This window comes from Sphingomonas sp. SUN039, from assembly GCF_024758725.1.
GTDB lineage: Bacteria > Pseudomonadota > Alphaproteobacteria > Sphingomonadales > Sphingomonadaceae > Sphingomonas_O.
This window is the reverse complement of sequence record NZ_CP096972.1, coordinates 1-55,405: the sequence shown is the minus strand read 5'-3', so window position 1 is coordinate 55,405 and position 55,405 is coordinate 1. Positions and strand designations below refer to the sequence as shown.

The following is a 55,405-nucleotide window of genomic DNA, read 5'->3' as shown; positions in this document are numbered from 1 at the left end:
CATGGCAGACGGTCTTTTCGATTGCACGGGCAAGGTGACGCTTGTCACCGGCGGCAATGGCGGCATCGGCCTCGGCTTTGCGACGGGTGTTGCCAAGCAGGGCGGCGACATCGCCATCTGGGCGCGCAACGCCGAAAAGAACGCAGCGGCCAAGGCCGAACTGCTTGCGGCGGGCGCGGGCCGGGTCGAAACCTATATCGTCGACGTGTCGTCGGAGGATGCGATCCTTGGCGGCTACGACCAGCTCATGGCCGATTTCGGGCGCGTGGACTGCGTGTTCGCCAATTCGGGCGCCAGCCCGCGCTACAAATCGATTTTCGACATGCCGACCGAGCATTGGCACGATTTCAAAAAGACCGCCCTCGACGGCGCGTTCTTCACGCTGCGCGAGGGTGCGCGCCATATGAAAGCGCGTGCCGAGGCGGGCGAACCTGGCGGCAGCCTAGTCGCGTGCGGCAGCCTGTCGATGTTTCAGGGGCTGCCGGGCAAGGCCGAATATGCCGCCTCCAAGAGCGCGGTCGCGGCCGTCATTCGCTGCCTCGCCGCAGAAATGGGCGAATTTGGCGTCCGCGCCAATGTCGTCGCACCGGGCCTCATCATCACGCCGATGATGGGGCCCGCCGATGGCCCGGCGGTCCAGTATCTCAACGGCCTTTACGCGCCGATCACGCCGATGAAACGCACCGGCGCGGTCGCCGACTTCGAGGGGATCGGCGCGTTTCTGTGTTCGGACGCGAGCGCCTTCATCACCGGCGAGACCATCAAGGTCGACGGCGGCTATATGATCCGCGGTTAGGAGCAGACCCATGAAACTCCTCAACATCCACGGCGTCGGCGATGTCCGGCTCGACAGTTACGAGCGGCCCGAACCCGGCCCCGCCGATGTCGTCGTCAAGATGAAGGCGTGCGGCATCTGCGGCAGCGATCTGAGCTACATCAAAGTCGGCGGCATGAGCCGCAATGCCGAAGGTACAACGGCGCTCGGCCATGAGGGCGCGGGCGAAGTAATGTTCGTCGGCCGCGATGTCGTAGGCGTCGAAGTCGGCCAGCCGGTGATCGTCAACCCCATGAACACGCCCAGCTTCATCGGCAGCGGCGGCCCCGAAGGTGCGTTCACCGAAGAGCTGCTGGTGCGCGAGGCACGGTTGGGCGACTCGATCCTGCCTATCCCGGTAGGCATTCCCTACGACGTGGCGGCAATGTGCGAGCCGCTGGCGGTGGCGCTGCACGGGGTCAACCGCGCGGAGGCCAAGGCGGGGACGAAGCTTGTCGTGTTCGGCTGCGGCCCCATTGGCCTCGGCATGGTGATGTGGGCGGTGGATCGTGGTTGCGATGTCGTCGCGCTCGACCTTGCCGAGGAACGCCTCGAACGCGCACGAACGCTCGGGGCGCGGACGATCAACCCCGGCACCGAGGACAGCGTGGCGCGCATCAAGGAAATGCACGGTACCGAGCACTATTTCGGGCGCGAGCGGTCGCTGACCGATGCGTATATCGACGCGGCAGGGGCGCCCTCGATCCTCGCCGATGTCGTCTCGATGGCAAAACGCCATGCGCGCCATGTCATCACGGCGGCCTATATGAAGCCCATCGAACTCCCGGCGGGTCCGATGCTGACCAGCGAAATGACGATCACCACGGCGGTCGGTTACCCCGACGAATTCCCCGATGTCGTCGCCGCAATGCCGCGTCTGAAGGACAAGATCGCGGCGCTCATCAGCCACACCCTCCCGTTCGACCGCGTGCTCGAAGGGCTGGAGATTGCGGCGACCCCGCAATCGGCCAAGGTCATGATCGAGTTCGCGGCATGAGCGAAACCACCAAGCCCGTCCCGCTCGCCACCCTCGCCCGCGCGGGCGACACCCAGACCGAGGCGGTGGCGATCACGCCGTTCGTGTTCATGGCGCGTGATATCTCCAACGCCTATCTGGTCACGACCGATGACGGCGACCTGATGGTCAACACCGGCTTCTTCGACGACGCCAACCAGGCACGCAACGTCGCGCTGCTTAAGCCGCACCGCACCGGTCCCTTGCGCCACATCGTCCTGACCCAAAGCCATGCCGACCATTTCGGCGGCGTGCCGGTGTTCAGGGAAGCAGGCACAAAGGTCATCGGCGGTCCCGGCTACAACGAGGCATGGGGAGACATGAACCGTCTCCAGCCGTTTTTCGGGCCGCGCAGCAAGAAGCTGTGGGGCAGCACGCTGCAACGCGGCGGCGCACCCAAACCCGCGCCCGAGGTGGTGCCCGATGTCCTCGTCGACCGGCATCTGACCGTCGAACAGGGCGGGCGCGTGTTCGAACTCATCCACGCGCCCGAAGGCGAGACGGTCGATAACCTCATCGTCTGGATGCCGCACGAGCGGATCGCCTTCACCGGCAATCTCGTCGGCCCGGTGTGGCTGTCGATGCCGTTCCTGTGCACCCTGCGCGGCGATAAGCCGCGCGCGGTGTGGAATTACCTCAAGAGCCTCGAAAAGCTCCGCGCACTGAACGCAGAGACGATCATTACCGGGCATGGCGAGCCGATCCACGGCGCAGCGAAAATCCGCGCCGATATCGACAAGATGCACGCCGCGGTGTCGTGGGTCCGCGACTACACGCTCGACGGGATGAACGCGGGCAAGACCGTGCACGAATTGATGCGCGCGGTCGCGCTGCCCGAGCACCTCCAGATCGGTCAGTTCCACGGCAAGGTCAGCTGGGCGGTCAAGACCATCTGGGAGGAATATGCCGGCTGGCTGCATTATGAGGACGGGACGACCGAACTCTACGGCGTCCCGCGCTCTGCCGTGAACGCCGATCTTGCCGAACTGGCGGGTGGAGCGGATGTGCTCGCCAAGCGCGCGCAGGTCCATGTCGAGGCCGGACGTCCGCTCGAGGCGATCCATTTACTCGACGTTGCGCTGGGGGCGGAGCCGCAAAACTTGGCCGCGCTAAAGATAAAGAAGATTGCGCTCGACCATCTGCTGGTCGCTAGCGGGAACAGCAATCTCAGCGAAACCATGTGGCTGAAATCCGAAATCGCCGCAGTCGAGGCAGCCCTAGACATGACAAAGACTCCAGCATGACAAAGACCCTGACCCATCTCGAGCGGCTCGAAGCCGAGAGCATCCACATCATGCGCGAGGTGGTGGCCGAGGCCGAAAAACCGGTCATGCTCTATTCGGTCGGCAAGGATTCGGCGGTCATGCTGCATCTGGCGCGCAAGGCATTCTACCCCTCGCCGCCACCCTTCCCGCTGCTCCATGTCGATACGACCTGGAAGTTCAAGGCGATGTACGAACTGCGCGAGAAGGCCGCGCGCGATGCGGGCATGGAATTGCTCGTCTACAAGAACCCCGAGTGCGTCGAACGCGGCATCAATCCGTTCGACCATGGCTCGCTGCACACCGACATGTGGAAAACCGAGGGGCTGAAGCAGGCGCTCGACAAATACGGGTTCGATGTGGCGTTCGGCGGCGCACGGCGCGACGAGGAAAAGAGCCGCGCCAAGGAGCGCATCTTCAGCTTTCGCACCGCGACGCATGGCTGGGACCCAAAGAACCAGCGGCCCGAGCTGTGGAACCTCTACAATGCGCGGAAAGCCAAGGGCGAAAGCATCCGCGTCTTCCCGATCTCGAACTGGACCGAGCTCGACATCTGGCAGTACATCCACCTCGAGAATATCGAGATCGTGCCGCTGTATTTCAGCGCGCCGCGCCCGACCGTGGAGCGCGACGGCATGCTGCTGATGGTCGATGACGAGCGCTTCCAGCTCAAGCCCGGCGAGGTGCCCGTCGATCGCTCGATCCGTTTCCGCACGCTCGGCTGCTATCCGCTCACTGGTGCCGTCGAAAGCGAAGCCAAGACGTTGCCGCAGGTCATTCAGGAAATGCTGCTGACGACAACCAGCGAGCGCCAGGGCCGCGCCATCGACCACGACCAGGCTGCGAGCATGGAAAAGAAGAAACAGGAAGGTTACTTCTGATGTCGGATGTCATTTACAAGACCGACGAGCTGATCGCGTCGGACATCGACGCCTATTTGGAGGTCCACCAGCACAAGAGCCTGCTGCGCTTCATCACCTGCGGGTCGGTCGACGACGGCAAGTCCACGCTGATCGGGCGCTTGCTCTACGATTCGAAGATGATCTTCGAGGACCAGCTCGCCACCCTCGAAGCCGACAGCAAGCGGATGGGGACGCAGGGGCAGGACATCGACTTCGCGCTGCTCGTCGACGGCCTCGCCGCCGAGCGCGAACAGGGCATCACCATCGACGTCGCCTATCGCTTCTTCGCGACCGAGAAGCGCAAGTTCATCGTCGCCGACTGCCCGGGGCACGAGCAATACACGCGCAACATGGTGACGGGCGCCTCGACCGCCGATCTCGCGGTCATTCTGATCGACGCGCGCAAGGGCGTGCTCGTCCAGACGCGGCGGCACAGCTACCTCGCCAAGTTGCTCGGCATCCGCAACATCGTGCTTGCGGTCAACAAGATGGACCTGATCGGCTACGACCAAGCCAAGTATGACGCCATCGTTGCCGATTACACGGCGTTCGCGACCAGCATCGGCATCACAGACTTCACTGCGATGCCGATTTCGGGGTTCAAGGGCGACAACATCACCGACAATTCGGTGAACACGCCCTGGTATGCGGACAAGCCGCTGATGGCGCATCTGGAAACCGTCGCGCTCGACAATGAGGCGGACCAAACCAAGCCGCTCCGCATGGCGGTACAATGGGTCAACCGGCCCAACCTCGATTTCCGCGGCTTCTCCGGCCAGATCGCGACCGGCACTGCCCACCCCGGCGACGCCATCCGCGTCCTGCCCAGCGGCAAAACCTCGACGATCAGCAAGATCGTGACGCTTGGCGGCGAACTCGACGAAGCGGTCGCCGGTCAGTCGGTCACCTTGTGCTTCGCCGACGAGGTCGATTGTTCGCGCGGCGACGTGATCGCTACTGCGGACGCGCCGCCTGAAGTCTCCGACCAGTTCGAATCGACCATCGTCTGGCTCGCCGATGAGTCGCTGATCCCCGGCCGCGCCTATTGGCTGAAGCTCGGCACCCAGATGGTGTCGGCGACGGTTCAGGCCCCCAAATACACCGTCAACGTCAACACGATGGAACACATCGCCGCGAAGACGCTCGAACTGAACGCCATCGGCGTCGCCGAGATCGCGACCGACAAGCCCGTGGTGTTCGAACCCTATGCCGACAACCATAGCCTCGGCGGCTTCATCCTGATCGACAAGATCACCAACCGCACCGTCGGCGCGGGGATGCTGCACTTCTCGCTCCGTCGCGCGCAGAACGTGCACTGGCAGGCGACCGACATCGGTCGCGACGCCCACGCCAGTCTCAAGAACCAGAAACCGCGCGTGCTGTGGTTCACCGGCCTTTCGGGATCGGGCAAATCGACCATCGCCAACGAGGTCGAGAAGTCGCTGAACCTGATGAATCGCCACACCTTCCTGCTCGACGGCGACAATGTCCGCCACGGGCTCAATAAGGATCTGGGCTTCACCGAGACCGACCGCATCGAGAACATCCGCCGCGTCGGCGAAGTTGCCAAACTGATGGCGGACGCGGGCCTGATCGTGCTGACCGCGTTCATCAGCCCGTTCCGTGCCGAGCGCGACATGGTGCGTTCGATGCTGCCCGAGGGCGAGTTCATCGAGATTTTCGTCGATACACCGCTGGAAGTCGCCGAGGCACGCGACGTGAAGGGGTTGTACAAGAAGGCGCGCTCGGGCCAGCTCAAGAATTTCACCGGCATCGACAGCCCCTATGAGCCGCCGCACCAGCCCGAAATCCGGGTCAACACGGTCGAGATGACCCCCGCCGAGGCCGCCGAGTTCATCGTCCGCCAGATCATGCCGCTCAAATGAGCGCCCTGACCGACGCCGAACTCGCCGCGCACCTCGCCGATGTCGCGGGCAAGCTGCTCCTACAGGTCCGCGCCTGCGGGTTGATGTCGCTGAAGGCTCTCGGCAAGGCGGGTGACAATACCGCCAACCAGTACCTCATCCACGCGATCCGCGAGCAGCGCCCCGACGACGGGTTGTTGTCGGAGGAGAGCAAGGACACCGAGGACAGGCTGTCGAAATCGCGCGTGTGGATCATCGATCCGGTCGACGGCACCCGCGAATATGGCGAGGCCCGCACCGACTGGGCTGTGCACGTCGCGCTCGCCATCGACGGGGTGGCAACCGTTGGCGCGGTCGCCCTGCCCGGCCTCGACCTCATCCTCCGCAGCGACCGCCCTGCCCCGCTGCCGCCCGCTGCGACCCCGCCGCGGATGGTCGTCAGCCGCACGCGGCCTGCTGCCGAGGCGCTAGCCGTTGCCGAAGCCATTGGTGCCGAACTCGTGCCCATGGGCAGTGCCGGGGCAAAGGCCATGGCTATCGTCCGCGGCGAGGCCGAAATCTATCTGCACACCGGCGGGCAGTATGAATGGGACAGCTGCGCGCCCGTCGCCGTCGCCGCGGCGTACGGCCTGCACGTCAGCCGCGCCGACGGGTCGCCGCTGATCTACAACCAGCGCGACACCTATATGCCCGACCTGCTGATCTGCCGTCCCGAATGGGCCGATCGCGTCCTCGAAATGGTCACGAAGGCTAGACTGCCATGATACTCGATGCCCAAGCTCTTGTCGCCGCCGCTCGCATGCAGACCGGCCTGACGGATTTCGGCGACCCAACGATGTTCGACGGGCTGAACCGGCTGATCGACAGCCTCAACACCGAAGCGAAACTGACCGAGGCGGGAAGCCAGCGCGTCGGCGCGAGCATCACCGCGACGCTCGTCAACCGGCTGCAGGTCGAGGATTACCTGAAGTCGCACCCCGAACTCCTCGAGCGACCGATCGAAAAGCCGCTTTTCGTCTTCGGCCTGCCGCGCACCGGAACAACGCTCGCGATCAATCTCCTGACTGCCGATCCTGTCCGCCGCCGCTTCATGCGATGGGAAGCGTTCGCGACTGTCCCGCCCGCCGCACCCGGCGCGTTGCGTGCCGATCCCCGCTGCCACGCCGAACAGGAACGGCTCGACATGAGCCTCAAATACGTGCCCCACATCTCGGCGATGCACCATGAAGATGCTGACAGTTCATGCGAATGCCAGTTCGCGATGTCGCCGACGTTTTGCTCGCAAGTCTATGATTCGCAATATCATATTCCGAGTTACAGCGACTGGTTCCTGAATGCAGATTACCGGCCCGCCTTCCGTTATCACAAGCGACTGATGCAGGTTCTCCAGTCAACCAATGGCGGTCGCTGGACGTTCAAAAACCCGTGGCATCCGCTTTACCTCGACGCGCTGACCGAGGTGTACCCGGGCGCACAACTGGTCATGACGCATCGCGATCCAGCTGATGTCGTGGCGTCGGCTTGCAGTCTTTCAACAGCCGTGCGCCGCCTGTTCAGCGATCAGGTCGATCCACACGCCGTTGCGGATCTCAAGCTCCGAACCTTCGACCTGATGATTGCGCGTCAAGACGCCTATCGCCAAAAGCATGGCGCACATTCGATTTACGACATCCAGTATGCCGAACTGACGCGCGACCCGATGGGGGTCATGAAACGCCTCTATGCACATTTCGACGAGCCGCTGACGGCGGAAGCCGAAACCGCGATGCAGGCGATGCTCGACGCCAACCCGCAGGGCAAGCACGGCAAGCACGAATATTCGCTGGCGGATTACGGACTGACCCGCGCCGGCATCCACGCGCATTTCAAGGACTATACCGACCGGTTCGGGATTCCCTGCAAGGCGTAGGTCAGGCGACCGTCTTTGCCGCCCTGAATGCGGCAATCGCATCCGCATCGAGTCCCAGCAATTCGCCCAAAATTTCGTCGGTATGCTCGCCCAGCACCGGTGGCGCGGTCGGGATCGGTTGCGGTGCGCCGGGGAATTTGATCGGGCGGTTGACGATGCGGATCGGCCCGAGCGCCTTGTGCTGTGCCTCGACCACCACTTCGCGCGCCACCGCATGCGGCTGGGCCAGCGCGTCGAGGATGCCGAGAATAGGCGCATGCGGCACCTGATATTCGGTCAGCAGCGCGTCGAGTTCGTCGAAACTGTGCAGTGACGTCTTGCTGCCGATGAGCTCGTCGACCTCGACCCGCGTCTTGCGACGCTTTTCGAGCGTGTCGTAGCGCGGGTCGTCGATATAAACATCCAGCCCCAGCGCCCGGCACAGCCGCGCCCAGAAATCGTTGGTCAGGCACGCGATGACCATCAGCCCGCCCCGCGCCGGAAATACGCCATAGGGGACCAGGTTGGGGTGCGGATTGCCCTGCGGCTTCGGGTTTTCGCCGCTGTGCCAGGCGATCTGCGGCAAGTACGCCAGCAAGCCCATCAGCCCGTCGAGCAGGCTGACATCGATCAGCCGCCCCTTACCGGTCTGCGTGCGTTCATACAGCGCCGCCAATATCCCGATGGGGCCGTTGATGCCGCCGACCAGATCGCCCATCGGCAGGCCCAATCGCGTCGGATCATGGCCGCGCTCGCCGTTGACGCTGAACGCGCCCGACATCGCCTGTGTCACAATGTCGAACGAGGGATAGTCGCGCAACGGCCCGGTCATGCCGAAGCCAGAGATCGCGCAATAGATCAGCCCCGGATTGGTCGCCGACAGCGTGTCATAGCCGAGGCCCAGCCGGTCCATGACGCCCGGCCGGTAATTCTCGATCAGGATGTCGCACTTCGCCGCCAGATCGCGTGCGAGCTTAACGCCATCCGCCGTTTTCAGGTCGATAACGATGCTCTTCTTCCCCCGGTTGATGCCGAGAAAATAAACGCTGTGGCCGTCAGAAAACGGCGGGAAGGTTCGGGTGTCGTCACCAGTGCCGGGCGGTTCGACCTTGATGATCTCCGCGCCGAGATCGGCGAGCGCGAGCGACGCCGCGGGGCCCGCCAACACGCGCGAGAAATCGAGCACGCGGATGCCGCTCAGGGGTCCGGCCCATTCGGAAGGTGCATCTGTCACGCCGCAAGCCTTATGGCGCGGGCGGGTCGCCCTCAAGGACGATCTAACCGCCCCCGCGATTAGGGCCGCCCGACCGCCTTTGCTAATCTTGGCGCACAGGAGAAGTCATGGGCAATCTGACAGGCAAGGTCGCGGTCGTCACCGGTGCCAGCCGCGGCATCGGGCGCGGTATCGCGCTGGTCCTCGCGGAGCAAGGCTGCACGGTTTACGTCACCGGGCGCACGGTCAATCCGGGCGATTACTATCTCTCGGGCACGGTCGGCGAGACGGCGGCGCAGTGCAACGAGCGCGGCAGGGACAGCGGCGGCAAGGGCATCGCCATCGCCTGCGACCATGCCGACGATGCTGCGGTCGCCGCGCTGTTCGACCGGGTGCGGACCGAGGCGGGCCGCCTCGACATCCTCGTCAACAACGCCTTCCAGCTGTCCGACGACCTGCTCGAACCCAAGCCCTTTTGGGAAAAGCCGCTGTCGAACCTGGAAATGTGGGACGTCGGCGTGCGGTCGAACTTCATCGCGGCGTGGCATGCCGCCAAGATCATGGCCCCGCAGAAGAGCGGGCTGATCGTCGCGATTTCGGGCTATACCGGGGTGACCTATACCTATGGGGTCATCTTCGGCACCTCGAAATCCGCCGTCGACCGCATGTCGCGCGACATGGCGATCGAACTGGAACCGTACAACATCGCCTCGGTGGTGATGTGGCAGGGCCTGACCCTGACCGAAAAGGCGCGCTACAACCTCGACAAGATGGCCGCGAAGATGACGACGTCGGTGACCGGCCAGACGGGCAGCACCGTCGAACATCCGGGCCGCGTGATCGCCGCGATGGCCGCCGACCCCGACATCATGAAGCGGTCGGGCGCGACCTATATCACCGCCGAACTCGCCGACGAATATGGCGTAACCGACGTGGACGGCCGCCGGATCGAGTCGATGCGGGCGAAGCGCGGCAGTCCTTTATGGGGGCCGATTTCGGAGAACGATTACCGTGGGAAATAATCTCTCCCCTCCCCTTCAGGGGAGGGGCTAAAGAAGGAACCCGATTTGACCGACCTCCGCCTCCAAAACCTCCTCGACCGGCAGGATATCCTCGACTGCCTGACCCGCTTCAGTCGCGGCATGGACCGGTTCGACCGCGCCATTTACCTGTCCGCCTTCCACGACGACGCCGTAATCGCGGCGGGGCCGTTCGTCGGGAGCGCGGCGGACTGCTGGGACTGGGCGAAACCGATGCACGAGGCGGGACAGGTGCTCACCCACCACAGCCTGCTCAACAACACCGTCGAGATCGACGGCGACACCGCGCACTCTGAGACCTATTACCAGTTTGTCGCGCGCAACCACCCGTGGGAGGAAGGCGGTGGCGAAACCGTGATGCTCGCGGGCGGGCGCTATATCGACCGGCTGGAGCGGCGCGGCGGCGCATGGAAGATCGCGCTGCGGACCAACATCATCGAATGGAGCTGCATACAGCCCGCGATGCCACTGCCCTTCGGCGATGTGCCCGATATTGGCGCGAACGGGGTGTCGGCGCGGGACCAGAGCGATCCGAGTTATCAGCGACCGCTGCTGAATGTGCGGAAGGCGAATGTGCCGAGGTGAATGGCAGCAATGCTGTGGGGAGCGGACTGTCGGGTTTCGAGCGAGGAAATCGAAAAACAGCCGGTCGTTCAGGTATCACAATCGTTCGTTTCCGACACTCAGCTGGATTGAACGACGCCCCTCTATGCTCCCCAGCCACGGCGTACCGCTAGCGCTGCCGCGACCCAGAGGGAGATCGCAGCCGTCAAGCCCGCGACCGTGCCGCCTGTAGGCGGGCCTAAGGCGAAGCCGCCGACGGCAGCAACTATCAGGACTGCGCCCAGCATGTAAAACGGTCGAAACAATGCGGCATGAGCTATCGGCAGGAAGTGAAGCCCGACGATCATCGCCATTGCCGGCAAGAGGAGATCCGGGCGATGTAAGTTCACAACGATGTTGCCGGCCAGGAAAAGTCCAATCCCTTCCGCGATACTGCTCCACATAACCACGCGCTGAGCGCTCTCTGAAAGATCGCTGCCCCTTCCCGTTACGCGGATGATATGAGTGGCAGCCAGCCCGGTTGCGGCAAAGATGAGAAACGGCAGAACTAGAGCTACGCCCGTAACATCCCACTGCCGATACATGGTCAGCGCGGCAAACACCGAACCGAAGAAACTCATTATAATAGCGCCCCAAGCCCCCACGACGTTTCTCCAATTAGCGCGGTGCAGCTTATGACGGCTCCACCCAATAGTCGAGCAAATCACCGCTGTAGGGTGTTCTTAGATGTCCGGAGGATTGAAAGCCGCTAGGATCTGACGCCGTCGAGTGAGGCACGCTTTTCCGCAAGATTTTGCGCGTGGTAAACGCGTCTCGTAATGTCCGCTTTCGAAGAGCGTCTAGCGCAGATCGGATGTCCGAAAACTTGGCGAAAGCCGCCGTGCGACCAACCGGTCCTATTTCGGTCCAAATCATGAACAAATTGCTGTCCTACATCCAGAGCGCCGTCTAGCTTGCGCGTTGGGCCGTTGTGGCCGCTGCTCTTTGAACCGTAGGAAAAACTACGCTTAACCCGGTGAAGCGAGGGAAGCTAATGCACGCAGCGAAGCTGTTTTCGCTGTCGGTTGCGCGACGTTTCAGGTGTGAACTTTGTGACCTTTGGCGGAATTCAGCCAAAAAAACCCTCGCTGAAATCCCCCACACTCTGCCCGGTATAGTGCTCGCCCGCGAACGGCATGCCCATCAGCCCCTTCGACCAGTCCGCTGCGACGCCCAGATCGCGGTCCCAGTCGTAGAGCATCGTGCGCGCCGCGATGCGCCACTCACCGTCACGTTTTTCTAGCACGTCGAGATACCGCCCGCCCATCGCGGTGTCGCGCTCGCCGCCCTCGGCGACGACGCGGTGGTAGGACTGGACATAGGTCTCTGCCTTCGCGTTGTCGTCGTGCAGCGCGATCAGCGTCTGCCCGAGCATATGCTGCGTCACCGGGATCATCGGCGACCCCGGCACGCACCACGTCAGATAGTCGTCGAAACCGCCGGCCATCACGCCGAAATCGATGCGGGCCTCGGGCCAGTAGGCGCTCCGCAACAACCCTTCGTTCCGCCGGTCCTCGCCGCGCGCGACGCGCATGATGACATCACGGATCGCCTGACGGTCGATCAGGGTTTCGAGCGTTTCGGGCATTTCGGTGTCCTCGCAAATTAGAAGCCGAAACCTATCCCGCACGCCGACCGCCCTCAAACCGCAGGAGCGATGCTTTCCACCGGTTTCACTACCCGCGTCCGCCCCGCAATCGCTTCGAAATCCTTGTCGAAATTCTTGCGTGTCGTGCCGCAAATGCGGTCCCAGATCGTCGTGTAGCCGCCGAAATTATAGTTGAAATATTTGTGGTGGTGGTCGTGGAAGGTCGCGGTGATGAACCACTTCGTCGCCCAGCTCTTGTTCCACCAGCGCGGCAGAAACTCATAGCCCGAATGGACGTACAGCCCCATGAAAATGTTGGTCGGCACGATCAGCGCCATCGTCGCGCTATGAATCGGCAGGGTCAGCGTGGTGACTGTCAGGAACAGCGGCACGAACCCGCCGTTGATCAATGACTCCAGCGGGTTCACCGACAGCGTCGTCAGCAAGTTCGGCGAGGTCGACCAGTGATGAACCTTGTGCACCCAGCGATACATCGGCTCCTTGTGCATGGCGCGATGCCACCAGTAGAACCAGGTGTCGAACAGGAAGAAATACGCGGCATATTCGAACGCGATCTGCCACCATGCCGCCGGTGCCTTGATCGGCGCGATAAAACCGTTGCGGGCCAGCCAGCCGCTGATAAACCCCATGGTCGGGCCGACAATCGCGATCGTGATTGCCGCGACAATGGCTTCGGTGCGGAGTGCCTTCCACTTGAAACCCTTGGGCTGGACCTTGCGCGCCTCGAAAAAGCCGCTCCAGATGCCCGCAACCAGGATGCTCGCCAGGAACAGCAAGAACCACAGCCGTAGCGATTCCTGGCCACCGAAAAAGCGGAGAAGAGCATCCCACACGACGCTTAGCCCTTGCTCGGCAGTTCGGCGATCGCGGTGCCGGTCGCCGACAGTTCGCCGCGATGCGTTTCCGCGCGCTGCTGTATCTCGACGTACTTCTTGCCGTTCTCCTCGAACTTGCGCGTCACCTTGCCGTCGATGAAGATCACGTCGCCGTCGGGATTGTGGCGGCGGATCTGGCACTTATGCTTGCTCAGGAAACCGTCGTCGCCGATCCAGTTGGTGATTTGGTGGGTCAGCCACGAGTTGCGCTCGGGACCGTAATCATAGGCACCCGGCGTACCGACCTCACGCGCGAAATCGTCGTCCCAGTGCACCCGCTCCGGCACGTCGCGCACGCCGAACTTGTTAGGGATGCCAAGACCCGGATGCGCGTCGATCAGCTGGAAATGCAGCTTGTTGGTGCGGATGTACAAGCCCCCCCAACCTTGCGCGTAACCGATGAAGCCGGTGACCGTCATCGGCCCCTTCATCATGCGCTGCAGTTCGTCGCCTTCGCTCACGTCTTCCCAGTAACGCGGCACCGCGCCCCGGATTTCCTCGTTGCGATAGAGGTCGAACCACTCCTGCATTTGCTCGTCGGTCAGCTTTTCGACCTTGCCGACTTGGCCGGTATATTTGGTGCCGCGATCGCGCGCCTCGTCGCGGTCGGTGCGGAAGACATAGCTGTCGCACTCGGCAACTTTTTCACCATGCTGGTTGGTGAAATCGACATGATAGATTTGCTGATAGGCGCGGCCCGCGAATTTCGTGTCGTGACCGATCAGGTCTTTCAGATACGCCTCGGTGCTGATTGTGTCGTTCCGCAGCACGGGCTTCAGCCAGGTCCAGTCGGCCCCGGCCCACATGGCGTGCACGCCGGGCAGCCCGCCGCAATAGCCCGACACGATCCGGCTCATCGAGAACAGGAAGCTGGGCAGCGCGACGATGCTGCCGTGCTTGGTCGTCGACGCATAGTCGGGGTCGCACCACAGGGGGTTATCGTCGCCGATACCGTGCGCGTAGTGGCGGATGGCATCGCGCGTGGCTTCGTAATTCCACGGCTCGACGGTGTTTTCGATCTTCACGCCGATGCGTTTGCGGAGGTCTTCGAGACCCGCTTCGGTGATCTTGGGAAACTTGTCGGTCGGTTTTTCGAGCACGGTAGCCATTGGTCTTCTCCTGAAATTCTAGCTGGCGAGTTCGAGTGCCTTGGCGGCTTCCCGGTCGCGCAACACTTTGCGGTGGACTTTGCCGGCGGGCGTTTTGGGCAGCTCGCTGGTAAATTCGACGAGGCGCGGAAACTCATGCTGGGCGAGCCGCTCGCGTGTGAAGGTCTGCAGTTCCTTGACGTATGCGTCACTGGGTTCGCGGTCTGTGACGACGAACGCCTTGACCACCAACCCGCGTGTGGCATCGGGCGCGCCGATCACCGCGCACTCGCGGACATCGGGGTGCTTGAGCATCGTATTCTCGATCTCGACCGCCGACATCGTCCAGCCAGCCGAAATGATGACATCATCAGCGCGGCCGCAGTGATAGAAATAGCCGTCACCGTCGATCTTCGCCAAATCCTTGGTCGTCTCCCAGCGGTCGCGACGCCACAGCATCAGCTCGCCGATTTCTCCGGGCGCGGACGGTGTACCTTCGGGCGTCTGCACCTGCAGTTTCTGCCCCGGGACTGCCTTGCCGAGCGAACCCGGTTTCACCTCGTAATCCGTCGCGCCCGGATAGTTGACCAGCACCACACCGATCTCGGTCGTGCCATACATGCTGCATGCGGGCACGTGGAAATGCGCGTCGATGAAGTCGAGGGTCGCCGGATCGATCGGCTCGCCGGTGTAGGACAGCTTCTTGAAGTGGAAGGCGTAGTCGTCGGCCTTTCCGCTGTTCTTCATCATCCGGTAATGCGTTGCCGCCGCCGACATGTTGGTGATCTTGTAGTCGCTGAGCGCCTTCATCAGCCGTACCGCGTCGAACCGCCCGGCAAAGGTGCCCGTCGTCACGCCCAGCCCCAGCGGTGCAAGCGTGCCATGCCACAGGCCGTGGCCCCAGGCAGGCGAGGAGGGACAGAAGAACTCGTCGCCCGGGCGGATGCCGGTGCCATAGAGCGCCGCGAACATCAGCGTGACGAGAGCGCGGTGGGTGTGCTTGACCGCCTCGGGCAGTTCGCGGGTGGTGCCGCTGGTGTACTGGAAAACCGCGAGGTCGTTCGCGGCCGACTTCGGCTCATAGGTCTTCGGGTAGAACGCGATCTCGTCGAGCAGGCGGTCATCGGCGACCACGACCCGCAGGCCATCCACCGACCGCGCCAGATCGGCCTTTTCGGTGTTGGTGATGAGCATCGCCGGCTTGCAGTCGTCGACGCGCAACCGCAGCGCATCGTTGCCGAACAGCGTGAACAGCGGCACCGAGATCGCGCCGGTCTGCATCGCGCCGAACAGGCAGACGTAGAAGGGCAGCGAGGGCTCGAGCATGAAGGCGATCCGGTCGCCCTTCTGAATGCCATTGGCGTCGAGCCAGTGCGCGAACTGCGCCGCACCTGCCGATATCGCGTCGAAGCTCAGCGCCTCGTCGCGACCGTCGGCGTGGGCGATGCGGACCGCCGCGCGGCCGGAGCCATCGGCGTGGCGGGTGATGCATTCATGGGCGATGTTGAGCCGATCGCGGTCGCCGTCGAACAGGTCCCACAGCGCCGCCATCGACGCATGCGTCTGGGCGTCGGCATAGCTGGTGAGGTCGGTCAATTTGGCCATCTTCATCCATATCGCAGATCGCACTTGCTATTGTAAATACAGAATACTATTCGGTATATTGAATGATACCGCCCATCGCCCCCGCGATACGCGTCGACAGCAAGGCGCCCGCGATTGCGCGAGCGGCGGCGATTCTGCGCTTACTTGGAAAAAGCGGTGCGCCGCTGGGCGTGAACGCAATTGCGCGCGAACTCGGGCTGGTGCCCTCGACCTGCCTCTATGTCCTGCGCGCGCTGGCCGAGGAGGAACTGGTCGCGTTCGACGCCGATACCAAGCGTTACGCGCTCGACGCAGGCGTGCTGACGCTCGCGCGCGGATGGCTGCGGCGCGACCGCTTCGTCGATGTCGCGCAGCTGGTGCTCGACCGGCTGGCGCGCGAGCGGGGTCTCACGATGATGGGTGTCCGCATCGGCGGGCTGGAGCATATTACCGTCGTCGCGGTTGCAGAGGGCGGCGCGAATTTGCGCCTGTCCGCACAGGTCGGCAGCCGCTTTCCCGCGCTGATCAGCGCCACCGGTCGTTGCATCGCCGCGTTCGGGGGATATCCCGAGGCACAAATCCGTGCGCGCTTCGATACGCTGCGCTGGGAAAACGCGCCGAGCTACGCCGATTGGCAAGCGCAGGTCGCCGACACCCGCCAGCAAGGCTATGCCATCGATGACAGCAATTACATCGCGGGCGTGACCGTACTTGCCGCGCCGGTCTGGGACGAGAGCGGCAAACCGGGCCATGCGCTCGTCGCCATCGGGCTGGGCAATGCGATCAAGCGCGATGCGGTTGCAGGCGCGCTCATCGCGGGCGCGCGGACGATCTCTACCCAGCTGGGCGGATAGAGATTGCACTTCGCCGAGCGCTAGCGAGGTGCTCTTTCGAGCGTTAGCGAGAACATTCTGCCTGCGGCGAGAGACCTCGCTGACGCTCGGCCGGGCTCCTCGCTAACGCTCGGAGAAGAGGTCAGATCGCTCTACCCCGCTGGGCGGATAGCCAGCACGCTCCCCTCGGCGTCGCCCGAGACGTAGAGCGTCCCGTCCGCGCCCGCCGCGATCCCGGCAAAATTGACCATCGGCCCCGCCATATCGCCGATGGGGCCGAGGAATTTGGGCGTGACACCGAAGGGCGCGCCGACGGGCAGGTTCTCGGCGATAGTGCGCCGCGTGCCGCCGTCCGGGTCGGCTTCAGTCAATGTCTTGGCGAGTGTATCGACAATATAGAGTTTGCCGCCCGACAGGCAGATCCCTTCGGGGCGCGACAGACCATCGACCACGGTCTCGACCGGGCTGCCTTGCCGCAACCGCACGATCCGGCCCGCACCCGCCTCGGCGACATAGGCGGTGTCGCCATCGACCGCGACGCCCATCGGATGATCGAGGCCGTTGGCGATCTCGCGCACATTCTCGCCCTCGGCGACATGGACGCGGCCGGTGCCGTACTCGGCGAAGACCACCGCGCCGCGCGCATTGGCAGCGACGCCCATCAACTGGTCGTAGCCGTGCGCGATAAAGTCGCTCTCGCCCATCGCGGGACGATAGCGGGCGAGGCTGCCCAGCCCCGTTGCGATGATCCATTCGCCGGTGCTGCTCCCGGCGCACACCCCGCGCATATAGCCGGGGCAGCCGGGGTAGAAGATCATCCCCGCCAGTTGCAGCGCCTCGACCGAAGCATCCGCGTCGGGACGTAGATTATAGCCGTATACGCCGTCGCAGACGAAGATCGTGCCGCCCGCATCGACCGCCAGTCCCAGCGGCCATTGCAGCCCGCGCTGGACCAGCGGGCGCGTTTTGCCGGGCGCGAGAATCTCCGTGATCGACCCGTTGATGCTCGAGATGAAAATGCGGTCGCCGACGAACGCGACATTGTCGAGGCCCGGCCCCAGATTGGCGAGCGTCTCGCGTGCGCCGCTCTGCACGTCGATCCGCAGCACATCGCCGCTCGCGACCTGCGTCGTGACAATCCGCCCGCGCGCGTCGAACTTCACCGAATCGGGCACGCCCAGATCGCCCGCGACGACCTCATGCGCGCCGGTCGCCAGATCGATCGCCCAGATTTCGTTCGCGCCCATGATCGGCGCATAGAGCCGCCCGTCCGGTCCGACGTCGAAGGCATTGGCCATCGGGATGCCGGACTTGATGACGCGCGGCGCACCGCCGTTCCGGTCCAGCTCCATGATCCGCGCGTCCATGCGGCATTCGCCCGCGATCAACCGGCCCTGGCTCCAGGTGATCGGGTTGGCGACCGGCATGTCGCCGCAGACGACCGAGACGCGGCCGTTGGGTTCGCGCATCGACACGCGGCCCAGCGTGATTTCGGTCAGGTAAAGATTGCCCGCCTCGTCGAACACCAGATCGTCGGGCGCGACGATATCGCCGCCCAAAGGGCTGATTATGTCGATGGCCCCCGTGTCGGGATTGATGGCGCTGACACTGCTCGACGGCACCGACGCAATCCAGATGCGCCCGTCGGCCCCGGTGCGAATGCCGTTCGCGCCCGACAGGCGACTGGGCGGGGTAAGGCGGGCAAGCGTCCAGCCCTCGGTGAGCGTGGCGGGGGGGCCGTGGTAGCGGCTGGGGTGCGATGACATGCCTGTGATCCTCTCGCCTGCGGGGCTAATTTTTGCGGAGGATTTGAGCGGGGATGCCGGTGGGGGTCAACGGGTGCGCGCGCGCGGTGAGGTGTATCGCGGGGGCGACGTTGAGGTAGGCGGCGCGCCAAGCGCTTCAAGCGGCCCGCAAAGCCTCGCGCGCCTCGCCTGGCATCCGGGCGATCACGCTGAGATAGGCGCTGGCGGTTGCGTCGGGCTGGCGGCGGCCCTGTTCCCAGCCTTTGAGTGTCGCCAGCGGAATGCGGTAAATGGTGGCAAAAGCGTTTTGTGACAGTCCCAACCCCTCGCGGATCGCACGGACGTCGGGGACTTCGACGATATGTTCGCGCGCGACCATGCCCTCGCCGCGCGCATGGGCGACGGCTTCCGTCATGCTGGCGATCAAATCCTGTCCGAATGTCGTGCCCATCACCTTGTCCTTCATCAGCCTTTGCCCTGTTTCAGCGTTGCCGCCAGCGCCGTCAGGGCCTGTTTCTCGTCAGCCGTCAGGTCGGTCGCCTGTGCCTTGGCATAGGCGAACAGCAGGTAAACCGGCAGATCGACGTTGTGATAGAAATAGATTACCCGTGCTCCGCCGCGCTTGCCGGTTCCCGCGCGACCCCAGCGCAGCTTGCGAATGCCACCGGTGCCGGGGATCACGTCGCCGTCTTCGGGGTTGGCCGCAATGTGATCGACAAGCGCCGAAATCTCGTCTTCGCGCCATATCTTTTCCGCCTGTCGCCGGAACAGGTGCGTTTCGGCGACCGTGATGAGGCGCGTTAGCATCAACTATTTTATACGTCAATGACGCCCAATATGCAACTTTAAAGGCCCGGGGTGAAGCCACTCGTATCGCCCGTGCGGAGTCCTGTCGTCGAGTCTTGCTCCTGCGAACGGCTGGCACGACAGCGGTCCAAGACCACAGGACATCCGCCCATGACGCCGACCGAACTCGCCGACCGCTATTTCGCCGCTGTCCGAGCGCGCGACCTCGATGCGTTCACCGCGCTGTTTGCCGAGGACGCGACGTTCGTCCTGCCCGACGGGCGCGAAATTGCGGGCAAGGCGGCGATCCGCGAGATGGAGGCGCAGGTGTTTGCCGCGGGCGGGCCGACGCCTTCGCCGCAATCGATGTTTCCTGGCGGCGAGGGCATTGCCGTGCAGGTCGAGGTGCGGCTGGCCGACGACAGCGTGCGGCGGATGGGGAGCTTCTTTCACCTGGGCGCGGACGGGCTTATCCGGCGGTTGAGTATTTATCGGCAGGGGTGAGCGTTCGTCCGCTCAAAACGCGATGCACACCTTTTGCGCTTCGGTCGCGTTGCCGCCCATCACCAGCGCATCGGCGATCTGCTCGACCGGATATTCGTGCGTTACCAGCGACGACACATCGTATTTGCCCGAGCGCATCATCGCGAGGATGTCGACGAACGCCTCCTGGATCGGGATGCTGCCGCAGCCGGTGATCCGCCAGTTCATCAGCGACAAATGGCGCAGGTTGAGCGGGACGGCCTCGTGGTGCGCGCCGGTGATGCCGAGCGTCGCCTCGCGGCCGGCGAGCATGGTGAAATTGTCGATCGCGACGGGGAGCCCGATCGCGTCGAAATACAGGTCGGCGTTGCACCGCTCGCCCAGATAGGCCTGTTGCGTCCCGAACTCGGCAAAGGCGCGCGCCTGCAGATCTTCGGTTTCGGGGTTGCAGGTGAGCAGGCCGAAGCTGCGGGCATTGGCCAGCCGTTTTTCGGAGATGTCGACCACCATCACTTTGGCGCAGCCGAACCAGTCGAGCATGATCGCCGCCGACATGCCGATGATGCCCGCGCCGAAGACGATGGCGGTCTTGTCCGGGCCGGGATTGAGGTTGCGCGCGCCGCGGGTGCCGATGACGAAGGGTTCCATCAGGACGGCGGTCTTGACCGGAATGTCGTTGTCGATCTTGAGGACGCTGTAGCCGACCTCGCATTGCAGGACTTTGATGTATTCGGAGAACCCGCCGACCGTCGCCATGCGGCGGCGGTCGCGGAGCGCATAGCCCTGGTTGGGGAAGACATGGTCGCCGAGTGCCAGGCCGGTCACGTCCTTGCCGATCTCGACGACTTCGCTGACCGCTTCATGGCCGAATTCATGGTCCTTCCAGACCATGTTGAGGTCGCCGCCGCGCCGGTAGGCGGCAATGTCCGATCCGCACACCCCGGTCATCAGATTGCGGACGATGACCTCGTCGTCGCCGCAGGCGGGATAGGGCAGATCGACGACATCGACGTCGCCTTGCCCCCGGAAAATCGCCGCCTTGAACGTTTCCGGTTTCATGTCGCCTACTCCCCGAAGCCGGATATCGCCTTGATTTCGAGATATTCGTCGAAGCCGAACGCGCCCCATTCGCGGCCGTTGCCGCTGCGTTTGTAGCCGCCGAAGGGGGCGTGGAAGTCGAAGCCGCCATTGATCCAGACGGCGCCGGTCCGCATGCGGCGGGCGACGCTGCGGGCGGCGTCCGTATCGCGTCCGCTGACATAGCCGCCGAGGCCGAAGATGCTGTCGTTGGCGATGGCGACGGCGTGGTCGAGGTCGTCATAGCCGATGATGACGAGGACGGGTCCGAAGATTTCCTCGCGTGCGATGGTGGTGTCGTTGGTCGTCACGAATACGGTGGGCTTGCAGTAATAGCCCTTGTCCAGCCCGTCGGGGCGACCGGGGCCGCCCGCGATCAGGCGCGCGCCTTCGTCGAGGCCTTTCTGGATGTAGCCCTGAACGATGTTCCACTGCGCCTTCGAGACGACCGGACCCATGCCGACATCGCCATGCGGGTCGCCGACGGTGACGCCGTTCGCGGCGGCAGTGGCGGCGGCAACCGCCTCTTCCAGGCGCGCATTGGGGACGAGCAGGCGCGAACCCGCCGAGCAGGTCTGCCCGGCATTGACCATCATGCCTGCCGTCGCCGCACCGACATTGGCTGCCATATCGGCGTCGTCGAGGATCACCCAGGCGCTCTTGCCGCCGAGTTCGAGGCCGACGCGCTTGACCGTATCGGCGGCGTCTTTGCTGATCTGGACGCCGACGGGTTCGGAACCGGTGAAGCTGATCATGTCGACTTGCGGGTGTTTGGAGAGCGCCGCGCCGATCACGCTGCCCTGCCCCTGCACCATGTTGAACACGCCGGCCGGGACGCCCGCGTCGGCAATCATTTCGGCGAGGATTTGGGCTGAGTACGGCGCGAGTTGCGGGGGCTTCAGCACCATGGTGCAGCCGGTCGCGAGCGCGGGGAACACCTTGACCGTCACCTGATTGAGCGGCCAGTTCCACGGCGTGATGAGACCGCAGACGCCGATGGGTTCGCGCAGGATCATCGTTGCGCCGCGCTGTTCCTCGAACTTGAACGTCTCGAGCACTTCGATGGCGGTCTGGAGATGGCCCGCGCCCAACCCGACATGGAAGCCGCAGCCGAGTGACAGCGGCGCGCCCATTTCCTCGGTCACCGCTTCGCCCAGTTCCTGCATCCGGCGGCTGTACTGCGCCTGGATCGCGCGGAGCAGGTCGAGGCGGTCGGCGACGCTGGTCTGCGACCATGCGGGGAAGGCACGGCGCGCGGCGGCGACGGCATTGTCGACATCGGCAACCGAGCCGAGCGAGATCGTGCCGCTGACGGCCTCGGTTGCGGGGTTGATGACATCGGCAGTTTTGGGCGTGACCGGGGCGACCCATGCGCCGTCGATGTAGAAGTTCGGATAGTGGCGCATATTGCTCTCCTAATTCCTCCCCTGCGCGCAGACGCAGGGGAGGGGGACCGCGAAGCGGTGGAGGGGTGAGCGGTGCTCCAACATCAGCAATGCCACGGTTGGAACTGGGTCCGCCCCTCCACCACCCCGTCTGCGCGGGGCGGCCCCCCTCCCCCAAGTCTTCGCTTGGGGGAGGATTTTACTTACTGCGTCCCTTCCGCGTACCACGTCCGGAACTTGTCGTATTTCGGCATTTCTTCCGAATTCGCCTTGGGGTCGATGGGGACGTGGATCACCGCCGGGCCGCCGTGCGCATAGGCGCGGGCGATGGCGGGGCCGATCTCGTCGGCGGTCTCGACATATTGGCCGTACGCGCCCAGCCCTTCGGCGATCTTGTCCATGCGGACCTTGTTGGACCAGTGCGTGCCGGTCTCCGCCGTGCCCTGGCCGAAGGTGCGTTTATAGACGCCGACTTCGAGACCCCATTGGAAATCGACCGCGACGACGCAGACGAGCGGCAGGTTGCGGCGCACCGCAACTTCGAGTTCGGCGATGTGGAACAGGAAGCTCGAGTCCGAGGTGACGAGCATGCCCGGACGGGTCACGCCCGTTTCCGCAATGTCGGCCAGCATCGCGCCGGTCGCATAGGGCAGGCCGGTGCCGATATGGCCGTAATTCTGGTTCCAGATGACGTCGTTCGGCTTGCACTGGTTATAGGTCCAGCCGAAGATCACGCTCGCGCCGCCGTCGCGGATCATGATGCCGCCCTTCGGGAACGCCTTGGTCGCCTCGACAATGAAGCGCGACGTATGCACCTGCGTATTGCCGGTGCCGTCGGTCTTGGTCAGCGTTTCGGCGGCGAGGCTATCGAGTTCGGCCTGCCCGTCGCGCACGAATTTGGCGAGCTGTTCGCCCGCTTCGCGCCCTTTGCCGAGCGCACGGCTGAGCTGCGGGACGACGGCGCGCAGGTCGCCGACCAGCGGCACGTCGACCGGACGGTTGACGCCGATGGCGGTCGGGTCCTGTTGGACATAGATCCATTTGCGGTTCGCTTCGCCCGCATACCAGTGCCGCCAGCGGCCAAAGTGCACGGGCTCGCCGAGTTCGGTGCCAAGTGCGACGACGAGGTCCGACTCCTCGACCGCTTCGATGGAGGCGTCGGAGAACACATACTGGAAAGTACGGTCCTCGATCCCCTTGATATAACTGGTGCCGCCCGAGGTCTGGATGACCGGGCAGTTCATCAGCTCGGCCAGTTCCTTGACCTTCGCACCCGACTGGCTGGTGTAAACGGCATGGCCGACCAGCAGGATCGGGTTCTTGGCGGCGAGGATCAGTTCGGCGGCTTCGGCAATGCGGTCGCCATCGGCGCCCTGATTGGTCAGGCGATAACGGTGCGGCGGCAGGATTTCCGGCGCGTCGAGTTCTTCGAGAATGATGTGCGAGGGATATTCGACATAGCTCGGCCCCGGCGTCCCCGACATAGCGACGCGGATCGCCTCGCGGATCACCTCGTCGGTCTGGTCGGCATATTCGATGCTGCCCGAATACTTCACCGAATCCTCGATCATCGGCTCCTGCCGGACGAACTGGATGCGCCCGCGCCGGACGCGGCGCTCGGTGACGCGCGCACGCTGGCCGCCGAGGAAGATGACCGGCGAATTCTCGACTTTGCAGCACTGGATCGCGGGCATCATGTTCGCCAGCCCCGGCCCGAGCGTGCCGAAGCACAGCGCCGGTTTCCCGGTAATGCGCGAAGCGGCCTCGGCCATGAACCCGGCTGCGGCCTCGTGGTGCGGCGACACGACGGTCCAACCCCGCGCCTCGGCCTCCAAACACAGATGCACGAAATTGGGGTCGGGGATGCCGAACAGCGTCTTGATCCCCTCCGCCTCGAACAGGTCGAGAATGCGCTTGTAGACGGGCACACCGCCTGCCTTGGTCTTCAGCTCGGAGGTTGCCGTGTTCTTGGGCGCGGCTTGCCCCGGAAGGAGCGACACCGGCTGGGCGGGTTTGGGATCGTCGTAGCTCATTTCAATAGCCTCGGTTCGCCCCGCCCCATGAATTGGGCGAGGTTGCGGTGTGCGTTGATGATCTTCTGTTCCTGGTGCGGGTTGGGCAGCGCGCCTTTGAAGCCGCGGTTTTTCATACCCTTGTGCACCCACTTCATGTTGTTGAAGTCCTGACTGAGCACGATCCCCCATTTGTCCTGCTCGGTCAGCGGGTCGGCTTTGACCCAGTCGGTCTGCGGCTCCTCGCCTTCGGGGTACCGCTCCAGAGCATAGGCCTCGAACAGGCACATGTCGGGATCGTCGCCATAGGGCCGCGCGCGGTACGCGAGCACAAAGGTCACGCCGTGGAGGATGTTGGTGTTGGGGAAGATCGTCCAGGCAAGGCCGGACTCCTTCATCACCTCGGGCGGCACGTCGGGCCAGACCACACCGCGCGCGGCATCGTCGGCCTTCGCGCTTTTCATCCAGTGCGCCATCACCTCGCCCACCGGCGTGCCTTCGGGGAGTTCGTCCTTCAGGCGGCGGGCGGCTTCGATCAGCGTGTCGGTCGACGCCGCGTTGTTGATCGTCGAATAGTTTTCGTAGGCGAGTTCATAGGTCGAAACGCGCGGGTCGCCCCCTTTGCCTGCGCGGCTCACGCCGCCACCTTCGGTCGTTGCCTCGGCAGAGGCGACCTGATCGAAGCCCGAGACCGAATGCAGCCCGTACTGCTTCGAGTAGGCGTAGAATTCGGCGTAAGCCGTCAGCTGGTTGTGCGTCGTCGTGGTATGGTACGGCTCCATGAAAGCCTCGATCGCGGTCTTCCAGTTGGCCGGGTAGATGCAGTACTGCCGCCATTTCCAGCGCATCTTGTCGATCTGGAAATGGTCGAGGATGTCGCCCGCGCGGCCGAGGAACTCCTTCAGGCTTTCCGCCTCTTCCTCGCGCTGGTCGATGTAGATAAACCCGCCCCACAGATCGAGGCGACACCGGGTCAGCGAAGTGCAATCGGCATTCAGTGCGCCGTGCCAGTCGAAATCATGGAGGATGAAGGTGTTCTTGCCCTCCAGATCGTAGCTCCAGCCGTGGAAGGCGCAGGTGAAGCCGCGCCGGGTGTTGCCGCGCACGCCATTGCTGCCCTCCGGCACGTCGATCAGCGTGCGGCCGCGATGCGCGCAGACGTTGTAAAGCGCGCGGAAGCAGTCCTTGCCTTCGCCTTCCTTCACCCGAAGGATGATCAGGCTGTCGTCGCAGATGTCATAGGTGAAATAGTCGCCGACATTGGGGATGTCCTCCACCCGCCCTGCCTGTTGCCAGACGCGCGGCCAGAGTTTTTCCTTTTCGGCGCGCGCATAGTCCGCCGACAGGAACGCCTCGGTCCCGTAAGTGACCGCAACCTCGTCATCGAGCGTTTTGGCGGTGACGGTCATGAGCGGAGATCCATCCCCGCCATGTCGCCCGCTGCGCGCCAGTCGGCGAGCATCCCTTCGAAATGGTCCCAGCCGTATCCCCAGCCGGGGAACAGCGCCCATTTGTTGTTCGCCGCGCCCTCATTGTTGAAATATCCCGGCGGGCACAGCGCCTGCATCGCGGAGAAGTCGGGCTTGATCTCGTTATAGGTCTTTACATACGCATCCATCGCCTCGCGGCTCGGCTCGACGACGGCGACGCCGCGCTTCAGCGCCTCGCCGATGATCCACGCCATATGCGCGCCCTGCCGCCCGAAATGTTCGGTCACCGACGAATTGATGCCGCCCTGGATGTAGCCGATGAAGCCCATGTTCGGGAAACCATGGGTGGTGATCCCGTGCAGGGTCGCGGGACCATCGCGCCAGTGGTCGTAGATCGAGACCCCGTCGCGCCCCTCGAACGTGCCGATGCTCCAGCGCCGTTCGAGGTCCGATGTCACTTCGAAGCCGCTGGCGAAGATCATGCAGTCGATGGGATATTCCACACCGCCCGCGATGAAGCCGGTTTCGGTCATTTCCTGCAAACCCTGCTCGTCCGACACGTCGATCAGGGTGACATTGGGGCGGTTGAACGTCGGGTAGAACGCGTCGCTCGACAGCGGGCGCTTGCACATATGGTTGTAGTACGGCTTGAGCGCCTCGGCCGTCGCGGGATCGTCGACCAGCGCCGCACAGCGTGCGCGCAACCGCTCCATCACGCGGAAGTCCATCTCCTCGCGCTTGGCCATATAGTCTTCCATCGACACATCGACGCCCATCGCGCCGATTTCGGCCGACAGGTTGCGGTTGATCTCGGTCCAGATGTCGCAGATCAAATCCTGCTCGCCGGGTTGGTAAACCTCCTGCGCGCCGCGATGGAAATTGGCCTGTCGTTCCTTCTGCCAGCCGGGTTGCAGCGACGCCGCCCAGTCGGGATCGGTCGGCGGATTGGGCCGCTCGTCGATGGTCGAGGGCGTGCGCTGGATCACATATAATTGTTTGGCATATTGGCCGAGCGGTGGCACCGTCTGGATCGCGGTGGCCCCCGTGCCGACGATGGCCACGCGCTTGTCGCCGAGCTTGTCGAGCACCGGATTGCCGTACGCGCCGCCGGTATAGCCATAGTCCCAGCGCGAGGTGTGGAACACCTTGCCCCGGAACTTCTCGATACCCTTGACCGAGGGCAGCTTGGGCATGTTGAGCACGCCCGACGCGACGATGACGAAGCGCGCGCGGATGTTGTCGCCGCGACTGGTGCCGACCTGCCAGCGCTGGATCCTATCGTCCCATTTCACGCTGGTCACCTGCGTGTGGAACAGTCCTTTGTCGGCGAACCCGAACCGCTCGGCAATCGACTTGGCATAAGCCTGTATCTCGGCACCGTCGGAGAACTTCTTCGACGGCATGAAGCCCATTTCTTCGAGCAAAGGCAGGTAGCAATAGGCGTCGTTGTCGCACTGTACGCCGGGGTATTGGTTCCAGTACCAGACGCCGCCGAAGTCGCCCGCGGTGTCGATGTTGCGAAAGTTGGTGACGCCTTCTTTGGCGAGGTAATAGCTCGCCTTGATCCCGCCCCAGCCCGCACCGATGACGAGCACGTCGAGGACTTCGTCGAGCGCCGCGCGCGGGGCGACGGGCTTGTGCGGGTCGGTTGCGAAATCGGGCGCGATGTCGCCCGAAGGCCGGACATATTGCGACTGCCCCTCGCGACGCAGCCGCCGCGCCTTTTCTGCGGCGTATTTCGCACGCAGCGCGGGGATGTCGATCTGGTCGATGGACGGCGTCACCGTCGGCTTGCAGCTCATATCCACTCCGGCAAAACAGGTATCGGGAATGTCCCGCTCGCAGCCCAGCGATCAACCCCCGTCGCCAAAGCATCGCCGGGGCGACTGTTGGATGCGGGTGTAGGATGCAACCTACCTCGCCGAGCGCCAGCGAGGTGCTCCTTCGAGCGTCAGCGAGAAGTGCGACAGGCACCTCGCTACCGCTCGGCGGGGCTTCTCGCTGGCGCTCGAAGAAGAGCGTTCTCAGGCCGGTCGAACGTACGTCGGCTCTTCGGCCCCCGGCATCCCCGGAAACGACCCGTAATCCGGCGTATCGACGAATCCGCCGGTCAGGTCGGGAGCGCCGCGATATTTCATGCTCCAGTGGCGGTGGGCGAAACGCCAGCGTCCGTCCTGTTCGACATAGCGGTCGTGGTACCAGCCGATGGTCATTGCGGTGCTGCCGTCGTGCATCCGCGCGAACTCGGTCATGCTGAGGCGACCGATCGCGGTCGCCCCGTCGACCTCGATAATCGGTAGGCCGACTAGCAAATGGATGTGCGAGCAGCGCCCGAGCAGCCGCGTACACGCGTCGCCGATTTCGGCGCGGCCGTGCATGTGCATGCCTGCGATCTTCCATTCGCCGTCGGTGGCAAAGCAAGCGGCAAAATCATTGGCATCCTGCCGCCACACGGCATCCGAAAATCGCGCATGCAGCTGGCGGATACCGCATTCGGCGGTCACAAACGCGTTCATCACCCTCTCCCGGATCGTCGGCACTGGCCGGTCGGGCACACCATGCGCCTGCGCGGTTCCGATGCAATTGCAATCCGGCGGGCGGGGGCGTCGGCGACCGATTACCGCCAGCGCGATACGCGCGTCGACCGCAGGGCTGTTCAGCTCCGGTCGACCCGGCCGGACGCTTGGCAAGCGTCGGCACGTCGTTTACGCAGGCGACTCGCGATCCGGATATTCAGACCGAATTCATCGGCTACCGTCGATCGCACTACAGGCAGGAAGCGGTTTTGGCCGGGGCGCGACAGCGCGTCGGTGAGGGATTGAATTGCAGGGTCGAAGAATGAGGCGGGGGTCGCACATATTGATGGCTGTGTCGCTGGCGTGCGGTGCCGCGCTGGGCACGGCTGCACGTGCGCAGGACGCAAAGACGCCCTTTGCCGAGGTGGACGCCGCGCTGGCGACCGGCGCGGGCGGCAAGGCAATCGATCTGCTCAAGCAACTGGCGCGCGACCCCGACATCGATGTCCGCTGCGAGGCACGCTACCGCCACGCGATGCTGCTGCTCGAACGGCGCAAGTTCATTGCCGCCGCCGTCCTGTTACGCGCCGCCCTCGATGAAAAGCCGCATTGGAAAATTGCACGTATCCAGCTCGCGCGTGCCTTTGCGCTCATGGGCCGCGAACCCTCGGGTCGCCGCGAATTGCGGCAGGCGCAGGCCAAGGGGCTGCCTGCCGAGCTTCAGCCCTTTATCGACAATTACAATCGCGACCTGCTGGCGGTGCGCCCGGTCGGCGGCAGCATCGAGGTCGCCTTTGCGCCGAGCAGCAACATCCACCGGCCGAGCGTCGCGACCCTCATCAACAACAGCATTTCGCCCTATTCGCTGACCGACGGGGCCGACGACCGGTCGGGCAACGGTGTGCGGGTCAGCAGCCAGCTGTACGGCAATACGCCGATTTCGGACAGTACGCTGCTGTCGGGGCGGTTTACGCTCCACGACAATATCTTTCGCCAGGGGCGGTTCAACGACCACATCCTGATCGCCGAATTCGGCACCGTCACCCAGCATCCGCGCGACCGGGTGAAAGCGACGTTCGGGCAGATTTTCCGCGTTTATGGCGACCGGCTGACATCGACGACCAGCACCTTTGCGGTCAACTGGCTGCAAAACCTGGGGCATCGCGACCAGATGGAGGTCGAGATCAATTTCGGCAATGTGCGCTATGACACCAACACCGACCGCAACGGCCAGATCTATACGACCAGCGCGATCTACGAACATGCGTTTACCGCGCGGTCGGGCGGGCGCGTCGCCGCCGTCGCGCAGCGCCAGTCGGCGCGTATTCCCGGCTATGCCAACACGCTCGAAGGGATCGGCCTGACCGGCTGGCAGGAATTCGGTCGCACGACGCTGGCCGCCTCGCTCGCCGTCCAGCACCTCGAGGCCGATGCCGCGCTGCCCGGGGCGACCGCGCGGCGCAACGACTGGCTAGTGCGCCCCGGCTTTGCGGTCACGTTCCGCCGCTTCCGTTTCTTCGGCTTCGCACCCGCGATCCGCGCGAGCTACGAATGGAATTTCTCCACCGTGGCGCGCAACCGGACGCAGCGGCTGGACGCGGAGTTCGCGCTCAATCGGGCGTTCTGACGCGTTAGGCCGCGTCCACCCAGTCGAAGGTCAGCGGCGCCTCGCGAAAGGCGAAGCGGTCGAGATGGCGGGCGAGTGCGCCCTTCAACCCGTCGCGCTGCCCCTCGACGCTGGCGTCGATGCGGCATTCGAGCGTGTCGGGATGCGCGATCATCGTCACCAGCCCGTCGGCGGGCCAGTCGGCCCCGCGCGCGTCGCGCGGGAAGACTACCGTCCCGCGTTCGGGCGTGAATTCGACGGCCATGTTATGCGCCCAGTGCTTGCACAGCTGCTGGAGGTAGCGGCTGCCGCTTTTGGTCGGCACCATGGCCGTGCTTGAGTAGGTCATTATCGGTAGTTTCCTTTGCCGGGGAGAGGCCGACCCGACGTCGCAACAGTTCGAGCCTGGTCAGCCGCATCGCCAGAGTCCTGTCGTTAGAGCCGTTCGACTTTTTGCGCGACCTCGTCGAGCAGCGCCGCGATGTCGTGCAGCGTTTCGGGCGTCACGCCGTCGGCGGTCACGCGGTTGGCGAGCACGGCGCGAAGGTTGCCCATCGCGCGGCTGACCGGACCGGTGTCGGTCTTGGCGCGCTGTGCACCGAGTTCGGCGAGGCGGTCCATCAGGGCCTTGAGCTCCGCCGCCTTGGCATCCAGTTCGGCGCGGCCCGCCTCGGTAATCGCGAACTGCTTCTTGGTGCCGTCGGCGACGCCCTCGATCAGGCCCATGTCGTCGAGCAGCGTCAGCGTCGGGTAGATGACGCCGGGGCTGGGCGCATAAGCTCCGCCAGTGCGTTCCTCGATCTCGCGGATCAAGTCGTAGCCGTGACGCGGCGCCTCGCCGATCAGGCCGAGCAGCACGAGCTTCAGCTCGCCGCCATCGAACATCCGCCCGCGCCGCCCGCCGCCGTTACCGTCACGGCCACCGCCGCGCAGCCCGCGACCATGGCCCATCATGAAGCCACCCCCGCGCCCCGCCGGTCCCCAGACCGCCATATACCCGCGCGGGCCGCAGCCACCGCGCTTTCCATGCATGTGAAACATCTTTAATCCTTTCGTTATCACATGTCCTATCTAAGATATATCTTGAACGTGTCAAGAGCGCCCGTGCAAATTTTGTCGTTAGACCCTATCTAAGGCCGCGATGCCCGACCTGTTTGCCGCCCCCGCTTCGCCCCCGCCCCTCGCCGACCGGTTGCGCCCCATCTCGCTCGCCGAGGTTGTCGGGCAGGACCATCTGACCGGTCCCGACGGGGCCATCGGGCGAATGGTCGCGGCGGGGAAGTTGGCGTCGATGATCCTGTGGGGGCCGCCGGGGACGGGGAAGACGACGATTGCGCGGTTGCTGGCCGATGCGGTGGGGTTGCGGTTCGAGAGTATTTCCGCCGTGTTTTCGGGTGTTGCCGACCTGAAGCGCGTGTTCGCCGCCGCGCGCGATGCGGCGACGCTCGGGCAGCGCACCCTGTTGTTCGTGGACGAAATCCACCGGTTCAACCGCGCGCAGCAGGACGGGTTTTTGCCCTTTGTCGAGGACGGCACGATCACGCTCGTCGGGGCGACGACCGAGAATCCGAGCTTCGAACTCAACGCCGCACTGCTCAGCCGCGCGCAGGTGCTGGTGCTCCACCGGCTCGATGCGGCGGCGCTCGGTGAGTTGTTGACGCGTGCCGAGGCCACCGAGGGGCGTGCGCTGCCGTTGAGGCCCGACGCCCGCGATGCCCTGATCGCCAGTGCGGATGGCGACGGGCGGTTTTTGCTCAATCAGGCCGAGACCTTGTTTTCGGTCGAGATCGCCGAGCCGCTCGACCCGCAGGCGCTGGCCGCGCTGCTCCACCGGCGGATGCCGGTCTATGACAAGGACCGCGAGGGGCATTACAATCTGATCAGCGCGCTGCACAAAAGCCTGCGCGGATCTGACCCGCAGGCCGCGCTTTACTGGCTGGCGCGGATGCTCGTCGCGGGCGAGGAGCCGCTCTACGTGCTCCGTCGCCTTGTGCGGTTCGCCAGCGAGGATGTGGGCCTCGCCGATCCGCAGGCGCTGGTGCAGTGCCTTGCGGCAAAGGACGCCTATGAGTTCCTCGGCTCGCCCGAGGGCGAACTCGCGATCGTTCAGGCCTGCCTGTATCTGGCGACCGCGCCCAAATCGAACGCGGCGTACACCGCGCAGAAATCGGCGTGGAAAGCGGCACGCGACACCGGATCGCTGATGCCACCGATGAACATCGTCAACGCCCCGACGAAGCTGATGAAGACGCTCGGATACGGCAAGGACTATGCGTACGACCATGACACTGACGAGGGGTTTTCGGGCGCGAATTACTGGCCGGATGAAATGACTCCCGCAACGTTTTACGCGCCGGTGGAGCGCGGGTTCGAAGCAAAAGTCGCGGAGCGGATCGCGCATTGGAACAAGCTGCGGAGCGAGCGCGGATGACCTATGACGATATCATCGCCTTCGGCCTGACGCTGCCCGACACGGTGCTCGAAAACCATTACGGCACCCCTTCGGTCAAAACCAACGGCCGCGCCATCGTCGGCGTCGGGCGCGAGGCAGGGTCGTTCGTGCTAATGATCGACCTCGACACCGTCGAAATGCTCAAGGAAACCGACCCCGACACCTATTGGCAGGCGCCGCACTATGTCGGCTGGCCGGGGGTGCTGGTGCGGTTCGACACACCCGATCCCGAACGGGTGTTCGCGATGATCGAGGCCGCGCACGCCTGGGCGCGTAGCCGACCGAAGCCGCGACCGCGCAAGAAAGGGTGAGCGCGCGCTTCGCCCACTTCGCCGCCGTCGACTGGTCCGGCGCGGTCGGACCCCGTCAGTCGGGGATTGCGGTGGCGATTTGCGGGGCGGGGAGCGGCGCGCCGGTGCTCGTGCGTCCCGGGCATGTGTGGTCGCGGCAGGACGTCCTCGACTGGCTGCTGAACGAGCTTCCCGCCGATACGCTGGTCGGACTTGACCTGAGCACCTCATTCGCGTTCGCCGATTGCGGGGCGTTCTTTCCCAGCTGGGCCGACAGCCCTGCCGACGCCCGCGCGCTCTGGGCGCTTGTCGAGGACATCTGTGCCGACGACCCGCATCTGGCGGCGTCAAGCTTCGTCGACCACCCCGAGGCCAGCCGCCATTTCCGCCGCCACGGCAACCGCACCGGCGACCGTTTCGGCATCGGGCGCGGGCGGCTGCGCGTTACCGAACAGGGGCAGCGCGAACAGGGGCTCAGTCCCTACAGCAATTTCAACCTGGTCGGTGCGGCGCAGGTGGGCAAATCGAGCCTGACGGGGATGCGGATGCTCCACCGGCTCGACGGGTATCTGCCGCTCTGGCCGGTCGATCCGCGGCCCGAGAGCGGTCCGGTGGTCGTCGAGATCTATACAACGCTGGCCGCGCGCGCCGCGGGGATTGCCAAAGGGCGGAGCAAGATCCGCGATGCCGCGACGCTCGATACTGCACTGGCAGCACTCGGCAGCGAACCGCATGCGCCCCTGCCCCGCTATACCGATCACGCCACCGATGCGCTGATCGCGGCGGCGTGGCTCCGGACGGTCGCGGATGAAGCAGGACTGTGGCAGCCGCAAGGACTCGACGCCGTGCGTCACACCGAAGGCTGGACGTTCGGCATCCGCTGACGTTATGGGAACGCTCGCGCCAGATCGTAGCCCGCTTGCGGGCGGTTCGATCAGGCCTCCAAGACGCCGGCTTAGCTCAGATGGTAGAGCACCTGATTTGTAATCAGGGGGCCGCGGGTTCGATCCCTGCAGCCGGCACCATTTACCCAGCCAGAGTTCAGACCAGCGTCCGTTTGAACAAGGCCAGCGTCCGCGCCCAGGCCAGCGCCGCCGCGTCCTTGTCGAAACGCGGCGTCGTGTTGTTGTTGAACCCGTGCTCGACGCCCGGGTAGATGTGCGCCTGATACTTGACCCCGGCCGCTTTCAGCGCAGTTTCGTACGTCGGCCACAGACCGTTGATCCGTGTATCATTGCCCGCCATCTGGATGAGCAGCTCCGCCTTGATCGCCGGGACGCCGTCAAGCGGTGCCGGCGCGCCGTAAAAGGGGACGCCCGCGCGCAAGGCGGGCAATTTGGTCGCGAGCATGTTCACCACGCCGCCGCCGTAGCAAAAACCGACCGCGCCGAGCTTCCCGTTCCCGCCGGGCAGCGCAAGTGCGTAGGCGGCGGCGGCAAGGAAATCCTCCCGGATCTTCGCTTGATCGAGCTGGCCGAACAGCGCGCGGGCCTTGTCCTCGTCGCCGGGATAGCCGCCGAGCTTGGTCAGCGCATCGGGCGCGATTGCGATAAAGCCGTCGACCGCGAGCCGCCGCGCGATGTCCTCGATATGCGGGTTCAGGCCCCGGTTCTCGTGGACGACGAGCACCACGGGCTTGCGTCCCCTGGATTTGGCCGGTTTAGCGACATAGGCCGAAATCGAACCCGATCCCTTGGCCGAAGCGATCTCGACTTTCGATGTGCCGATGCGCTTGTCATCGAGCGGCACGACCTGCGCGCTGGCAAAATCGGGCGCGAGCGCGGCGAGGATACCCGATGCCGCCGCCATTGTGCCGACATGCGCCGCGCACTGATCGAGGAAGCCGCGTCGCGACAGGCCGCCATGGACATATTTGTCGAACAGGGTGAGCACTTCGCGCGGGAAGTCTTGGGCGGTCAGGGGTTCACGACGGTCGGCCACAGATTGTCTCCTTGAAAACGCTCGCGCCCGCACGCTTTTAGTGGGGGATGCCCGCCGAAATCCACCATCCCAGCGCCATGCTGAGCACGACCCCGACCGCGGCACGCCACAGCGGCGCAAAGCGTGGCTGCTCGACAGCCGACGTCACCTGCTTCGACCCCGTGACCATCGGCCCGACCAGATTGTCACGCTTGACGAACAGGTAGAACAGGATCGCCGCGACATGCAGTGCGATGAAGCCGAGCAGGATGTTGAAGAGCAAATGGTGCCAGCCGCGCGCCGCATCGGCGGTGTCATAGGACACCAGATAGGACAGCGGTCCCGATTCGATCCCGTCGACGTCTTGCGCAAACAGGCCGATGGCGACCTGAGCGGCGAGCAGCCCGAGCAGCAGCGCCGCACTCCACCCGCCGATGGGGTTATGTCCGACGACAGTCGCGGACTCTTCGCCGAACAGGCCCGACGCATAGGCGACGATGGCACGCGGCCCCTTCAGGAACGACGAAAAGCGCGCGGTCGAACTACCGAAAAAGCCCCAGAACAACCGGAACGCGACCAGCATCAGCATGACATAGCCAAGCTGCTTGTGAAGGGTCAGGTCGCCCTCTTCGCCGGTCCACCACAGCGCGGGCATCAACAGCACGATGGCCCAGTGGATCGAGCGAACCGGCACATCCCACAGCTTGATGCGCGCCGTTCCGGCGGTCGGTTCCGCCACGATCCCCGACGGCTCCGCCATCAGCTGTCCTTGGCGCGGAATGTCTCGTGACAGCCCTTGCAGGTGCCGCCAAGGGCACCGACGGCAGGCTTGATTTTGGCGAGATCGCCGGTCGCGGCAGCGGCGTCGAGCGCCTTGCTGGCGGCAAACATCTTTACGGCCGCAATCTTGAAATCGGGCCATTTCTCCCAGACCGCTGGCAACGCCCCGGTTTTCACGCCCGCCTCCGGGCCAGTTCCTTTCGGAAACCATTTCAGGACGTGCGGCGCGAGACCAACGATGGTCTTGGCGCTCGCCTGGATCACCGGGACCGAGGGTTCGGGCTTTCTCAGCTCGTCGCCGATGCCCTTCATGGCCTTGCCGATCTGCTTGTAGTTGGCTTGCCGTGCGGCAATCACGTCGGCGGGCTTCGCCGCAATCGCACAGGTTGCGACGACAACAGCGCCACCGACCAGAATTTTCGTAATGCTCGACGTCCGCATAATGGGCACCTTTCCCGAGGGGTACTGGGCAATGCTATAACGCGAATTGGCCCGCCGCCTATAGCCCGTCCGATAAGAACGACGCGCGGGCAATAAATTCGCCGCATACCCCAAATGGGGATGCCCGACGCTGCGGGCACCCCTTATCCGGGCAACAGGTGTTGCGTATTCGGCACCATATCAGGGGCGGCACCGGCGGCGTATGCGACCCGGCCACCGGTGCCAAACCCCTTTTAGTCTAGCGGCAGACCACCTGACCGCGGTCGATCGAGCTGCCGATGGCAGCACCCGCGCCCGCACCAAGGATGGTCCCGAGGATGCCCGAACCACCACGGTCGATGCGGTTGCCGATCAGGCCGCCTGCAATCCCGCCGATGATGAGACCCGTGGTCCCGTCCGAACGGCGGCAATAGTAACGGTTGTCGTTGCCGCGATAGATGCGGTCGTTCCGCGTCAGGCGCACGGGGCGATAGTAGCGCCCGTCACGGTAATAATTGTCGGCGTAATAGCGGCCCTGCGGACCCGGACGGTTATAGTCGTAGCGGCGATAGTCGCGCCACGCGTCACGACGGGCCTCCTGACGGGCCTGTTTGAAATCGCGGCGTTCGTCGCGCGTGTCGCGGCGGTAGTCCTGACGGGCATCGCGCACGTCGCGGTTGTATTCGCGGTTGATTTCGCCGCGGCTCTGCGCCGTCGCGGGCACAGCGGTCAGCGCCGAAGCACCCATCGCAATCGCCAGAATGAACTTCTTCATGATTCGTCTCCTTTAGACAGGAGCCAAACCGGTGGGCGGGCGCCAAGGTTGCATGAACCGGAAACTACATTCCGTTCATCGCGCGGCTAGGTCGCTTCAGACGATTTCGAACAGGCCCGCCGCGCCCATGCCGCCGCCGACGCACATGGTGACGACGACGCGTTTTGCGCCACGCCGTTTGCCCTCGATCAGCGCGTGGCCGGTCAGCCGCGAACCGCTCATCCCGAACGGATGACCGATAGCAATTGCGCCGCCATCGACATTGAGCTTGTCATTGTCGATGCCCAGCCGGTCGCGGCAATAGAGCACCTGCACCGCAAACGCCTCGTTCAGTTCCCACAGGTCGATGTCATCGACACTCAGCCCGTGCCGCGCGAGCAGTTTTGGCACGGCAAACACCGGCCCGATCCCCATTTCGTCGGGCTCGCACCCCGCGACGGCAAAGCCCCCGAATATGCCGAGCGGCGTCAGCCCGCGCCGTGCCGCCTCGGTGTCGGACATCACGACGCAGACGCTCGCGCCGTCCGATAACTGGCTGGCGTTCCCGGCCGTGACCGTGCCGCCCTCGACCACAGTCTTCAGGCCCGCCAGCCCTTCGGCGGTCGTCCCGCCGCGCATGCCCTCGTCGCGGTCGAGCATCACCTGTTGCTCGCCGGTGACATTGCCGTCCTTGTCGCGCTGCTTGCGGGTCACGGTGATCGGGACGATCTCGTCGGCCAACCGCCCCGCCTCCCACGCCGCGACGACGCGCTGCTGCGATTGCGCGCCATAGGCGTCCTGCTGCTCGCGGGAGATGCCATAGCGTCCGGCGACATTCTCTGCCGTCGGGATCATCGGCAACATCAGGTCGGGCCGGTTCGCTTCGACCCAGGGCGAATAGTAATGCTTCAAATTCTTGTTCGGCAGGACCAGCGACACGCAATCGAGCCCGCCCGCGACGTAGATGCCCTCTTCGCCTGACAGGATGCGTTGCGCGGCAAGCGCAATCGTCTGCAACCCCGACGAGCATTTCCGGTCGAGCGTCATGCCCGGCACCGTCACCGGACACCCTGCCTCGATGGCGGCAACCCGCGCGACATTATTGCCGGTCGCGCCCTCTGGATGGGCCGATCCCAGCATCACATCGTCGATTTCGTCGAGCGTCACGCGCGCGCGTTCGGCAGCGGCACGGATAACGTGCGCGGCGAGCGTCGATCCGTTGGTGTCGATCAGCGACCCCTTGTACGCCTTGCCAATGGGGGTGCGGGCGGTCGAGACGATGACGGCTTCGGGCATAGAGGTCAGACTTTCACGATACCGAGGTCGATCAGGCTGCGCGCCGTATCGACCACGCTTTCCTCGATAGGCCGGGTCTTCCAGCCGAGTTTGTCGCGCGCGTGGCTCGCGTCCATTGTCTTGGGCTTGCTTAATTCGCCTGTGACCTGGCGCATGACAGGATCGAACATTGCGGCGATCCTCACGAGAAAGTCGGGCAATTTGATGGTCGGTACGCGACGCGCCTCGGTTCCTAACCGGCGCTTCAGAATAACTGCCATGTCAGCCATTGTCGCCGTCGGCCCAGATCCGATGAAGCGTTCACCCGCCATGTTAGGTGCATTCAGCGCACGCACGTGCAAATCGGCAATGTCGCGCACATCGACGGCGGGGAACGACAGGTTGGGCAGTCCCGGCACGCTGCCGTCGAGCAGTTTCTTCACCGCCTCGACCGACGTCGACATGTCCGCGCTGAGCACCGGGCCGAGGACGAGGCTGGGGTTGACCGTGCAGAACTCGATGCCACCACCCTCGCGCGCCACCCAGTCGCGTGCAGCGCGCTCGGCAATCGTCTTCGATTTCACATACGCCGAGAGGTTCGGGCCATGGACGTTGGTCCATTCGGCCTCGGTATATGGTCGTTCGACACCGGCATGCCCATAGCCGATCGCGGCCGTCGACGATGTCATGACGAAGCGGCGCACCCCCGCTGCCTTGGCGGCACGCAACGCCCGCAGCGCGCCGTCGCGCGCCGGAACGATCAATTCGTCATCGTGCTTCGGGGCGGTTGCCGGAAACGGCGAGGCAACATGCGCGACATGGCTGCATCCTGCCATTGCCTCGGCCCAGCCTGCATCGCTCTCCAGATCGGCACCGAAGAACGACAGCTTGGCGTTATCGACCGCGAGCACCCGCCGCACTTCGGCCTCGCGCGCCAGATTGCGGACGGTGGTGCGGACGGTCCAACCCTCCCCCACCAGCTGGCGGATGACATAGCCCGCGATATAGCCGCTGCCGCCCGATACGAGCACTGTTCCCGCCATCACCGCTCTCCGTCCGTTTTGATTCGCTACCGATCAATGTGACCGGACGCGCGGGTCGAGGCAAGTTAGTGGCGGTGGACTTCGCCCTCCAGCATCGAAGAATACCCCTGCCGCACTGCGGCATCGTCGCGTGACACGGTCAGCGTTCCCTTATTGCTCGGGTCGGGTGCCGTTACTTTGGGCGACGCTGTGAACGGCGTGATGCCAAAGCGTGGATAGATTTCGGCGGGAAAATAAAACACGCCGTCCTTCGCCACCAAACTGATTGTCTTGATCGATTTCATGTCTTTGGTCGGGTCGCCGGGAACAAGAAAGAAATCGGCGAGCTTGCCCCGCGATATGCTGCCCAGACGCTGGTCGGTCCCCAGATATTTTGCCATGCCGCCAGTCGCCCGCGCCAGCACCTGCCCCGGAGTCATCCCCAATTGCGTCATGATCTCCAGCTCGCGGTGGAAAGTGAACGAGCCGCCGGTATCGGTGCCGGGCACAAGGAATATCCCTTTGGCTGTCGCCCGGCGCGCAATCTCGATCAGCTTGGCATAGGCCGCGCGCGCATTGGCATCGCCACCGAATGTGTCCGGGTTGCTCCACGCCTGTTTCAGGTCGCGCTGCACGCCGATGGGCATATGGGCAACATAATCGACCGACCCGGGCGCAACCGTGCCATCGCGGTTGAGCAGCAAGTTCTCGTGAATACCCAGCGTCGCGTCGAGCGCGATCCCCTTTGCCTTCATCGTGTCGAGCGTCGACTGCACCGCCGCTGAGTCGAGATCGAGCATCGGCAACCGCCCGAGCGCAGTCAGACGGAACAACGTGCGCGTGTCCTCGCCCGGCTTGATGATCCAGCCCAGCGACAGCTGGTTGATGTGGGTAAGTTCGTCATAGCCCGCCGCCATCATCGCATCGGCATTCGTGAAGGCGGGCACATGGCCCATCACCTTCATACCCAGCGCATGGGCTTCGCGAACCATAGCTGGCACCCAGGTGGGCGTGATGCTGTTGTAGATCTTGATCGCGATATAGCCACGCGCCGCATACCAGCGCACGGCTTCGATCGCGCGCGCCTCGCTGTCCACGACAAAGCCGTTCGACGAATTAAACGGTGATTTCCCCTCGATGAAACCGGTTCGCATGATACGCGGCCCTGCCACCTCGCCGCTTTCAATCCGCCGGTCGAGCGCGTCGAGCACCATATTGCTGTTACCCATGTCGCGCACCGTCGTGACGCCCGCGAGCAGGTTGAGCAGTGCGCTATCACCCGACAAATGCGCGTGCATCTCTGTCATGCCGGGAACCAGTGTCCCGCCGGCGCCGTCGATGACGGTTTCGCCCGACGTAACGGGGCTATCATTGGGTTGCACCCCGGCAATCTCGCGCCCGTTGACGACAACCGACATTGGACCCGTCAGCATTGCCGTTGCCGGATCGAACAGCCGGACATTGGTGATCCGCACTGGTCCCGGATAATGTTTCGCTGTCTCGCGCTGGATCGTCGCGAGCCGCTCGCCTTGCCATTTGGCGGCCAGTTCGCGCAGGCGCGGGTTTTCGCTTTCAAATCCCGCACGCGTGACACCCCCGCCCGCCGACGGCAGCGCGATCAGGCGGTTGGTCGCGTCGAGCAACATAGTGACCGGCGTCAGGTCGAGGCCCGCCAATTCATACCGCGTGACCGGCATATCGCCCGATGGCCCCTTGAGTACCATCGTCTCGCGCTTGGTCATGGACAGCGTCCCCGCCGGGAGCACGGTCAGCGTGCCGCCCGCTTTCAGGATCGCGCGGGCATAGATTTGCAAGGCATAAGGGCTGGCACTTTGTGCGATATAGAGCTTGGCTGGGCCCTTGGCGGTCCCCGGCCCCGCCGCATCGCGCCATGTCGAGGTCGTACCCGCGCGTCCGAAGCTTTCGTCGATCTTGCCGCCAAAGGTCTGCGTACCGGTGATTTTCCAGCTCGACGGCAAGCCGCCCGCATCGAGCGTCAGTGCCTCCGCTACCGTCGGCCCGCGCCCGTTATCCTTGACGTCATATTCGATCTTTGCGGCATCGCCGCTGGTATCGACGACGACGCGGCCGATGTTCACATCTTTGCGAAACACCGCAAAACGTTCGGTTTCGGCAAGCGCGGCAGTGCTCGTGGCGGCCAGAAGCAGCGCGATCAAGTGGCGGTGGATCATATGGAATTCTCCCTATGATGAGGGAGTTGCCCGAACCTGCGAGGCGGTGCAAGGTGCAGTTCAGGCGGTGACGACCACGCTCACGCCAATCAATTCGACCGAATTGATCGGTTCACCAAACACTATCGTTCGCCGCTCGCGATACCCTTCAGATGATGGCGACCACATCTGGTGTACGCGCCCGTTGACATCGGCGACCCAGTATTCGGCAATGCCCGCGCTCGCATAAAGGATTGCTTTGCGCCCGAGGTCGGCACGCAATGTGGTGTCGGAAACTTCGACGACGAGCGGAACCGATGCCCCTCGCACGAAACCGCTGCCTTCGGCATCGTCAGTTACAAGCACATCGGGATCAGGCGCGTCATACTCGCTCAGCACGACCGTGCCTTCCGGGAAGACAGTAAGCGCAGGAAAATGTTCGATGACGGCATCGCGGAGCGACAGAAAGATTGCGGTTTTGAGGCGGAGATGCGGACGTGCCTGAGCGCTCAACTTGACGACCTCCCCGTCCAACAGCTCGATCCGCCCCAAGTCAGCAAACGCGCCGACGCTGTATAGGCGCTCGAAATCGGCGACGCCGAGCTTGTCAGCCTTTGCGGGGTCGAGGCGTTCTAGGGCCGTCATAGGTTGAGAATACACCCTCTACATCTCATTTCAACAGCACCAGTTCCTCGGCCATCGACGGATGCAGCGCCACGGTGGCGTCGAAATCGGCCTTGGTCAGCTTGGCCTTCACCGCGACGGCTGCGGCTTGCAGGATTTCGGGCGCGTCGGGACCGATCATGTGCAGGCCGACGACGACATCGGTCGCGGCATCGACGATCATCTTGTAGAGCGCCCGCTCGTTACGCCCCGCCAACACATTCTTCATCGCGCGGAAATCGCTGGTATAGGTGCGGATCGTGCCCAGCTTGTTCTTCGCCTGCGCTTCGGTCAGGCCGACACCTGCCAGCGGCGGATGGCTGAACACGGCACTTGGAACATTGGTGTAATCGACGCGGGTCGGCTTGCCGCCGAACACGGTGTCGGCGAACGCCTGTCCCTCGCGAATGGCAACGGGGGTCAGCTGGATGCGGTCGGTGACGTCGCCGACCGCATAGATGCTGTCGACCGAGGATTTATTGTCGTCATCGACGTTGATCGCGCCCTTGTCGTTCAGTGCGACGCCCGCGACGTCGAGGCCGAGACCAGTCACATTGGGCGCGCGACCGGTCGCGAACAGCACGATATCGGCGTCGATGGCGTCGCAGCCCTTCATCTCGACATGAAGCGTGCCATCCTCATTCTTCGTGATCTTCTCGAACGGTGCGTTGAAGCGGAACTCGATCCCCTTGGTCATCGAAATCTGGAGCAGCCGGTCGCGGATTTGCTCGTCATAGCCGCGCAGGATCTGGTCGCCGCGATTGACGATCGTCACATGCGCGCCGAACCCGTGGAAAATCCCGGCGAACTCATTGGCGATATAACCGCCGCCCGCGATGACGACGCGCTTGGGCAGGGTTTCGAGGTGAAACACGTCGTTCGACGTGATGCCGTGTTCGGACCCTTCGAATTCGGGACGCACCGGCCAGCCGCCGGTCGCGATCAGGATGGTCTTGGCGGTAATCTCGCGTCCGCTTGCGAGTTTGACCGATTGCGGGCCGGTCAGCACCGCGCGTTCCTTGAACACCTCGACCTTGTGGTTGGCGAGCGTCTCGCCATAGATTCCTTCGAGCCGGGCCACCTCGGCAAGCACATTGTCGCGCAGAACGACCCAGTCGAATTTGGTCTCCTTGACGTCCCAGCCGAACTGGCGCGCGTCGCTCAAATCCTCGGCGAAATGCGCCCCGTAAACGAGCAGCTTTTTGGGGACGCAGCCGCGAATGACGCAAGTGCCGCCAACCCGGTGCTCCTCGGCAATCGCGACCCGTGCCCCGTGCCCCGCCGCAATCCGCGCTGCGCGCACCCCGCCCGAACCGGCGCCGATGACGAAGAGATCATAGTCGAAATTGCTCATGGAAAGTCCCTGCTCGCGTGTGTCGCCCGCTCATATAGGGCGGCAGACGCGAAAGGTTACACCCCCGCGCGCTCGATCAGCATGCGCGTCGACACATCGAAGCCCGCGCGCGCCGCAGGATCGTCGATGCCGCGCGCCATTTCCTTGCCCAGCTCCACCCCGAACTGGTCGAACGGATTGATGCCGAGCAGCACGGCGTTCGCGAAGGTTCGTGCTTCGTAAAAGGCGATCAGCGCCCCCAGAGTCCGCGCGTCGAGGCGGTCGAGCAGGATCGTCGTCGAGGGGCGGTCGCCGGGGTAGTTGCGGTTGCCGTCCTCGCTGGCGCGCCCGGTCATCAGCGCCGCGCCCTGGGCAAAGGCATTGACCAGCAGCAGCCGGTGATGCTCGGGATCCATCGCATCGCCCGCCTCGATACTCGCGACAAACTCCACCGGCACGACATGCGTCCCCTGATGCAGGAGCTGGAACACCGCGTGCTGGGCGTCGGTGCCGACTCCGCCCCAGGTAATTGCCGCGCTCGGCCGCCCCAGCGGCGCGCCGTCCGCCGTCACCGATTTGCCGTTCGATTCCATTTCGAGCTGCTGGAGATAGCTCGGCAACAGCCGCAGCCGCTCGTCATAGGCGAACACCGCGCGCGTCGTGACACCGCGCGTTTGGGTATAGAGCAGGTCCACAAACGCCGCGAGCATCGGCACGTTCTGCGAGGGCGCGGTCAGGCGGAAATGGCGGTCCATTTCGCCTGCCCCTTCGAGCAATTCGGCAAAGCAGTCCCAGCCGAGCGCCAGCGCCGCCGGAAATCCGATCGACGACCACAAGGAATAACGCCCGCCGACACTTTCGGGGAACGGCAGTACGCGGGTCTCGTCCACGCCCCACTCCACCGCCTTGTCGGGTGCGGCGGTCAGCGCGATGACCCGCGAATAGGGATCGTCGATGCCATGTTCGGCCAGCCAGTCGAGCGCGCTTCCGGCGTTCAGCATCGTCTCCGTCGTGGTGAAGGTCTTCGACGCCACGACGATCAGCGTCGCTGCCGGATCGAAGTCGGCCAGCGCGTTTTCGAGCGATATGCCGTCGACATTAGACACAATGGCCACATCGTAGCGCAACCGGTCGGACGACAGCGCGTCGACGATCAGGTCCGGCCCCAGCGCCGATCCGCCGATACCGATATGGACGATATGGCGCACCGGTCCCAGTGCGTCGCCCTCTATGGCATCGATCAGCGCGCGCATCCGGTCGTGGAGCATCTTGGCGAGCGCGACGCTCTCCGCCGCGCCTTCGCCGCGTTGCGCGGTGTGCTCGGCAGCGCGGCCCTCGCTCGGGTTAACGATGCCGCCGCCGAACAGCGCTTCGCGCTTGGCCGCGAAACCCTGCGCGCGCGCCAGCCCCTCGAATGCGGCAATCGCGTCTGCGGTCAGATGCGTCTTGGCGAAATCGAACCGCATCCCGCAGCTGTCGTGCGCGAGCAGCTTCAGCCGGTCGCCCTTTTCGCCGAACAAACCGACGAGTGGCGTCTTCGGCAGCGCCTCGATAGCCGACCAGTCTGCACCCACGCGATTGCTCCCTTGCTTGACGGCGCGGCGGGCGGGTTCCATGCCGCGCCGCGATGACCGCCAGCGATAGTATCCCGATGCCGAAAGCGCGACCGAAGAAATCGGAGACGCGCGATTTTATCGAGTTTCTGGTCAAGCTCGTGCTGATCGTCGTGATCATCCGCAGCCTGTTCGTCGCGACCTTTTCGATCCCCAGCGAATCCATGCTGCCGCGCCTGATGGTCGGCGATTATCTGTTCGTGCAGAAATGGCCGTACGGCTATTCGCGCTACAGCTTCCCCTTCTCGCCGCCGCTACCCGAAGGGCGCTTCATGGGCGCGCTACCGGCGCGCGGCGATGTGGTCGTGTTCAAGGCACCGCCCGCGAACAAGGTCGATTATATCAAACGCGTCATCGGCCTGCCCGGCGACACCGTCCAGATGCGTGGCGGCCAGTTGTTCCTGAACGGCAGGGCGGTGCCGAAGCAGCGCGTCGACGATTTCGTCGCCCCCGTCACCGCGAACAGTCCGTGCTTCGCGCCCGAATTCAGCGAGGCGGGGTCGGACGGCACAACGCGCTGCCGCTATCCGCGCTACCGCGAGACGCTCCCGAACGGCAAAAGCTATGACGTCCTCGATGTGGCGCGCAGCGAGGCCGACGACACCCGCGTGTTCACTGTCCCCGCCGGGCATTTGTTCCTGATGGGCGACGACCGCGACAAAAGCGCCGACAGCCGTTTCCCGGCCGTCGAGGGGAATGGCATCGGCTTCGTGCCGCTCGACAATCTGGAAGGACGCGCCTGGGTTTCGGTGTTCTCGACCGACGGCTCGGCAAACTGGGTGCTGCCCTGGACCTGGGTGTCGGCGGCGCGCTGGCGGCGCATCGGGGAGGGGTTTTGAGCGGCCTAGCCGACTGGCTGACGCAAATGCTCGGCCAGGCCCCGCGCGACCTGTCGCTCTACGAACGCGCGCTGACCCATGGCAGCCATGGCGCGCCCAGTTACCAGCGACTCGAATTCCTCGGCGACCGCGTGCTCGGGCTCACGGTGGCGCACTGGCTCTACACCGCTTTTCCCGACGAGCCCGAAGGCAAAATGTCGGCGCGGTTCAACAGCATCGTCACCGGCCTTGCCTGTGCGGGGGTCGCGCGGGCCATCGGCGTGGCCCCGCATCTGCGCCTCGGCAAACAGGCGCGCGACGATGGCGGTGCGGAGAGCGACAATATCTTGGGCGATGTGACCGAGGCCTTGATCGGCGCGCTGTATCTCGACCATGGCATGTCTGCCGCAGAGGCCTTCATCCGCAAACACTGGCAGCCGCTGGTCGAGGGTCAGGCCAAGGCGCCCCGCCACCCCAAATCGGCGCTCCAGGAATGGGCTGCCGCGCACAACCGCCGCGCGCCGGTCTACACGCTGACCGACCGCTCCGGCCCGCACCACGCGCCGCAGTTCACCGTGTCCGTCAGTATCGGCCCGGCGGGCGAAGCGACCGCAACGGGGACATCGAAGCAGGAAGCCGAAACCGCGGCAGCGGCAGCATTGCTGGAGAAACTTGCATGACCCAGTACTGCGGCACTGTCGCCGTCGTCGGTGCGCCCAACGCGGGCAAATCGACGCTAGTCAACGCGCTGGTCGGCCAGAAGGTCGCGATCGTCAGCCCCAAGGCGCAGACGACGCGCACCCGCCTGATGGGTGTCGCGCTGACGGGCGACACGCAGATCGTGCTGGTCGACACCCCCGGCATTTTCGACGCCAACCGCCGTTTCGACCGTGCGATGGTGCAGGCGGCATGGGGCGGGGCGGCTGACGCCGACCTGATCGCGCTGGTCATCGACGCCAAGGGCGGCCTCGGCGCAAAAGTGGAAACCATCCTGAGCGGTCTCGCCAGCCGCCCCGAACCCAAGCTGCTGGTGCTCAACAAGGTCGATGTCGCCGACCACGGCAAAATGCTCAAACACCTGCAAGTGCTGAACGAGCGCCTGACCTTCACCGACACGATGATTATCAGCGCGTCGACCGGCGACGGTGTGGCGGACCTCAAGACAAAACTCGCGTCAGCGATGCCCGAGGGGCCATGGATGTTCCCCGCCGACCAGGTCAGCGACGCCACCGACCGCGTCATGGCCGCCGAAATCACCCGCGAGCAAATCTTCCTGCAACTCTATCAGGAACTGCCACAGGCGTGCGCGGTCGAGACCGAAAAATACAGCGAGCGCCCCGACGGCTCGGTCGAAATCCACCAGCAAATCCTCGTCGCCCGCGACAGCCAGCGCGCCATCGTACTGGGCAAGGGCGGCGCACGGCTGAAGGAAATCGGCAGCAAGGCGCGAGCGGAACTCGCCGGATTACTGGGCGTGAAGGTGCACCTGTATCTGCATGTCAAAGTGTCACCGAAATGGGACGAGGACCGGGGGGTTTATCGCGACATCGGGCTGGATTGGGTGGACTGAAGTAGCGTTTCGACCCACGCCGGCACCAGCGTCCCCGCCGCCCCGATCCGCGTCTCCTCGAAATAAACGCTCCCCAGCGAAGGATCGAGGTTCATCTCCAACGTCGCCGCCCCGACATAGCGGGCTGTCTGGACGAACCCCGCCGCCGGATAGACCGCACCCGAGGTGCCGATGCTGATGAACAGATCGCAGTTGCGGATCGCAGCGTCGATCTCGTCCATCCGGTATGGCATTTCGCCGAAGAAAACGATGTCGGGGCGCAGGCTCAATGCATCGCAGGCTCCGCACGCCGTCCCCGGCGGCAAGCGCCCTTCCCATTCCCCGCGATCTCCGCAATCCGCACACAGCGCGCTCAGCAATTCGCCGTGCATGTGGATCAACCGCTTGGCCCCCGCGCGCTCGTGCAGGTCGTCGACATTCTGCGTGACGATCAGCAGCCCGCCCGGCCATTCGGCATCGAGCCGCGCCAGCGCCCGGTGCGCTGCATTGGGCTCGACCGTCGCGAGTGCCGCGCGGCGGTCGTCGTAGAAGCGGTGAACGAGTTCGGGATCGGCGGCGAGCGCTTCGGGCGTGCACACATCCTCGACCCGGTGCCCCTCCCACAGGCCGCCGGGACCGCGAAAGGTCGCAAGGCCGCTCTCGGCGGAAATGCCCGCGCCGGTCAGGACGACGATGTTGTGGATGTCGCGCATGGCCGCGCTATAGGATTGTCATGGCAAAGGGCACAATCCGCGTCGGCATCGGCGGCTGGGACTTCGACGAGTGGCGGGGGACATTCTATCCGGCGGGCCTCGCCAAGGCGAGGCAACTCAGCTTTGCCGCCGAACGGCTGACCAGTATCGAGATCAACGCAACCTATTACGGCAGCCAGAAACCGGCGACCTTTGCCAGTTGGGCCAAGACCGTGCCCGACGGGTTCCGGTTCGCGGTGAAGGCCTCGCGCTTCGCCACCAACCGCAAGATCCTCGCCGACGGGGCCGAATCGGTGCAGCGCTTTCTGACGCAGGGGATCACCGAGCTCGGCGACCGGCTCGGCCCGATCCTGTGGCAGTTTATGGCGACGAAGAAATTCGACGCGGACGATTTCGCCGGTTTCCTCGCCCTACTCCCGCCCACACAGGACGGCTTGCCGCTGCGCCACGCGCTCGAAGTGCGGCATGAGAGTTTCCGCGACTCCGCCTTTTACGCGCTCGCCCGCGCCGCCAACGCCGCCATCGTCTTCGCCGACGACGACACCTTCCCCTGCATCGACGAAGGCACCGCCGACTTCAGCTATGCCCGGCTGCAACACGCGCAGGCCGACTGCCCGACGGGCTATGACGACGCCGCGCTCGACCACTGGAGCGCCCGGGCGCGCGACTGGGCGACGCGCGGCGATGTGTTCGCCTATTTCATCAGCGGCGCAAAAGTCCGCAATCCGGCCGCAGCACAAGCGATGATTGCGAAACTCGCCTGAACGCGCGAAAGCGGCGGGCATGACACGGATCGGCATCTTCGGCAGTCGCGGGCGAATGGGCGCGGCGATTGCGACCGTCATTCCCATGCTCGGCGCGACGTACGCGGGCGGGGCGGATGTCGGCGACGACAGTGCCGCGCTGGCCGGGGCGAGCGATGTGCTTGTCGATTTCTCGTCGCCGACCGCGCTCGGCGAGCATCTGACCGCCGCACGACTGGCGGGAACGCCAATCCTCATCGGCACGACCGGCCTCGACGGCAGCCATCAGGCGATGGTCGATGACGCCGCGCGCGAGATTGCGATCATTCAGGCGGCGAACACCTCGCTCGGTATCAATTTTCTGGCCGCAATGGTCGAACAGGCCGCCGCACGGCTCGGCAACGACTGGGACGTCGAAGTCGTCGAGATGCACCACCGGCACAAGGTCGATGCGCCGTCGGGGACCGCGCTGCTCCTCGCGCAGGCCGCCGCGAACGGACGCGGCAAGAGCCTGCCCGAACTCAGCCGGTTCGACCGTTTCGACAGCACCGACCCGCGCGAACCCGGCACCATCGGCTTTGCGAGCCTGCGCGGCGGATCGGTCGCGGGCGATCACATGGTGGTGCTGGCGGGCGAAGGCGAACGCATCGAACTCGGCCACCGCGCCGAAAGCCGCGAGATATTTGCACGCGGCGCGGTGAAGGCGGCGCTGTGGCTGGCGGGCAAGTCAGCAGGGCGGTATTCTATGGCGGATGTGCTGGGGCTTTGAGTGTGATTGCCACCTGCCAGTGGCGCACGGAGGGCGGCGGCACCGCGATGGCCGAACGGATCGCCGTATTTTTGTTGGGAATCGATATCGAAATCGAGGCGGGAACGGTGGGTACCAGTGTCCTGCCGGGAATGACCGTGCACGGCACCACAATCGTCGTCGATCCAGCGGTTCCTGCATGGCCAGGCGATCTGTTGCATGAAGGTGGCCATATTGCCGCCCGTGACCCCGACGCGCGCGCGGGTTTCGCTGGTCCCTCCGACGATCCCGGCGAAGAAATGGCGGCAATCGCGTGGTCCTATGCCGCGGTTGTCGAACTCGGCATCGATCCGCACATCGTCTTCCATCCCGACGGCTATAGGGGCGGCGGTGCATCGATGGCCGACAATTTCGCGGCCGGACGCTGGATCGGGGTGCCGATGCTGGCGTGGTGGGATATGACGAGCGAACCACATCGCGCCACCGAACAAGGCCGATTGCCCTACCCCCATATGCGACGTTGGCGGCGCGAGGCCCAATGAAGCGCGCCGACATCTTCGAATTCTACCGCCGTCTCGCCGAAGCCAACCCCGCGCCCGAGACCGAACTCGCGTACGGCAATATCTATCAGCTGCTCGTCGCGGTCGTCCTGTCCGCGCAGGCGACCGATGCCGGGGTGAACAAGGCCACGCGGGCGTTGTTTGCGGACGTCCGCGATCCGCAGGCGATGCTCGATCTCGGCGAGGACGACCTCAAGCAACACATCCGCACCATCGGGTTGTTCAATACCAAGGCGAAGAACGTCATCGCGCTGTCGCGGCTGCTGGTCGAACAGCACGGCGGCGCGGTGCCGACCGACCGCGATGCATTGCAGGCGCTGCCCGGGGTCGGGCGCAAGACGGCGAATGTGGTGCTCAATGTCGCGCTGGGTGCGGAGACCTTTCCGGTCGATACCCATGTCTTCCGCATCGCCAACCGCACCGGGCTTGCCAAGGGCAAGACCCCGGCGGCGGTCGAGGCGATCCTCGAACGCCAGACGCCTGCCCCGTTTCGGGTGCAGGCACACCATTGGCTGATCCTGCACGGCCGCTACACCTGCAAGGCGCGCGCGCCCGAATGCTGGCGGTGCGCGGTCATCGACCTGTGCGCGTTCAGGCCCAAGTCAGCTTCGCCGCGCCAGACTGGCGGGACGCCAGCTCAAGGAGAATTGCCGTGAACAAGCTCCTCATCGCCGCCACCGTCACCGCCCTCGGCCTGACCACCGCATCGGCACGCGACCGCACTGCCGTTCCCGAAGCGACACTTGACGGCAAACCGGTCAGCTGCGTTCGCACCACCGATGTCCGCTCGACCAGCGTCCACGGCGACAGCGTCATCGATTTTCACATGAACGGCGGCAAGGTCTATCGGAATACGCTGCCGATGAGCTGCCCGGGTCTGGGTTTCGAGGAACGCTTCCTCCACAAGAGCAGCATCGGCGAATATTGCTCGGTCGATATCATCACCGTGCTGCAATCGCCCGGCCTGACTCCGGGCGTGTCATGCGGCCTCGGCAAGTTCCAGCCAGTCAAGCTGGTCAAAGTCGCCGCGCGATAGCCCCGCCGTTAGGGACTGGCGAAGGCCCGACGCCCCTGCTAGGGCCGCGCCCAAGCACCGGTAGCTCAGCTGGATAGAGCACTGCCCTCCGAAGGCAGGGGTCAGGGGTTCGAATCCCTTCCGGTGCGCCATTTTCCTTGCACCCGAATTGCTCCATGCTGCGTTGCAATGATTCCCTGTTTGCGGAGCTGCCCGATGAAATCGACTTCACCCTTCGCCTATTGGCAGCTGGGTTATGAAAGCTGGATGCTAGGATTCGAATCCGCTTCGGTGATCGGGCTGCGCTCGATGAAAATGATGGCGGGCGGATCTGCGGCCGACGCAGAGGCGCGACTGATGGTTTCCGAAAAAGTCGGGTCGGCAATGGACCTGGGCCTGCGAGCGATGACGGGCGGCTTGGGTACCAGCCCTGCGGCAGCGACATCGCAGGCCGTGTCGCACTATCGCCGCAAGGTGCGCGCGAACCGGCGTCGCCTGACGAAGTAAATCAGCCGCTGTTTCTAAGTGCGGTCGCAATCGCGTTGATCGACAGCTGAATTCCTTCAGCAATGCGCGAATCGTCCTCGCCGGCGCGGTGGCGTTTGAGCAATTCGATCTGCAGCAGGTTGAGCGGTTCGACATAGGGCATCCGCAACCGGATCGAGGCATCGAGCGCCGGGTTGTCCGCCAGCAGCCGCGTCTGCCCGGTCAGGTCGAGCACGACGTCGCGCGTCGCATGCCAGGCATCGCGGATGCGCGGGAAGATTACCGGCCCGTCGGCGTCGGCGGCCAGCTCCGCATAATGCGCGGCGATGGTCATGTCGGACTTGGCCAGCACCATTTCCATATTAGCGAGCGTTGCGGCGAAGAACGGCCAGCCGCGCGCCATGTCGCGCAGCAACCCCTTGTCCTCGAACCGCGCGACCGCCGCGTACAGGCCGTACCAGCCCGGCAGCATCACCCGCGCCTGTGCCCAGCTGAACACCCAGGGGATGGCACGCAGATCCTCGATCGCATCGCTCTTGGTCCGGCTGGCGGGGCGCGAGCCGATCTTGAGCGTCGCAATCTCGGCAATCGGCGTCATCGCACGGAAGAAGGTGCGGAAATTGGGCGTCTCGTAAACCAGCGCGCGATAGGCAGCGAAGGCATCCCCCGACAGCCGGTCCATCGCCGCGCCAAACCGTGCCGAGTCGGCGGCGGCGACCTGTGGCGGTTCGAGCGTTGCCGCAATCGTCGCAGCGGCCATCGCCTCGAGATTGACGGCGGCACTCTCGCGCGATCCGTATTTGGCGGCGATGACTTCGCCCTGCTCGGTAATCCGGATGCGCCCGTCGACCGTCCCCGGGGGCTGCGCACGGATCGCCGCGAACGACGAGCCCCCGCCGCGCCCGACCGCCCCGCCGCGCCCGTGAAACAACTGCATCGCCACCCCCGCCGCCTCGAACACGGGTTTGAGCGCCAGACTCGCCTGATGCAGCGACCAGACCGACGTCAGATAGCCGCCGTCCTTGTTCGAGTCGGAATAGCCGACCATCACTTCCTGATGCCCGCGTGCCCTGGCCAGATCGCCGAATTCGGGGATCGCGAAGAAGGCGGACATGATTGCGGGTCCGGCCTCCAGATCGCCGATGGTCTCGAACAGCGGCACCGGCATCAGCGATGCGGAAGGGTCGCCCGCGCGGTAGAGGCCCGCCTGCTTGAGCAGCAGCAGCAGTTCGAGCAGGTCGGAGACGGCATCGGTTTTCGAGATGATCGCGGTACCGATCACGCCATTGCCGAACTTCGCCCGCGCTTCGCGCGCCGCCGCGAGAATGGCGAGTTCGGAGCGCGTCTCGTCCGATTGCGGCAGGTCGGCGCCGGTCAGCGGGCGTGGATTGGCGAGTTCACGGCGGAGCAGGGCCACGCGCGCACCTTCATCCAGCGCCTCATAATCGGCCTCGACCCCCGCCGCCGCAAACAGATCGGCAATGCAGCGCGCATGGACGTCGCTGTTCTGGCGCAGGTCGAGCCGCGCGAGGTGGAACCCGAACACATCGACCGCGCGCACCAGCCGCGCGAGCGCGCCAGGACTCGACAGGCCGTTGTTCGCCAACCCCTCGGCAATGGTGACGAGATCGGCGCGGAAGTCGGCGGGTGTCGGATAGGCGGCTCCCGGCACCGTCGCCGGACGCGGCGGCGCACGACCGATGCGATCCGTGAACGTCGCCGCCAGCCGCGCATAAATGCCGGTCATCGCGCGGCGGTAAACTTCATCGGTACGGCTGGCGGCCGCATCGTGGCTCGCATCGGCCAGCGCCAGCACGGCGGCATCGACGGTTGCCAGTTCGGTCGAGATCGACAACTCGCCGCCCATCGCGTGGATGGCGTCGAGATAATGCAGCAGAATGGTCTCGCCCGCGCGCCCGGTCGCCAGCCGCAGCGCATCGGCATCGACGAACGGGTTGCCGTCGCGGTCGCCGCCGATCCAGCTGCCGACGGTCAGGAACCCCGGCGTCCGCGCACCCAGCACCCGGTCCCAGCGCGCATAGAGTGCAGGCAATTCGGGCACGAACACTTCGCGCAGCCACGCCAGCGCGTTCTCGACTTCGTCGGCGACATACAGCCGTTCGCGGCGCAACGGGCGCGTTTGCCACAGCAGCGCGACCTGCCGCACGATGGCGGCCTCGACCGCATCGCCATCGGGCGTCTCGGCCACGCCCGCGTCGCGCAGCTGCATCAACGCCGCGATCCGCGCCTTGTGGTCGATCATGCTCTTGCGCCGGACTTCGGTCGGGTGCGCGGTCAGGACGGGCACGACGCTGGCATGGGCAAGCATTTCGGCAACTTCGGTCTTGTCGAGCGTCGCCACCACACCCGCGACATTCGCGCCGCCCTCGCTCGCGACCCCCTGCCGGTCCTCGGCCAGATTGGCGAGCAAAGAAAACAGCATAAACCCGCGCACGAAATTCAGCGTGTCGTCGAGGTTCAGCGCCTCTAATCCGCGATCGACCTCATGCGCCCCATCGATCCCCCGATGCCGGTCGACCGACGTCGAGCGGATATATTCGATCCGCCGGAACAGCGTCTCGCCACCCAGCTCGCGGATCACATCGCCGAGGATGCGCCCGAGGAAGCGGATATCGGGGTTCTGCGAAATCGAGTCTGAGGCCATACCGCGATGCTGCATTGCAGCGAGGACAGGGTCAAGCTGTCACCGACGCGAGTTGCGGCCACAGCGCCGAATCACAGTCCCCACAGCACTCAGAATGCGAACTCCAGAACCGCATGCGCCACCAGATCGCCAGAGCCGACAAACGTCACGCTGCACTCGACATAGACGCTCGCCTTGCCCCAGCGTTTGACGGTCGCTGCGATCAGGACATCGTCATTGGCGGCGGGGCGCAGGAAGTGCGTGTGCTGATAGACGGTGCCCTTGCCCTGACGCGGGGTGGTCGCGGTCGCCATGCTGGCCACGGTATCGATGGCGGCCATCACCGCCTGTCCGCACACCGCGCCGGAAAAGAACTTCAACCGGTCGTTGAGCGGCAGACGCATCGAGCAAAAGCCTTCGCGCACCATGAAATCGGTCAGCCCCATCTCCTTGATCCACGGCGCGAAGATATAGTCGAACAGGGTTTCCGCATTGTCCTGCGTCAGCGGCCACAGATCGTCGGGCGGCAGGTTGCGGAGGGTCATGCGGCAGCGCCGTCACTGCCGGGGGCCGCTGCGGGTGGTGGTGCTGCATCCTTGGTTGGCGCCGGCTTGGCGCCATACCCAAGTGAATCCGACCCTCCTTTGTCTGCAATTTGGGCGTCGCGAAATGCGCTGTATGCGGGCATGAAAAATTCGCGCCTCAGAGCCCAAAACTCGCGCATGGCCGCATTGTCGTTAAACGCCGCCTGCGTTTGCCGACTATGGGCCTTCCACAGTTCCTCGTCGATCATTCCCTCCTGATATTGAACGAACATCGCCTCCCAAATGCGCTCAGCTGTCATCAGGAACGACATGATCTGCAGTCGTTCTGGTGGCGAGAGTCCGTCCAGACCTCCCGCCATGGCGCGCACCAACAGTTCGGCCAGCCCCGGAGTCTGATACACCGTTTCCGAGATCATCCTGGTCCCGTCGATCAGCGCGCGCTTGGCCTGATTGCGGAGCAGTCGGTTGGTCTGCCGCATCTGGACCAGCAGCGCGACAAAAGTGCCTAAGATAGCGACGACGCCGACGGACTGGGCGACATAGTTGATGTCTTCGAGCGTCATGTCGCGGATACCTCGCCCGGTGCCTGCGCTGGCGAAGGCGGCGCGTCCCTACCTGCATGGACCGAACTATGCCAAGGCACGATCATGCTGGTGTCGCGCGCCGCTTCGATAGCGGCGATGAATTCGTCGGTCCAGACGTGCTGGGCTTTTTCGAAAGCCCACCATTGGCTGAAAAACGGGAGGTTGATCAATCCTGCGGCCCAGTCGCGGCGCTTTTCCCAAAAGGCGGGGTCGAGACTTCCATATTTGAGCAGGAAATATTGGCCTTCCAGCTTTTGGAACAACGCGCGGTGCAAAATGGCCAGCCAGAACCGATCGAGATCGGAAAACTCGTCCCATGTCTTGCCCGCATTCGCCTCCATAACGAGAGCGATCCGGGCTTTTGGCAAATTGATCCCGGCCTCAAGCAACGTCGCCCAGCTGTGTGTAGCCTCGAACCCCGCCGACGCTTTGAGTGCTTCGGTGTTCAACCTCGTCTGTTCGCGTGCCTGCCGAGTCTGGATCGCGAGGTAGATAAGCGAGCCCACCACGGCGAACGCGGCGATGGTTTGGGCGATGTAGTTGATGTCTTCGAGGGTCACGACTTGGCCTCCCGGGTGGGCACCAATCCGGCGACACAATAGCGGAGCTCTACCGCGCTGGTCATTTCGTCCCCCCCCCCCCCGACAGCATTGATCGGCCTCAGCTAAACGCCTGA

The 55,405-nt window shown here is 64.5% G+C and carries 56 protein-coding genes and 2 tRNA genes; 26 read left to right on the top strand and 32 right to left on the bottom strand.

The window, feature by feature from the left end; all coding sequences use genetic code 11:
* The first annotated feature begins 1 nt into the window (after position 1).
* The 7 genes from M0209_RS00290 to M0209_RS00260 are packed head-to-tail and all read left to right on the top strand — an operon-like array spanning position 2 to position 7,767.
* Positions 2-796, top strand: coding sequence for an SDR family oxidoreductase (locus M0209_RS00290; protein ID WP_258886177.1), 795 nt, complete (start codon positions 2-4; stop codon positions 794-796).
* A 10-nt stretch (positions 797-806) separates the two neighbouring features.
* The gene (locus M0209_RS00285; protein ID WP_258886176.1) at positions 807-1,811 is read left to right on the top strand and encodes a zinc-binding dehydrogenase; all 1,005 of its coding nucleotides are present in this window, start codon (positions 807-809) and stop codon (positions 1,809-1,811) included.
* Positions 1,808-3,073, top strand: coding sequence for an MBL fold metallo-hydrolase (locus M0209_RS00280; protein WP_258886175.1), 1,266 nt, complete (start codon positions 1,808-1,810; stop codon positions 3,071-3,073). Before M0209_RS00285 ends, M0209_RS00280 begins: the two co-directional genes overlap by 4 nt.
* Positions 3,070-3,972 (top strand): sulfate adenylyltransferase subunit CysD, encoded by a 903-nt coding sequence (gene cysD / locus M0209_RS00275; protein WP_258886174.1) that lies wholly within the window; start codon positions 3,070-3,072, stop codon positions 3,970-3,972. The genes M0209_RS00280 and cysD overlap by 4 nt, the downstream gene beginning before the upstream one ends.
* A complete protein-coding gene (gene cysN, locus M0209_RS00270) occupies positions 3,972-5,879 on the top strand; it encodes a sulfate adenylyltransferase subunit CysN (protein WP_258886173.1) in 1,908 nt (635 codons plus the stop codon). Before cysD ends, cysN begins: the two co-directional genes overlap by 1 nt.
* On the top strand, positions 5,876-6,622 hold the full coding sequence (locus M0209_RS00265; RefSeq protein ID WP_258886172.1) for a 3'(2'),5'-bisphosphate nucleotidase CysQ: 747 nt from the start codon (positions 5,876-5,878) through the stop codon (positions 6,620-6,622). The genes cysN and M0209_RS00265 overlap by 4 nt, the downstream gene beginning before the upstream one ends.
* On the top strand, positions 6,619-7,767 hold the full coding sequence (locus M0209_RS00260) for a sulfotransferase (protein WP_258886171.1): 1,149 nt from the start codon (positions 6,619-6,621) through the stop codon (positions 7,765-7,767). The genes M0209_RS00265 and M0209_RS00260 overlap by 4 nt, the downstream gene beginning before the upstream one ends.
* Position 7,768: 1 nt before the next feature.
* Here M0209_RS00260 and M0209_RS00255 read toward each other — a convergent pair whose 3' ends face one another.
* Entirely contained in the window at positions 7,769-8,980 is a 1,212-nt protein-coding gene (locus M0209_RS00255) for a CaiB/BaiF CoA-transferase family protein (RefSeq protein WP_258886170.1), read from the bottom strand.
* A gap of 107 nt (positions 8,981-9,087) precedes the next feature.
* Here M0209_RS00255 and M0209_RS00250 point away from each other — a divergent pair, with 107 nt between their 5' ends.
* Both M0209_RS00250 and M0209_RS00245 read left to right on the top strand, forming a co-directional pair.
* Positions 9,088-9,981: an SDR family NAD(P)-dependent oxidoreductase gene (locus tag M0209_RS00250; RefSeq protein ID WP_258886169.1), complete on the top strand. Its 894-nt coding sequence runs from the start codon at positions 9,088-9,090 to the stop codon at positions 9,979-9,981.
* A 45-nt stretch (positions 9,982-10,026) separates the two neighbouring features.
* Positions 10,027-10,584, top strand: coding sequence for a nuclear transport factor 2 family protein (locus M0209_RS00245; protein ID WP_258886168.1), 558 nt, complete (start codon positions 10,027-10,029; stop codon positions 10,582-10,584).
* A gap of 122 nt (positions 10,585-10,706) precedes the next feature.
* On the opposite strand, the gene M0209_RS00240 is transcribed toward M0209_RS00245, so the two are convergent.
* From M0209_RS00240 to M0209_RS00220, 5 genes are all read right to left on the bottom strand, one after another.
* Positions 10,707-11,183 carry a hypothetical protein gene (locus tag M0209_RS00240; protein WP_258886167.1) on the bottom strand — a complete coding sequence of 159 codons (477 nt, stop codon included), beginning with the start codon at positions 11,181-11,183 and terminating at the stop codon, positions 10,707-10,709.
* Between the two features lie 488 nt (positions 11,184-11,671).
* Positions 11,672-12,190 (bottom strand): nuclear transport factor 2 family protein, encoded by a 519-nt coding sequence (locus M0209_RS00235; RefSeq protein WP_258886166.1) that lies wholly within the window; start codon positions 12,188-12,190, stop codon positions 11,672-11,674.
* A gap of 53 nt (positions 12,191-12,243) precedes the next feature.
* Positions 12,244-13,044 carry a sterol desaturase family protein gene (locus M0209_RS00230; protein ID WP_258886165.1) on the bottom strand — a complete coding sequence of 267 codons (801 nt, stop codon included), beginning with the start codon at positions 13,042-13,044 and terminating at the stop codon, positions 12,244-12,246.
* 5 nt (positions 13,045-13,049) lie between these two features.
* On the bottom strand, positions 13,050-14,195 hold the full coding sequence (locus tag M0209_RS00225; RefSeq protein ID WP_258886164.1) for a MaoC family dehydratase N-terminal domain-containing protein: 1,146 nt from the start codon (positions 14,193-14,195) through the stop codon (positions 13,050-13,052).
* A gap of 18 nt (positions 14,196-14,213) precedes the next feature.
* Complete coding sequence (locus tag M0209_RS00220) at positions 14,214-15,779, bottom strand: acyl-CoA synthetase (RefSeq protein WP_258886163.1); 1,566 nt, start codon at positions 15,777-15,779, stop codon at positions 14,214-14,216.
* Positions 15,780-15,841: 62 nt separating this feature from the next.
* Here M0209_RS00220 and M0209_RS00215 point away from each other — a divergent pair, with 62 nt between their 5' ends.
* Entirely contained in the window at positions 15,842-16,612 is a 771-nt protein-coding gene (locus M0209_RS00215) for an IclR family transcriptional regulator (protein WP_258886162.1), read from the top strand.
* Between the two features lie 131 nt (positions 16,613-16,743).
* Here the strand turns inward: M0209_RS00215 and M0209_RS00210 are convergent, their stop codons facing one another.
* From M0209_RS00210 to M0209_RS00200, 3 genes are all read right to left on the bottom strand, one after another.
* Positions 16,744-18,357, bottom strand: a complete 1,614-nt coding sequence (locus M0209_RS00210; RefSeq protein WP_258886161.1) for a gluconolaconase — start codon at positions 18,355-18,357, stop codon at positions 16,744-16,746.
* A gap of 136 nt (positions 18,358-18,493) precedes the next feature.
* On the bottom strand, positions 18,494-18,802 hold the full coding sequence (locus M0209_RS00205) for a DNA-binding transcriptional regulator (RefSeq protein ID WP_258886160.1): 309 nt from the start codon (positions 18,800-18,802) through the stop codon (positions 18,494-18,496).
* Positions 18,802-19,143 carry a type II toxin-antitoxin system RelE/ParE family toxin gene (locus M0209_RS00200; RefSeq protein ID WP_258886159.1) on the bottom strand — a complete coding sequence of 114 codons (342 nt, stop codon included), beginning with the start codon at positions 19,141-19,143 and terminating at the stop codon, positions 18,802-18,804. The genes M0209_RS00205 and M0209_RS00200 overlap by 1 nt, the downstream gene beginning before the upstream one ends.
* 150 nt (positions 19,144-19,293) lie before the next feature.
* Here M0209_RS00200 and M0209_RS00195 point away from each other — a divergent pair, with 150 nt between their 5' ends.
* Positions 19,294-19,626, top strand: coding sequence for a nuclear transport factor 2 family protein (locus M0209_RS00195; protein WP_258886158.1), 333 nt, complete (start codon positions 19,294-19,296; stop codon positions 19,624-19,626).
* A 12-nt stretch (positions 19,627-19,638) separates the two neighbouring features.
* Here M0209_RS00195 and M0209_RS00190 read toward each other — a convergent pair whose 3' ends face one another.
* The 6 genes from M0209_RS00190 to M0209_RS00165 all read right to left on the bottom strand — a co-directional run bounded on the left by M0209_RS00190 (position 19,639) and on the right by M0209_RS00165 (position 28,025).
* Positions 19,639-20,664, bottom strand: coding sequence for a zinc-binding dehydrogenase (locus M0209_RS00190; RefSeq protein WP_258886157.1), 1,026 nt, complete (start codon positions 20,662-20,664; stop codon positions 19,639-19,641).
* Between the two features lie 5 nt (positions 20,665-20,669).
* Complete coding sequence (locus M0209_RS00185) at positions 20,670-22,088, bottom strand: aldehyde dehydrogenase family protein (RefSeq protein WP_258886156.1); 1,419 nt, start codon at positions 22,086-22,088, stop codon at positions 20,670-20,672.
* Positions 22,089-22,270: 182 nt separating this feature from the next.
* Positions 22,271-24,100 carry a thiamine pyrophosphate-binding protein gene (locus M0209_RS00180; RefSeq protein WP_258886155.1) on the bottom strand — a complete coding sequence of 610 codons (1,830 nt, stop codon included), beginning with the start codon at positions 24,098-24,100 and terminating at the stop codon, positions 22,271-22,273.
* Positions 24,097-25,488, bottom strand: coding sequence for an aromatic ring-hydroxylating dioxygenase subunit alpha (locus M0209_RS00175; RefSeq protein ID WP_258886154.1), 1,392 nt, complete (start codon positions 25,486-25,488; stop codon positions 24,097-24,099). Before M0209_RS00175 ends, M0209_RS00180 begins: the two co-directional genes overlap by 4 nt.
* Positions 25,485-27,311 (bottom strand): NAD(P)/FAD-dependent oxidoreductase, encoded by a 1,827-nt coding sequence (locus M0209_RS00170; protein WP_258886153.1) that lies wholly within the window; start codon positions 27,309-27,311, stop codon positions 25,485-25,487. The genes M0209_RS00175 and M0209_RS00170 overlap by 4 nt, the downstream gene beginning before the upstream one ends.
* 222 nt (positions 27,312-27,533) lie before the next feature.
* Positions 27,534-28,025, bottom strand: a complete 492-nt coding sequence (locus M0209_RS00165; RefSeq protein WP_258886152.1) for a nuclear transport factor 2 family protein — start codon at positions 28,023-28,025, stop codon at positions 27,534-27,536.
* 322 nt (positions 28,026-28,347) lie between these two features.
* Between M0209_RS00165 and M0209_RS00160 the strand changes: the two genes are divergently transcribed.
* On the top strand, positions 28,348-29,652 hold the full coding sequence (locus M0209_RS00160) for an LPS-assembly protein LptD (RefSeq protein ID WP_258886151.1): 1,305 nt from the start codon (positions 28,348-28,350) through the stop codon (positions 29,650-29,652).
* A gap of 4 nt (positions 29,653-29,656) precedes the next feature.
* Here M0209_RS00160 and M0209_RS00155 read toward each other — a convergent pair whose 3' ends face one another.
* Positions 29,657-29,980 (bottom strand): DUF2218 domain-containing protein, encoded by a 324-nt coding sequence (locus M0209_RS00155; RefSeq protein ID WP_258886150.1) that lies wholly within the window; start codon positions 29,978-29,980, stop codon positions 29,657-29,659.
* 86 nt (positions 29,981-30,066) lie between these two features.
* Positions 30,067-30,663, bottom strand: a complete 597-nt coding sequence (locus tag M0209_RS00150) for a PadR family transcriptional regulator (protein ID WP_408988221.1) — start codon at positions 30,661-30,663, stop codon at positions 30,067-30,069.
* 109 nt (positions 30,664-30,772) lie between these two features.
* Here M0209_RS00150 and M0209_RS00145 point away from each other — a divergent pair, with 109 nt between their 5' ends.
* The 4 genes from M0209_RS00145 (at position 30,773) to M0209_RS00130 (ending at position 33,398) form a co-directional block, all read left to right on the top strand.
* Positions 30,773-32,062, top strand: coding sequence for a replication-associated recombination protein A (locus M0209_RS00145; RefSeq protein ID WP_258886149.1), 1,290 nt, complete (start codon positions 30,773-30,775; stop codon positions 32,060-32,062).
* Positions 32,059-32,394, top strand: a complete 336-nt coding sequence (locus M0209_RS00140) for a hypothetical protein (RefSeq protein ID WP_258886148.1) — start codon at positions 32,059-32,061, stop codon at positions 32,392-32,394. The genes M0209_RS00145 and M0209_RS00140 overlap by 4 nt, the downstream gene beginning before the upstream one ends.
* Positions 32,391-33,257, top strand: a complete 867-nt coding sequence (locus M0209_RS00135) for a hypothetical protein (RefSeq protein ID WP_258886147.1) — start codon at positions 32,391-32,393, stop codon at positions 33,255-33,257. The genes M0209_RS00140 and M0209_RS00135 overlap by 4 nt, the downstream gene beginning before the upstream one ends.
* 65 nt (positions 33,258-33,322) lie before the next feature.
* Positions 33,323-33,398 (top strand) — tRNA-Thr (locus M0209_RS00130).
* A 16-nt stretch (positions 33,399-33,414) separates the two neighbouring features.
* Here M0209_RS00130 and M0209_RS00125 read toward each other — a convergent pair.
* The 10 genes from M0209_RS00125 to pgi form a co-directional block, all read right to left on the bottom strand.
* On the bottom strand, positions 33,415-34,314 hold the full coding sequence (locus tag M0209_RS00125; RefSeq protein WP_258886146.1) for a dienelactone hydrolase family protein: 900 nt from the start codon (positions 34,312-34,314) through the stop codon (positions 33,415-33,417).
* A gap of 37 nt (positions 34,315-34,351) precedes the next feature.
* Positions 34,352-35,053, bottom strand: coding sequence for a cytochrome b/b6 domain-containing protein (locus tag M0209_RS00120; RefSeq protein ID WP_258886145.1), 702 nt, complete (start codon positions 35,051-35,053; stop codon positions 34,352-34,354).
* Positions 35,053-35,514, bottom strand: coding sequence for a cytochrome c (locus M0209_RS00115; protein ID WP_258886144.1), 462 nt, complete (start codon positions 35,512-35,514; stop codon positions 35,053-35,055). The genes M0209_RS00120 and M0209_RS00115 overlap by 1 nt, the downstream gene beginning before the upstream one ends.
* A 238-nt stretch (positions 35,515-35,752) precedes the next feature.
* Positions 35,753-36,268 carry a glycine zipper 2TM domain-containing protein gene (locus M0209_RS00110; RefSeq protein WP_258886143.1) on the bottom strand — a complete coding sequence of 172 codons (516 nt, stop codon included), beginning with the start codon at positions 36,266-36,268 and terminating at the stop codon, positions 35,753-35,755.
* A gap of 96 nt (positions 36,269-36,364) precedes the next feature.
* Positions 36,365-37,543 (bottom strand): acetyl-CoA C-acyltransferase, encoded by a 1,179-nt coding sequence (locus M0209_RS00105; protein ID WP_258886142.1) that lies wholly within the window; start codon positions 37,541-37,543, stop codon positions 36,365-36,367.
* Positions 37,544-37,548: 5 nt separating this feature from the next.
* Positions 37,549-38,565, bottom strand: a complete 1,017-nt coding sequence (locus M0209_RS00100; RefSeq protein WP_258886141.1) for an NAD-dependent epimerase/dehydratase family protein — start codon at positions 38,563-38,565, stop codon at positions 37,549-37,551.
* Between the two features lie 65 nt (positions 38,566-38,630).
* Positions 38,631-40,736: an amidohydrolase family protein gene (locus M0209_RS00095; protein ID WP_258886140.1), complete on the bottom strand. Its 2,106-nt coding sequence runs from the start codon at positions 40,734-40,736 to the stop codon at positions 38,631-38,633.
* Positions 40,737-40,796: 60 nt separating this feature from the next.
* Positions 40,797-41,360 carry a Uma2 family endonuclease gene (locus tag M0209_RS00090; protein ID WP_258886139.1) on the bottom strand — a complete coding sequence of 188 codons (564 nt, stop codon included), beginning with the start codon at positions 41,358-41,360 and terminating at the stop codon, positions 40,797-40,799.
* A 25-nt stretch (positions 41,361-41,385) separates the two neighbouring features.
* Positions 41,386-42,732 (bottom strand): glutathione-disulfide reductase, encoded by a 1,347-nt coding sequence (gorA, locus tag M0209_RS00085; RefSeq protein WP_258886138.1) that lies wholly within the window; start codon positions 42,730-42,732, stop codon positions 41,386-41,388.
* Positions 42,733-42,788: 56 nt separating this feature from the next.
* The gene (gene pgi, locus M0209_RS00080) at positions 42,789-44,285 is read right to left on the bottom strand and encodes a glucose-6-phosphate isomerase (protein WP_258886137.1); all 1,497 of its coding nucleotides are present in this window, start codon (positions 44,283-44,285) and stop codon (positions 42,789-42,791) included.
* 53 nt (positions 44,286-44,338) lie between these two features.
* Between pgi and lepB the strand changes: the two genes are divergently transcribed.
* From lepB to era, 3 genes are read left to right on the top strand one after another with little or no spacing between them, the layout of a single operon-like run.
* Positions 44,339-45,163, top strand: coding sequence for a signal peptidase I (gene lepB, locus M0209_RS00075; protein WP_408988165.1), 825 nt, complete (start codon positions 44,339-44,341; stop codon positions 45,161-45,163).
* Complete coding sequence (rnc, locus tag M0209_RS00070; RefSeq protein WP_408988164.1) at positions 45,160-45,822, top strand: ribonuclease III; 663 nt, start codon at positions 45,160-45,162, stop codon at positions 45,820-45,822. The genes lepB and rnc overlap by 4 nt, the downstream gene beginning before the upstream one ends.
* Positions 45,819-46,712, top strand: a complete 894-nt coding sequence (era, locus tag M0209_RS00065; RefSeq protein ID WP_258886136.1) for a GTPase Era — start codon at positions 45,819-45,821, stop codon at positions 46,710-46,712. The genes rnc and era overlap by 4 nt, the downstream gene beginning before the upstream one ends.
* Here era and M0209_RS00060 read toward each other — a convergent pair.
* Positions 46,679-47,404: an NAD-dependent deacylase gene (locus M0209_RS00060; protein WP_258886135.1), complete on the bottom strand. Its 726-nt coding sequence runs from the start codon at positions 47,402-47,404 to the stop codon at positions 46,679-46,681. The genes era and M0209_RS00060 overlap by 34 nt on opposite strands.
* Before the next feature lie 20 nt (positions 47,405-47,424).
* Between M0209_RS00060 and M0209_RS00055 the strand changes: the two genes are divergently transcribed.
* The 7 genes from M0209_RS00055 to M0209_RS00025 all read left to right on the top strand — a co-directional run bounded on the left by M0209_RS00055 (position 47,425) and on the right by M0209_RS00025 (position 50,977).
* Complete coding sequence (locus M0209_RS00055) at positions 47,425-48,168, top strand: DUF72 domain-containing protein (RefSeq protein WP_258886134.1); 744 nt, start codon at positions 47,425-47,427, stop codon at positions 48,166-48,168.
* A gap of 19 nt (positions 48,169-48,187) precedes the next feature.
* Positions 48,188-48,916, top strand: coding sequence for a 4-hydroxy-tetrahydrodipicolinate reductase (gene dapB / locus M0209_RS00050; RefSeq protein WP_258886133.1), 729 nt, complete (start codon positions 48,188-48,190; stop codon positions 48,914-48,916).
* Positions 48,913-49,437, top strand: a complete 525-nt coding sequence (locus M0209_RS00045) for a hypothetical protein (RefSeq protein ID WP_258886132.1) — start codon at positions 48,913-48,915, stop codon at positions 49,435-49,437. The genes dapB and M0209_RS00045 overlap by 4 nt, the downstream gene beginning before the upstream one ends.
* Positions 49,434-50,111, top strand: a complete 678-nt coding sequence (nth, locus tag M0209_RS00040) for an endonuclease III (protein ID WP_258886131.1) — start codon at positions 49,434-49,436, stop codon at positions 50,109-50,111. The genes M0209_RS00045 and nth overlap by 4 nt, the downstream gene beginning before the upstream one ends.
* Entirely contained in the window at positions 50,108-50,491 is a 384-nt protein-coding gene (locus tag M0209_RS00035; RefSeq protein WP_408988163.1) for a hypothetical protein, read from the top strand. Before nth ends, M0209_RS00035 begins: the two co-directional genes overlap by 4 nt.
* Before the next feature lie 54 nt (positions 50,492-50,545).
* A tRNA-Arg gene (locus M0209_RS00030) sits at positions 50,546-50,622 on the top strand.
* Between the two features lie 64 nt (positions 50,623-50,686).
* Positions 50,687-50,977 (top strand): hypothetical protein, encoded by a 291-nt coding sequence (locus M0209_RS00025; RefSeq protein ID WP_258886130.1) that lies wholly within the window; start codon positions 50,687-50,689, stop codon positions 50,975-50,977.
* Position 50,978: 1 nt separating this feature from the next.
* Here M0209_RS00025 and ppc read toward each other — a convergent pair whose 3' ends face one another.
* The 4 genes from ppc to M0209_RS00005 all read right to left on the bottom strand — a co-directional run bounded on the left by ppc (position 50,979) and on the right by M0209_RS00005 (position 55,289).
* Positions 50,979-53,621 carry a phosphoenolpyruvate carboxylase gene (ppc, locus tag M0209_RS00020; protein ID WP_258886129.1) on the bottom strand — a complete coding sequence of 881 codons (2,643 nt, stop codon included), beginning with the start codon at positions 53,619-53,621 and terminating at the stop codon, positions 50,979-50,981.
* Positions 53,622-53,710: 89 nt separating this feature from the next.
* Positions 53,711-54,145 carry a PaaI family thioesterase gene (locus tag M0209_RS00015; protein ID WP_258886128.1) on the bottom strand — a complete coding sequence of 145 codons (435 nt, stop codon included), beginning with the start codon at positions 54,143-54,145 and terminating at the stop codon, positions 53,711-53,713.
* The gene (locus M0209_RS00010; RefSeq protein ID WP_258886127.1) at positions 54,142-54,708 is read right to left on the bottom strand and encodes a hypothetical protein; all 567 of its coding nucleotides are present in this window, start codon (positions 54,706-54,708) and stop codon (positions 54,142-54,144) included. The genes M0209_RS00015 and M0209_RS00010 overlap by 4 nt, the downstream gene beginning before the upstream one ends.
* The gene (locus tag M0209_RS00005) at positions 54,705-55,289 is read right to left on the bottom strand and encodes a hypothetical protein (RefSeq protein WP_258886126.1); all 585 of its coding nucleotides are present in this window, start codon (positions 55,287-55,289) and stop codon (positions 54,705-54,707) included. Before M0209_RS00005 ends, M0209_RS00010 begins: the two co-directional genes overlap by 4 nt.
* Between the last annotated feature and the right edge of the window lie 116 nt (positions 55,290-55,405).

What these genes read in the sequence shown, in the direction of transcription:
- M0209_RS00290 (WP_258886177.1), top strand. Translation starts at nt 2, where the DNA reads ATGGCAGACGGTCTTTTCGATTGCACGGGCAAGGTGACGCTTGTCACC.
- M0209_RS00285 (WP_258886176.1), top strand. Translation starts at nt 807, where the DNA reads ATGAAACTCCTCAACATCCACGGCGTCGGCGATGTCCGGCTCGACAGT.
- M0209_RS00280 (WP_258886175.1), top strand. Translation starts at nt 1,808, where the DNA reads ATGAGCGAAACCACCAAGCCCGTCCCGCTCGCCACCCTCGCCCGCGCG.
- cysD (WP_258886174.1), top strand. Translation starts at nt 3,070, where the DNA reads ATGACAAAGACCCTGACCCATCTCGAGCGGCTCGAAGCCGAGAGCATC.
- cysN (WP_258886173.1), top strand. Translation starts at nt 3,972, where the DNA reads ATGTCGGATGTCATTTACAAGACCGACGAGCTGATCGCGTCGGACATC.
- M0209_RS00265 (WP_258886172.1), top strand. Translation starts at nt 5,876, where the DNA reads ATGAGCGCCCTGACCGACGCCGAACTCGCCGCGCACCTCGCCGATGTC.
- M0209_RS00260 (WP_258886171.1), top strand. Translation starts at nt 6,619, where the DNA reads ATGATACTCGATGCCCAAGCTCTTGTCGCCGCCGCTCGCATGCAGACC.
- M0209_RS00250 (WP_258886169.1), top strand. Translation starts at nt 9,088, where the DNA reads ATGGGCAATCTGACAGGCAAGGTCGCGGTCGTCACCGGTGCCAGCCGC.
- M0209_RS00240 (WP_258886167.1), bottom strand. Translation starts at nt 11,183, where the DNA reads ATGAGTTTCTTCGGTTCGGTGTTTGCCGCGCTGACCATGTATCGGCAG.
- M0209_RS00235 (WP_258886166.1), bottom strand. Translation starts at nt 12,190, where the DNA reads ATGCCCGAAACGCTCGAAACCCTGATCGACCGTCAGGCGATCCGTGAT.
- M0209_RS00225 (WP_258886164.1), bottom strand. Translation starts at nt 14,195, where the DNA reads ATGGCTACCGTGCTCGAAAAACCGACCGACAAGTTTCCCAAGATCACC.
- M0209_RS00220 (WP_258886163.1), bottom strand. Translation starts at nt 15,779, where the DNA reads ATGGCCAAATTGACCGACCTCACCAGCTATGCCGACGCCCAGACGCAT.
- M0209_RS00215 (WP_258886162.1), top strand. Translation starts at nt 15,842, where the DNA reads ATGATACCGCCCATCGCCCCCGCGATACGCGTCGACAGCAAGGCGCCC.
- M0209_RS00210 (WP_258886161.1), bottom strand. Translation starts at nt 18,357, where the DNA reads ATGTCATCGCACCCCAGCCGCTACCACGGCCCCCCCGCCACGCTCACC.
- M0209_RS00205 (WP_258886160.1), bottom strand. Translation starts at nt 18,802, where the DNA reads ATGAAGGACAAGGTGATGGGCACGACATTCGGACAGGATTTGATCGCC.
- M0209_RS00200 (WP_258886159.1), bottom strand. Translation starts at nt 19,143, where the DNA reads ATGCTAACGCGCCTCATCACGGTCGCCGAAACGCACCTGTTCCGGCGA.
- M0209_RS00195 (WP_258886158.1), top strand. Translation starts at nt 19,294, where the DNA reads ATGACGCCGACCGAACTCGCCGACCGCTATTTCGCCGCTGTCCGAGCG.
- M0209_RS00190 (WP_258886157.1), bottom strand. Translation starts at nt 20,664, where the DNA reads ATGAAACCGGAAACGTTCAAGGCGGCGATTTTCCGGGGGCAAGGCGAC.
- M0209_RS00185 (WP_258886156.1), bottom strand. Translation starts at nt 22,088, where the DNA reads ATGCGCCACTATCCGAACTTCTACATCGACGGCGCATGGGTCGCCCCG.
- M0209_RS00180 (WP_258886155.1), bottom strand. Translation starts at nt 24,100, where the DNA reads ATGAGCTACGACGATCCCAAACCCGCCCAGCCGGTGTCGCTCCTTCCG.
- M0209_RS00175 (WP_258886154.1), bottom strand. Translation starts at nt 25,488, where the DNA reads ATGACCGTCACCGCCAAAACGCTCGATGACGAGGTTGCGGTCACTTAC.
- M0209_RS00170 (WP_258886153.1), bottom strand. Translation starts at nt 27,311, where the DNA reads ATGAGCTGCAAGCCGACGGTGACGCCGTCCATCGACCAGATCGACATC.
- M0209_RS00165 (WP_258886152.1), bottom strand. Translation starts at nt 28,025, where the DNA reads ATGAACGCGTTTGTGACCGCCGAATGCGGTATCCGCCAGCTGCATGCG.
- M0209_RS00160 (WP_258886151.1), top strand. Translation starts at nt 28,348, where the DNA reads ATGAGGCGGGGGTCGCACATATTGATGGCTGTGTCGCTGGCGTGCGGT.
- M0209_RS00155 (WP_258886150.1), bottom strand. Translation starts at nt 29,980, where the DNA reads ATGACCTACTCAAGCACGGCCATGGTGCCGACCAAAAGCGGCAGCCGC.
- M0209_RS00150 (WP_408988221.1), bottom strand. Translation starts at nt 30,663, where the DNA reads ATGCATGGAAAGCGCGGTGGCTGCGGCCCGCGCGGGTATATGGCGGTC.
- M0209_RS00145 (WP_258886149.1), top strand. Translation starts at nt 30,773, where the DNA reads ATGCCCGACCTGTTTGCCGCCCCCGCTTCGCCCCCGCCCCTCGCCGAC.
- M0209_RS00140 (WP_258886148.1), top strand. Translation starts at nt 32,059, where the DNA reads ATGACCTATGACGATATCATCGCCTTCGGCCTGACGCTGCCCGACACG.
- M0209_RS00120 (WP_258886145.1), bottom strand. Translation starts at nt 35,053, where the DNA reads ATGGCGGAGCCGTCGGGGATCGTGGCGGAACCGACCGCCGGAACGGCG.
- M0209_RS00115 (WP_258886144.1), bottom strand. Translation starts at nt 35,514, where the DNA reads ATGCGGACGTCGAGCATTACGAAAATTCTGGTCGGTGGCGCTGTTGTC.
- M0209_RS00110 (WP_258886143.1), bottom strand. Translation starts at nt 36,268, where the DNA reads ATGAAGAAGTTCATTCTGGCGATTGCGATGGGTGCTTCGGCGCTGACC.
- M0209_RS00105 (WP_258886142.1), bottom strand. Translation starts at nt 37,543, where the DNA reads ATGCCCGAAGCCGTCATCGTCTCGACCGCCCGCACCCCCATTGGCAAG.
- M0209_RS00100 (WP_258886141.1), bottom strand. Translation starts at nt 38,565, where the DNA reads ATGGCGGGAACAGTGCTCGTATCGGGCGGCAGCGGCTATATCGCGGGC.
- M0209_RS00095 (WP_258886140.1), bottom strand. Translation starts at nt 40,736, where the DNA reads ATGATCCACCGCCACTTGATCGCGCTGCTTCTGGCCGCCACGAGCACT.
- M0209_RS00090 (WP_258886139.1), bottom strand. Translation starts at nt 41,360, where the DNA reads ATGACGGCCCTAGAACGCCTCGACCCCGCAAAGGCTGACAAGCTCGGC.
- gorA (WP_258886138.1), bottom strand. Translation starts at nt 42,732, where the DNA reads ATGAGCAATTTCGACTATGATCTCTTCGTCATCGGCGCCGGTTCGGGC.
- lepB (WP_408988165.1), top strand. Translation starts at nt 44,339, where the DNA reads ATGACCGCCAGCGATAGTATCCCGATGCCGAAAGCGCGACCGAAGAAA.
- era (WP_258886136.1), top strand. Translation starts at nt 45,819, where the DNA reads ATGACCCAGTACTGCGGCACTGTCGCCGTCGTCGGTGCGCCCAACGCG.
- M0209_RS00060 (WP_258886135.1), bottom strand. Translation starts at nt 47,404, where the DNA reads ATGCGCGACATCCACAACATCGTCGTCCTGACCGGCGCGGGCATTTCC.
- M0209_RS00055 (WP_258886134.1), top strand. Translation starts at nt 47,425, where the DNA reads ATGGCAAAGGGCACAATCCGCGTCGGCATCGGCGGCTGGGACTTCGAC.
- dapB (WP_258886133.1), top strand. Translation starts at nt 48,188, where the DNA reads ATGACACGGATCGGCATCTTCGGCAGTCGCGGGCGAATGGGCGCGGCG.
- nth (WP_258886131.1), top strand. Translation starts at nt 49,434, where the DNA reads ATGAAGCGCGCCGACATCTTCGAATTCTACCGCCGTCTCGCCGAAGCC.
- M0209_RS00025 (WP_258886130.1), top strand. Translation starts at nt 50,687, where the DNA reads ATGAAATCGACTTCACCCTTCGCCTATTGGCAGCTGGGTTATGAAAGC.
- ppc (WP_258886129.1), bottom strand. Translation starts at nt 53,621, where the DNA reads ATGGCCTCAGACTCGATTTCGCAGAACCCCGATATCCGCTTCCTCGGG.
- M0209_RS00015 (WP_258886128.1), bottom strand. Translation starts at nt 54,145, where the DNA reads ATGACCCTCCGCAACCTGCCGCCCGACGATCTGTGGCCGCTGACGCAG.
- M0209_RS00010 (WP_258886127.1), bottom strand. Translation starts at nt 54,708, where the DNA reads ATGACGCTCGAAGACATCAACTATGTCGCCCAGTCCGTCGGCGTCGTC.